The organism is Falsiroseomonas stagni DSM 19981 (assembly GCF_900114315.1).
Classification (GTDB): Bacteria; Pseudomonadota; Alphaproteobacteria; order Acetobacterales; family Acetobacteraceae; genus Falsiroseomonas; species Falsiroseomonas stagni.
Window position 1 is genome coordinate 1 of the sequence record NZ_FOSQ01000019.1, and the last position, 44,728, is coordinate 44,728.

Annotated in this window: 38 protein-coding genes; 14 read left to right on the top strand and 24 right to left on the bottom strand. The window is 70.1% G+C overall.

Features of this window, described 5'->3' with window-relative positions; genetic code table 11:
• Positions 1–688: 688 nt before the first annotated feature.
• The 11 genes from hflX to BM041_RS27315 form a co-directional block, all read right to left on the bottom strand.
• Complete coding sequence (hflX, locus tag BM041_RS27265; protein ID WP_092963084.1) at positions 689–2,041, bottom strand: GTPase HflX; 1,353 nt, start codon at positions 2,039–2,041, stop codon at positions 689–691.
• 80 nt (positions 2,042–2,121) lie between these two features.
• Positions 2,122–3,603 (bottom strand): mannitol dehydrogenase family protein, encoded by a 1,482-nt coding sequence (locus tag BM041_RS27270; RefSeq protein ID WP_217648859.1) that lies wholly within the window; start codon positions 3,601–3,603, stop codon positions 2,122–2,124.
• Positions 3,600–4,778: a mannonate dehydratase gene (uxuA, locus tag BM041_RS27275; RefSeq protein WP_092963085.1), complete on the bottom strand. Its 1,179-nt coding sequence runs from the start codon at positions 4,776–4,778 to the stop codon at positions 3,600–3,602. The genes BM041_RS27270 and uxuA overlap by 4 nt, the downstream gene beginning before the upstream one ends.
• A gap of 14 nt (positions 4,779–4,792) precedes the next feature.
• Positions 4,793–5,836 carry an L-idonate 5-dehydrogenase gene (locus tag BM041_RS27280; RefSeq protein ID WP_092963086.1) on the bottom strand — a complete coding sequence of 348 codons (1,044 nt, stop codon included), beginning with the start codon at positions 5,834–5,836 and terminating at the stop codon, positions 4,793–4,795.
• Positions 5,837–5,846: 10 nt separating this feature from the next.
• Positions 5,847–7,127, bottom strand: coding sequence for a TRAP transporter large permease (locus BM041_RS27285; protein ID WP_092963087.1), 1,281 nt, complete (start codon positions 7,125–7,127; stop codon positions 5,847–5,849).
• Position 7,128: 1 nt separating this feature from the next.
• Complete coding sequence (locus BM041_RS27290; protein WP_092963088.1) at positions 7,129–7,635, bottom strand: TRAP transporter small permease; 507 nt, start codon at positions 7,633–7,635, stop codon at positions 7,129–7,131.
• 61 nt (positions 7,636–7,696) lie between these two features.
• Positions 7,697–8,680 (bottom strand): TRAP transporter substrate-binding protein, encoded by a 984-nt coding sequence (locus tag BM041_RS27295; RefSeq protein ID WP_092963089.1) that lies wholly within the window; start codon positions 8,678–8,680, stop codon positions 7,697–7,699.
• Positions 8,681–8,712: 32 nt separating this feature from the next.
• The gene (locus BM041_RS27300) at positions 8,713–9,429 is read right to left on the bottom strand and encodes a GntR family transcriptional regulator (RefSeq protein ID WP_245762289.1); all 717 of its coding nucleotides are present in this window, start codon (positions 9,427–9,429) and stop codon (positions 8,713–8,715) included.
• Positions 9,430–9,686: 257 nt separating this feature from the next.
• The gene (locus BM041_RS27305) at positions 9,687–10,640 is read right to left on the bottom strand and encodes a tripartite tricarboxylate transporter substrate binding protein (protein ID WP_092963091.1); all 954 of its coding nucleotides are present in this window, start codon (positions 10,638–10,640) and stop codon (positions 9,687–9,689) included.
• A gap of 82 nt (positions 10,641–10,722) precedes the next feature.
• Positions 10,723–11,667, bottom strand: a complete 945-nt coding sequence (locus BM041_RS27310; RefSeq protein WP_092963092.1) for a dioxygenase family protein — start codon at positions 11,665–11,667, stop codon at positions 10,723–10,725.
• 92 nt (positions 11,668–11,759) lie between these two features.
• Positions 11,760–12,437: a polysaccharide deacetylase family protein gene (locus BM041_RS27315; protein ID WP_092963093.1), complete on the bottom strand. Its 678-nt coding sequence runs from the start codon at positions 12,435–12,437 to the stop codon at positions 11,760–11,762.
• A 269-nt stretch (positions 12,438–12,706) separates the two neighbouring features.
• Between BM041_RS27315 and BM041_RS27320 the strand changes: the two genes are divergently transcribed.
• Positions 12,707–13,420, top strand: coding sequence for a GntR family transcriptional regulator (locus tag BM041_RS27320; RefSeq protein WP_217648860.1), 714 nt, complete (start codon positions 12,707–12,709; stop codon positions 13,418–13,420).
• Between the two features lie 126 nt (positions 13,421–13,546).
• Here the strand turns inward: BM041_RS27320 and arsJ are convergent, their stop codons facing one another.
• The 7 genes from arsJ to BM041_RS27355 form a co-directional block, all read right to left on the bottom strand.
• Entirely contained in the window at positions 13,547–14,767 is a 1,221-nt protein-coding gene (arsJ, locus tag BM041_RS27325) for an organoarsenical effux MFS transporter ArsJ (RefSeq protein ID WP_245762290.1), read from the bottom strand.
• 22 nt (positions 14,768–14,789) lie between these two features.
• A complete protein-coding gene (locus tag BM041_RS27330) occupies positions 14,790–15,830 on the bottom strand; it encodes an ArsJ-associated glyceraldehyde-3-phosphate dehydrogenase (protein WP_092963095.1) in 1,041 nt (346 codons plus the stop codon).
• On the bottom strand, positions 15,827–16,678 hold the full coding sequence (locus tag BM041_RS27335) for a helix-turn-helix domain-containing protein (RefSeq protein ID WP_245762291.1): 852 nt from the start codon (positions 16,676–16,678) through the stop codon (positions 15,827–15,829). Before BM041_RS27335 ends, BM041_RS27330 begins: the two co-directional genes overlap by 4 nt.
• Before the next feature lie 318 nt (positions 16,679–16,996).
• Positions 16,997–18,337 carry an NAD(P)/FAD-dependent oxidoreductase gene (locus BM041_RS27340; RefSeq protein WP_092963097.1) on the bottom strand — a complete coding sequence of 447 codons (1,341 nt, stop codon included), beginning with the start codon at positions 18,335–18,337 and terminating at the stop codon, positions 16,997–16,999.
• Positions 18,337–20,301, bottom strand: coding sequence for a hydantoinase B/oxoprolinase family protein (locus BM041_RS27345; RefSeq protein ID WP_092963098.1), 1,965 nt, complete (start codon positions 20,299–20,301; stop codon positions 18,337–18,339). Before BM041_RS27345 ends, BM041_RS27340 begins: the two co-directional genes overlap by 1 nt.
• A 4-nt stretch (positions 20,302–20,305) precedes the next feature.
• Positions 20,306–22,348, bottom strand: a complete 2,043-nt coding sequence (locus BM041_RS27350) for a hydantoinase/oxoprolinase family protein (RefSeq protein WP_092963099.1) — start codon at positions 22,346–22,348, stop codon at positions 20,306–20,308.
• Positions 22,349–22,439: 91 nt separating this feature from the next.
• Positions 22,440–23,360 (bottom strand): LysR family transcriptional regulator, encoded by a 921-nt coding sequence (locus tag BM041_RS27355; RefSeq protein WP_092963100.1) that lies wholly within the window; start codon positions 23,358–23,360, stop codon positions 22,440–22,442.
• 89 nt (positions 23,361–23,449) lie between these two features.
• Here BM041_RS27355 and BM041_RS27360 point away from each other — a divergent pair, with 89 nt between their 5' ends.
• From BM041_RS27360 to BM041_RS27400, 9 genes are all read left to right on the top strand, one after another.
• Positions 23,450–23,743 carry a (2Fe-2S)-binding protein gene (locus BM041_RS27360; protein WP_092963101.1) on the top strand — a complete coding sequence of 98 codons (294 nt, stop codon included), beginning with the start codon at positions 23,450–23,452 and terminating at the stop codon, positions 23,741–23,743.
• A complete protein-coding gene (locus tag BM041_RS27365) occupies positions 23,734–25,107 on the top strand; it encodes an NAD(P)/FAD-dependent oxidoreductase (RefSeq protein WP_092963102.1) in 1,374 nt (457 codons plus the stop codon). The genes BM041_RS27360 and BM041_RS27365 overlap by 10 nt, the downstream gene beginning before the upstream one ends.
• Positions 25,104–26,234: an NAD(P)/FAD-dependent oxidoreductase gene (locus BM041_RS27370; protein WP_092963103.1), complete on the top strand. Its 1,131-nt coding sequence runs from the start codon at positions 25,104–25,106 to the stop codon at positions 26,232–26,234. The genes BM041_RS27365 and BM041_RS27370 overlap by 4 nt, the downstream gene beginning before the upstream one ends.
• Positions 26,231–27,202, top strand: a complete 972-nt coding sequence (locus BM041_RS27375) for a Bug family tripartite tricarboxylate transporter substrate binding protein (RefSeq protein ID WP_092963104.1) — start codon at positions 26,231–26,233, stop codon at positions 27,200–27,202. The genes BM041_RS27370 and BM041_RS27375 overlap by 4 nt, the downstream gene beginning before the upstream one ends.
• 129 nt (positions 27,203–27,331) lie before the next feature.
• Positions 27,332–28,633, top strand: a complete 1,302-nt coding sequence (gene gabT / locus BM041_RS27380) for a 4-aminobutyrate--2-oxoglutarate transaminase (protein ID WP_092963105.1) — start codon at positions 27,332–27,334, stop codon at positions 28,631–28,633.
• A gap of 41 nt (positions 28,634–28,674) precedes the next feature.
• Positions 28,675–30,288 (top strand): ABC transporter substrate-binding protein, encoded by a 1,614-nt coding sequence (locus tag BM041_RS27385; RefSeq protein WP_092963106.1) that lies wholly within the window; start codon positions 28,675–28,677, stop codon positions 30,286–30,288.
• Between the two features lie 18 nt (positions 30,289–30,306).
• Positions 30,307–31,251, top strand: a complete 945-nt coding sequence (locus BM041_RS27390) for an ABC transporter permease (RefSeq protein WP_092963107.1) — start codon at positions 30,307–30,309, stop codon at positions 31,249–31,251.
• Positions 31,248–32,063, top strand: a complete 816-nt coding sequence (locus BM041_RS27395) for an ABC transporter permease (protein WP_092963108.1) — start codon at positions 31,248–31,250, stop codon at positions 32,061–32,063. Before BM041_RS27390 ends, BM041_RS27395 begins: the two co-directional genes overlap by 4 nt.
• A complete protein-coding gene (locus BM041_RS27400) occupies positions 32,060–33,868 on the top strand; it encodes an ABC transporter ATP-binding protein (protein WP_092963109.1) in 1,809 nt (602 codons plus the stop codon). The genes BM041_RS27395 and BM041_RS27400 overlap by 4 nt, the downstream gene beginning before the upstream one ends.
• Here the strand turns inward: BM041_RS27400 and BM041_RS27405 are convergent.
• Both BM041_RS27405 and BM041_RS27410 read right to left on the bottom strand, forming a co-directional pair.
• Positions 33,849–35,126 carry an NAD(P)/FAD-dependent oxidoreductase gene (locus BM041_RS27405; RefSeq protein ID WP_092963110.1) on the bottom strand — a complete coding sequence of 426 codons (1,278 nt, stop codon included), beginning with the start codon at positions 35,124–35,126 and terminating at the stop codon, positions 33,849–33,851. The genes BM041_RS27400 and BM041_RS27405 overlap by 20 nt on opposite strands.
• 7 nt (positions 35,127–35,133) lie before the next feature.
• Positions 35,134–35,802 (bottom strand): haloacid dehalogenase type II, encoded by a 669-nt coding sequence (locus BM041_RS27410; protein ID WP_092963111.1) that lies wholly within the window; start codon positions 35,800–35,802, stop codon positions 35,134–35,136.
• 226 nt (positions 35,803–36,028) lie between these two features.
• Between BM041_RS27410 and BM041_RS27415 the strand changes: the two genes are divergently transcribed.
• The 4 genes from BM041_RS27415 to BM041_RS27430 all read left to right on the top strand — a co-directional run bounded on the left by BM041_RS27415 (position 36,029) and on the right by BM041_RS27430 (position 39,271).
• Complete coding sequence (locus BM041_RS27415) at positions 36,029–36,883, top strand: GNAT family N-acetyltransferase (RefSeq protein WP_092963112.1); 855 nt, start codon at positions 36,029–36,031, stop codon at positions 36,881–36,883.
• On the top strand, positions 36,883–37,809 hold the full coding sequence (locus BM041_RS27420) for a 2-hydroxyacid dehydrogenase (RefSeq protein ID WP_092963113.1): 927 nt from the start codon (positions 36,883–36,885) through the stop codon (positions 37,807–37,809). Before BM041_RS27415 ends, BM041_RS27420 begins: the two co-directional genes overlap by 1 nt.
• 127 nt (positions 37,810–37,936) lie before the next feature.
• Complete coding sequence (locus tag BM041_RS27425) at positions 37,937–38,428, top strand: Lrp/AsnC family transcriptional regulator (protein ID WP_092963114.1); 492 nt, start codon at positions 37,937–37,939, stop codon at positions 38,426–38,428.
• A gap of 123 nt (positions 38,429–38,551) precedes the next feature.
• The gene (locus tag BM041_RS27430; RefSeq protein WP_092963115.1) at positions 38,552–39,271 is read left to right on the top strand and encodes an HAD-IA family hydrolase; all 720 of its coding nucleotides are present in this window, start codon (positions 38,552–38,554) and stop codon (positions 39,269–39,271) included.
• A gap of 249 nt (positions 39,272–39,520) precedes the next feature.
• Here the strand turns inward: BM041_RS27430 and BM041_RS27435 are convergent, their stop codons facing one another.
• The 4 genes from BM041_RS27435 to BM041_RS30845 form a co-directional block, all read right to left on the bottom strand.
• Complete coding sequence (locus BM041_RS27435) at positions 39,521–41,638, bottom strand: sensor histidine kinase (RefSeq protein WP_139226205.1); 2,118 nt, start codon at positions 41,636–41,638, stop codon at positions 39,521–39,523.
• A gap of 141 nt (positions 41,639–41,779) precedes the next feature.
• The gene (locus BM041_RS27440; RefSeq protein WP_175534199.1) at positions 41,780–42,478 is read right to left on the bottom strand and encodes a response regulator; all 699 of its coding nucleotides are present in this window, start codon (positions 42,476–42,478) and stop codon (positions 41,780–41,782) included.
• Positions 42,479–42,806: 328 nt separating this feature from the next.
• Positions 42,807–44,168: a phenylacetate--CoA ligase family protein gene (locus BM041_RS27445; RefSeq protein WP_217648861.1), complete on the bottom strand. Its 1,362-nt coding sequence runs from the start codon at positions 44,166–44,168 to the stop codon at positions 42,807–42,809.
• 195 nt (positions 44,169–44,363) lie between these two features.
• Positions 44,364–44,728 (bottom strand): hypothetical protein (locus tag BM041_RS30845; protein ID WP_217648862.1); only part of this gene is annotated, 365 nt, incomplete at its 5' end.

Below are 44,728 nucleotides of genomic sequence, written 5' to 3' on the forward strand. Positions count from 1 at the left end.
AGGTTCATCAACCACTCAACACAGCAAGGCATCTCAGCCCTACCGCATCCAGCGATCCTTACCCGCCCAACTCATACACTGACCATAAACTTCCATCCGGCCACCCTTCCCCCCGTTCCACCACCACCCCGCACCGCTCTCGCGACACAAAGCAGAAGCAGCAGGAAGCCAAAAGGCAACCATACTATCTTCCCTCAACAGATACACAGCTTGAATGAACAACCGAGACAAACCCGAACCCGATCCCCTCTCAGGGCACCAGGTCCTGCCTGTCTCGAAACCGCCTCCGGGGCGGGCCAGAGAAGCTAGCGGAAGTTCCGCCGGTCTTCAAGGCCACCTCGTCGTCGGTGGGCGCTTTCTATCCGCCACACCCCAAACTGTCAAACTGGCCGGACATTGCGCCCAAAGACCTGCCAAACCCACAGAACTCCTGGCCTCGCCATGCAAATGAGGCATCGCGGCAGGCCCCTCCCCTCGCCAACCCGCCGACTTATCCACAGAAATCGCGCGGGATACTGATGCCAGCGGCGTTGCGGCCAGACCGCGCATCAGCTGGCGCGACGGCGCCATGGCAGTGGCCGGGACGTTCTGCCCAAGCGGACGGGCACGCGCACTACCCAGGCAGCCGGCCGGCCACGCATCACCGGCACATACCTGCCAGATCAGGGAATGCCGACGGCTCCCGCTCTCAAGTCGCTGCCAAGCTCTGACGAAGCCGCTGAATGGCCCCCGGCAGGCCCCGGACGCGCAGGACGCGTCCGGTCTCGTCGTAATCCTCCGACAGGACCCTGGCGCTCTCATACACCTCGCCGATCAAAGCCTGCCTGGCATAGGGGACTACCAGGACCTCCTCGACCATCGCGGCTTCGAAGAAGGCGATGATCGACAGCCGCAGGCCGCTGACGTCCTCCGGCCGATGCGCTGAAAGCTGGATCGCGTCGGGGTAGCGCTCGGACAAGGCGGCCCGGGCCGCGGCGTCCAACCGGTCCACCTTGTTCAGGATGAGGCGGGATGGAACCGCGTCGGCGCCGATCTCCCGCAGCACGCTCCGGCTGACATCCAATTGCGCGTCAGCAGTCGGGTCCGATGCATCGACGACATAAAGAAGAAGGGATGCTTCCAGCGCCTCCGCCAAAGTGGAGCGGAAGGACGCGACCAGGTCGTGCGGCAGTTGCTTGATGAAACCCACCGTGTCGGACACCAGCACCCGCGGCCGCGTTTCGGGTTGAAGGACGCGGACCGTCGTATCGAGTGTCGCGAAGAGCTTGTCCTGTACCAGCACCTCGCTGCCTGTCAGGGCACGCATCAAGGAAGATTTTCCCGCATTCGTATAACCGACCAGGGCAACGCGCAGCTGGTCACGCCGGGCGGCGCGCCGGTTGTCGCTGTCTCGCTGCACCGCCTCCAACTGGCCCTTCAGCTCGGCCAGCCGATCCCGGATCTTGCGCCGATCAAGGTCGAGCGTGCTTTCGCCAGCGCCCGGCCCCTGCTGCCGCCCGCCGCCGCCCGAGGATTCACGCAGCCGCGGTGCCACGTATTTCAGGCGCGCCATCTCGACCTGGAGCTTCGCTTCCCGCGTATTCGCATGGCGGTGGAAGATCTCGACGATCACGCCGGTCCGGTCGAGCACCTGGGCACCGGTGGCCCGCTCCAGGTTGCGGATCTGGCTGGGGGACAGTTCATGGTCGACGATCACGAACTCAGGCCTTGGCGCCGCATCGCCGGCGGCCTCCTCTCGTGCCGGCGCCCCGCCCGCCTCCTCGAAGCGCTGCCGCGCCTTGGATTTCGGCCGCACGGCCATGCTGGCGACTTCGCCGGTCCCCCCGGTGATGGCCGCCAGTTCGGCCAGCTTGCCGCTCCCGAGCACCGCGGCCGCGCCGGTGCCCTCCCGCCGCTGAGACACGCTGCCGATGACCTCGTAGCCCAGCGTCTTCACCAGCCGCCCCAACTCCTCGAGGCTGCCGGCATGGGCGACATCGTCCACCTCCGGTGTCTGGATGCCGACAAGAACGGCGCGCGGGGTCGGGGGCTTGGTGTCCATGGGCGAAGCCTAGCACGGATCGGCCGGATGGATGATCCCGGCGCCGGCACTCCTCCCCAACGACCGGCCGCGCCCCGCCTTCAGCGCGTGGCGGTCAGTCCGGACAGGGCCTGCCGCGCGCCATCGCGGACCAGCAGGGCCAGGGCATTCCCGATGTCGACCGCCAGCGCCGGGTGGCCGGCCACGTCCGAACCGAAGATACCGGTGAGGTCCAGCAAGCGCCTGGCGACGTCCTGGGGCTGATCCAGGCCGGCGGCGCTGGCGGCACGCAAGGCCGGCAGCATCGGGTCACGCAGGTCGATCGGCGCTCCGCGCTCATCGATGCCCATCACGTAGCGCATCCAGCCGGCCACGGCGATGATGAGGCAGGGGGCCGGCCGGCCTTCCGCAAGGGCGTGGCGCAGCGGGCCGAGCAGACGCTGGGGCAGCTTCTGCGACCCGTCCATGGCGATCTGCCAGGTCCGGTGCCGCAGGGCCCGGTTCCGGAACCGGGCCAGCAGCCTCCCTGCATGATCGGCCAGCACCACACCAGGCGGCGCCGGCACGCTGGGTGCGATCTCGTCCCACAGCATCGCCAGGTAGCGTGCGAAGACCGGGTCGCTCGCCGCCTCCGCCACCGTCTCATGCCCGGCGAGGTAGCCGAGATAGGCCAGCGCCGAATGGGCGCCGTTGAGCATTCGCAGCTTCATCAACTCGAACGGCGCGACATCCCGCGCGAACTGGGCGCCGGCGATCGCCCAGTCGGGCCGGCCGAGGGGGAAGTGATCCTCGATCACCCATTGGCTGAACCCCTCCCCCACCACCGGCCAGGCATCCTCGGCGCCCAGCGCCGCCGCGATGCGCGCGCGATCCTCCGCCGTGGTCGCCGGCACGATGCGGTCGACCATCGTGGAAGGAAAGGCGACCGCGTCCCCGATCCAGGTCCCGAGCCCGGGATCGCGCAGGGCGCAGAGCCGGGTCACGACGCGGCGAACTGTCTCGCCATTCGCCGGCAGATTGTCGCAGCAGAGAACCGTGAAGGGCGGGATCCCCTCGGCGCGCCGCCGCCGCAAGGCTTCCACGAGGATGCCCGGCGCCGATCGCGGCGCGGTCGGGTGGAGAAGGTCATGCCTGATGTCCGCTTGCGCCTCGTCCAGCGAACCCGTCGACGGGTCGTGGCAATATCCCTTTTCCGTCACCGTCAGGCTGACGATGCGGATGCCGGGATCGACCATGGCCTGCAGCAAGGCTCCCGGGTCTTCCGGCGCGACAATCAGGCCGCGGAGCGCGCCGACGACCTGCAACGCCTCCCGCTCATCCTCCCGCGTCGCCACGGTGTAGAGGCCATCCTGGGGCGCGAGCGCGTCCCGCGTCTCCGCGCTGCGCAGGCTGGCCGCCACGATGCCCCAGTCGCGCGCGCCCGCGTTCAGGACGGCTTCCGTCATCACCGCCTGGTGCGCGCGGTGGAAGGCACCGAGCCCCAGATGCAGGATGCCGGGCCGGATGCCGGCACGATCATAGCGAGGCCGCGCGACGGATTCGGGCAGGGCGGCCAGCACCGCATCGGACAGGCGCGGCATCATGCGGCGCGGTAGCCCAGGCCCGCGATCACGCCCCGAAGCTCCGCGAGGCCGCGCAGGCGGCCGATCAGCGTGTAGCCGGGATGCGTGCGCCGCCCGGCATCGGAGAGCAGCACATGCCCATGGTCGGGCCGGAAGGGCAGGTCGGCATCGCCGCGCCCCGCCGCCCGACGTCGCGCCGCTTCCTCCAGGAAGGCCGCGATCACGGCCGGCATGTCGACATCGCCCCCCAGATGATCCGCCTCATGGAAGGACCCATCCGCTTCCTTCGTCACGTTGCGCAGATGCAGGAAGGCGGTGTGCGGCGCGAATTCGCGCGCCATTGCCGGCACGTCGTTCGCGACCCCGGCCCCCAGGGAGCCGGTGCAGAAGGTGATGCCATTCGCCCGGGACGGCACCATGGCCACCAGATCCGCCAAATCCTGGCGGTTGGACACGATGCGCGGCAGCCCGAAGATCGGCCGGGGCGGATCATCGGGATGCATGCAGAGTGCGATCCCCGCCTCCTCCGCCACCGGCACCACTTCCCGGAGGAAGCGCGCCAAGTGGGACTTCAGCGCCGCCGCATCGATGCCGCGATAGCTCTCCAGCATCCGGCGCATGCCAGGAATATCGTAGCGGTCATAGGCCCCCGGCAGCCCGGCCATGATGGCGTTCAGCAGCGTGGCCTGCTCGGCATCCCCGGCACGGGCCAGCCAGTCCCGCGCGACGGCGATGACGGCGGGGGGGTGGTCCGCCTCCGCGCCCGGGCGCCGCAGCATCAGCACATCGAAGGCCGCCTGGCGCACGGCGTCGAAGCGCAAAGCCACGGCACCGGTCGGCATGGGGTAGGCGAGGTCCGTGCGCGTCCAGTCCACCACCGGCATGAAGTTGTAGCAGACCGTGCGGATGCCGCAGCGACCCAGGTTGCGCAGCGATTCCCGGTAATTCGCGAAGATGCGGCCAAGGTCGCCGCTGCCGCGCTTCACATCCTCATGCACCGGCAGGCTTTCCACGACGGACCAGCGAAGCCCGGCGGCCGCGATCATCGCCTGGCGCGCACGGATCGCTTCCTCTGGCCACACCTCGCCATAGGGGATCTCGTGCAGTGCGGTGACGATGCCGGTCGCGCCGGTCTGGCGGATCTCCTCCAGCCGGATGTCGTCCAGCGGTCCGAACCAGCGCCAGGTCTCTTCCATGATCGGCGCCCTCCTCAGGCGAAGCTCAACTGCACCTTCATGGACCGGCGGCGGTCCGCGGCGAGTTCGAAGGCCGCCACGGCCTCGGCCAGCGGGCGCGTCTCGGTGATCAGCGGGCGCACATCGATCTCCCGCGTGCCGATCAGGCGGGCCGCGACCTCGAATTCCGGGTGGAAGCGGAAGGTGCCGACCAGGCGGAGTTCCTTCGCGACCACCACGTTCATCGGCACGTCGAAGGCGCCGCCGACGCCGACCTGCACGATGGTGCCGCGCGGCCGGACGCAGGCGATGGCCTGGGCCAGGGCGCGGGGGTTGCCGCTGCATTCGAAGGCGATGTCGAAGCGGCCCTTGGCCGCCTCCTCCGCCGCCAGCGCATCCTTGTCCGCGGCGACATTCACCGCCCTGGCGGCGCCGAGCTGCCGGGCCAGGGAAAGCGGTTCGTCGACAACCTCCGTCACCGTCACCTCGCCAGCGCCGGCATGACGAAGCGCCAGCAGGACCACGCCGCCGATCGGCCCGAAGCCGGTGACGAGCACACGCTTGCCGCGCACCTCCCCGGCCTGCGCCACGGCATGCAGCGCGACCGCCAGCGGCTCGCTCATCGCCGCCTCCCCGATGGAGACGGTGTCGCCCACCTTCACGCATTGCCGCGCGAAGGCGACCAGGCGGCGGCGGAACCCACCCTGGACATGGGGCATCCGCATCGCGCTGCCCCAGAACCGCATCTCCAGGCAATGCTGCGGCTCGGCGCGCGCGCAGTACTCGCATTCACCACAGGGGTTGGACGGGCTGACCGCCACGCGGTCCCCCTCCCGCAGCCCTTCCACCCCCGCGCCGAGCGCGGCGATCGTGCCCGCCACCTCATGCCCGAGGATGATCGGCTGTCGCACCCGCACCGTCCCGAAGCCGCCATCGAGGAAGTAGTGCAGGTCCGACCCGCAGATGCCGCCGGCGCCGATGTCGAGCAGCACCTCCCCCGGCCCCGGCGCAGCCAGTTCAACCGCCTCCACGCGCAAATCGCGCTGGGCGTGCAGCACGCAGGCTTCGGTCGTCGTCATCGCAGGGTCCTCAATTGTAGAACAGGCGCGGCAGCCACAGCGAGATCTCGGGGATCGCCGTCACCAGCGCCAGCACCACCAAGTTTGACAGAAGAAAGGGCCAGATGGCGACCGTGATCTCCCACAGCGAGATGCGGCCTATGCTGGCGCAGATGAACAGGCAGACGCCCACCGGCGGCGTCGCGAGGCCGATCATCAGGTTGAGCACCGCGAAGGTGGCGAAATGGATGGGGTCGATCCCCACCTGGATCGCCACCGCGAGCAGCGGCGGGAAGAGGATGATCAGCGCGGCGATGGTTTCCATGAACATGCCGACGATGATGAGCAGGATGTTCATCATCAGCATGACGGCCCATTTCTCGGTGGAGATGGACGTCATCACCCCGATCAGCGCCTGCGGCACACGCTCGGCGGCCAGGATCCAGCCGAAGACATTGGCGAAGCCCACCAGCACCATGATGGCAGCGCCGGAAATCGCGCTGTCGATGATGAGCTTCGGCAGGTCCCGCCAGCCGAGTTCTCGATAGATGAACAGCCCGACCACGGCGGCATAGAGCACGGCGATGACGGCGGCTTCGGTCGGCGTGAAGAAGCCACCGACGATGCCGAACAGCACCAGCATCATCATGCCCATGGCCCAGACGGCATCCTTGCCGGACAGCCAGACCTCGCCCCAGCCGCGCCAGGGCTCCCGCGGATGGTTGTATTTCACGGCCAGGATATAGGCCGGCACCATCATGCCGAGGCCGAGGAGGATGCCGGGAATCGCCCCGGCCAGGAACATCTGCCCGACCGAGATGCCGGTAAGGGAACCCACGATGATCATCGGCACGGAAGGCGGAATGATCGGCCCCACGACGGCGGAGGCCGCGGTCACGGCCGCAGCATAGGGCACGGTGTAGCCCACGCGCTTCATGCCGGGGATCAGCACCGCCCCCTGGCTGGCCGCGTCCGCGGCCGCGGTGCCGGAAATGCCGGCGAAGATCATGGACCCAACGATGTTGGTCTGCGCCAGGCCGCCGCGGAAATGCCCGACGAAGCTGTTGGAGAAGCGCAGGATGCGGTCGGTGATGCCGCCGCCATTCATCAGGTTGCCGGCCAGGACGAAGGCGGGGATGGACAGCAGCACGAAGCTGTCCATGCCCGAGAACATCTTCTGCGGGATGACCTCCAGCGGGATGTCGCCGGCCAGCAGATAGACCAGGGAGGAGAAGCCGAGCACCACCGCCACCGGCATGCCGGCCAGCAGCGCGGCCAGGAAGGCGACCCCCAGCAGGATCAACGGGTCCATCTCAATGCGCCTCCAGCCCATTGTCCTGCCGCACCTCGGGCGCCAGGCCCGCCAGCACGCGCAGCATCCGCTCCACCGCCGCCACGATCAGCGCCACGGGCGCGATCAGCACCGACAGGTGCACCCAGAACATGTTCCACAGCAGCGCCGGAGAGGTCTGCAGCGACCCGATATCGACGAAGGACCAGGAGGGCGACAGCAGCATCAGGCCGAAGCCCACCATGACGAGGCAGGACGCGACCTCCACCACGATCTTCGCGCGCTTCGGCAGCAGCATGGTCAGCAAGTCGACGCCCACCAGATCGCCCGAACGAAGGGCGAGGCCGATCCCGAAGGCGGCGCAGAACAGCAGTGCGAAGCGCGACAGTTCCTCCGTCCAGATCGGCGGGTTGGGCAACAGCAGGCGGGAGATGACCTGCAGCACCACCGCCACCAGCAGAACGCTGAAGCACAGGCCGACCAGGAGCCTGAGGACCCGGTGAAAGCGATCAAGCGATGTCAGGATCATGGGCTGCCTCCGCGCCTCTCCCGCGCCATGGCACGGGAGAGTGGGTCAGGGTGGAAGGCGATCAGGCCCGGATGGCCATGATCTGCTCAAGCAGCGGCCGGGCCTCCGCCCGCACGCTGCCGATGGCGGCCGGGCGTGCCCTGGCGGCAAAGGCGGCCTGGTCGCTATCGACGAAGGTCATTCCCTTCGCCTTCAGATCGGCCTCCAGGCTGCGCTCATCCTCGACGAACAGCGTGCGCTCGAAGGCCTGCGCGCGGCGCACCGCCTCGGCGACGATGTCGCGGTCCGCGGCGGAAAGCCCCTGCCAGCGGCGTTCGCTGATGGCCACGTAGATCCAGCTCCACACATGCTCCGTGCGATTCACGAAGCGCTGCACCTCGTTGAAGTTGGCGCCGCGGATCAGGGCCAGCGGATTCTCCTGCCCGTCGATCGTGCCGTTCTGGAGCGAGGTGAAGACCTCGCCGAAGGCCATCGGTGTCGGGCGCGCCCCCAGCGCCTGCCAGACCGCGACGAAGACCGGCACATTCGGCACGCGCAGCCTGAGGCCGTTGAGTTCCTCCGGCGTGCGAATGGCGCGGTTGGCGGTCAGGTTGCGCGGCCCGCGGGCGAAATAGCCCAGCGGCCGGACGCGGGCGCGGGAGACGATCTCGGCGTTGATCTGCTGCCCGATCGGGCCGGCCGCCACCACATCCATCTGCTGGATCGACGTGACGGCGTAGGGCACGGCGAGAAGGGAGGCCAGCGGCGCCCAGTTCTGCAGGCTCTCCCCCGTGATGGTCATGTCGGCGGTGCCGAGCTGCATGCCGTTGATGACATCCATCTCGCGGCCCAGCGTCTCGTTCGGGAAGACCTGGACGTCGATCCTGCCGTTCGACAGCGCCCGCGCCTGCTCCGCCAGGTGCAGGCAGGCGCGGTGCCAGACATTCTGGTCATTGGCCAGGTGGCCGAGACGCAGCGTCACGCGCCCCTGCGCGAAGCCGGGGCTGGCGAGGCCAGGCGCCGCCAGTGCTGCCGCGGTGGCCGCGATGAGTGTCCTGCGATTCATGATGGTTCCCTCCGGGTTGATGCCGCGCGGCGTCAGGCGGCGGTGCGCGCCGCACGGTCGTCGCGCGGCACGAAGTAGTCGGGGTGGGCTTCGGCGATCTTCGGCAGGCTCGACAGGATCTCCCGCAGGTGTCGCCGCATCGCGGCCTCGGCGGCGGGGGCGTCACCCGCGGCGATGGCGCCGACGATGGCGCGGTGCTGGCCGATGATGTCGGCCATCGGCGTCGCCCCTTCGAAGGACAGGAAGCGGACGCGATCCATCTGCGCCTTGATCCCCTCCAGCACGCTCCAGGCGAAATCGCGCCCGATGCCTTGCGCCAGGCCGCGATGGAAGGCCTCGTCCAGCCGCAGGAAGCCGACGCCATCCCCGGCTTCGGCCGCCTTCTCCTGCTCCGCGATCAGGGCCGCCAGGCGCGCCGCGAGCCCGGCCGGGCGCGTCTCGGCCGCCTCATGCACCACCGCGGCCTCGACCGCCTCGCGCACGAAGCGGGCGTTGACCACCTCCTCCATCGAGATGCGCAGCACCTGGGTGCCGCGCTGCGGCCGGATGCCCACCAGCCCCGCTTCCTGCAGCTTGATGAAGGCCTCCCGCACGGGCTGGCGGCTGACGCCGAAGCGGCGGGCGATATCCGCCTCGGAGATCAGGGTGCCGGGCGGCAGGTCCGTCCTGACGATCGCCTCCCGCAGCGCGCGCATGACCTGGGGCGCGATGGCCTCCTGGGGGTCGATGCCGTGCGCCAGGTCGGTCACGGGCAGCAAGCCCCACCCGCGGCCGGGCCTGCCCGACGGAGGCAGGCTGGGACGGGGAAAACCTCCCGTTGTCGCATGGCGCATTCCCTCCGGGGCTGCCCTCTGGCAGCCTTCACCATTCTAGTATGGCAGTATGGCAGCGATGCGCAAGGCCATTCGGCGTCCGGCGCGGCGTCCCGCAGGCCACCACGCCGGCGTTCGACGAAAGGGCCGGCCCGCACCGCCAGGATCGGGCGGCGCGGCCCGGCCTGCCGGTTCTACTGCACCGTGATGCCGCGCAGCAGCACCGCCTTCTGCTCGATGTCCTGCTGGAGGCGGCGGTTGAAGTCGGCCGCGTTCAGGAAGAAGTTGGCGGGCTGCGAGGCATTGCGCGCGGCGCTGCGATAGCTCTCGGTCTGCGCCGCGGCGGCGCAGGCCGCCTCGATCCGCGCGATGCGCTCATCGGGCGTGCCCGTGGGCGCGAAGAGGCCGCCGAAGCTGGCCGGCGCCACGTCGAAGCCCTGCTCCATCGCGGTCGCCGCATCCGGGAAGTCGGGATGGCGCTGCGCGTCGAACACGGCAAGGATGCGCACATCGTTCCGCCCGGCGGCCGAACCCAGCACGATCGAGCCGATATCGAGCCTACCGGCCAGCACTTCCGTTATCACCGAGGCATCGGCGCGGAAGGGCACGTGCTCCACGTCCACACTGGCGGCCTGCGCCCATTGCACCATCGCGAGATGGGGGATGGAGGTGACGCCGAGCGTGCCATAGGTGATCTGGCTCGGTCGTGCCCGCGCCGCCGCCTGCACGTCGCGCAGCGTGCGGAACGGGCTGTCCGGCCTGACGACCAGCGCCATGGAGTTGCTGAACACCTGGCAGATCGGGCGGAAGGAATTGCGCTGCAGCCCCGACTGCGCCTGGATGACCGGCAATACGGAGGCGACGAGAGCCGGCACGAAGAGCAGCGTATAGCCATCCGCCGTCGACCGCGCGACGGAGGCCGAGCCGACGGCACCGGCCGCGCCATCGCGGTTCAGCACCACGGCGGACTGGCCGAGATGCGGCTGCATGGCCGCGGCCAGGGCGCGCACCAGCAGGTCGATCGCATTGCCCGGGGGATAGGGGATGACGATCTGGACGGGGCGGCTGGGGTAGGCTTCCTGGGCGCGCGCCACCGCGGGCAGCGCGAGGGCGGCCGCAGCGGCGGCCAGGCTTCGACGGGTCAGCATATCTGCTTGTTTCCCTGTGGTTGGGCGATCTCGGACGTCGGACCGGCGGCGCTTCCACGCCGCCGGGAAGGATGGGCCTGCCTCAGCCGGTCGGCATCAGCTTGGACGGGTCGGACCCCACGCGCCCCGCCGGCACCAGCTTCGAGGGGTCAGAGCCCACCCGGCCGCCGGTGCCGTCCACATCCCGCGACATGGTGAAGTCGTAGCGGATGCTGGGGACGCCCTTCACCGGCGCATCCGGCAGATCGAGCGACGGCATGATGACCAGCGACTTCGACACGCCGAAGACGGTGTCGCTGTCGACATGCTTGTCGTCGGCGAAATACAGCGCCGTCACCAGTTCGCGATAGCCGGGGGCGGCGATCAGGGTGTGGATATGGGCGGGGCGGAAGCCGTGCCGCGCCTGGCGCTTCACCAGATCGCCGACCGGGCCATCCATCGGGATGGAGTAGCCGAGCGGCCGGAAGGTCCGGAAATGGAAGCGGCCTTCCTCGTCGCACTGCAACTGGCCGCGCATGTCCATCATCGTCGGGTCATAGGCCTGCAGGTCGTAGTGGCCGTCCTCATTGGTCTGCCACACATCCATCACGGCGTGGGGCACCGGCTTGCCGTCCGAATCCGTCACCTGCCCGTAGATGATGATGTCCGATCCCTTGGACACATTGGCCAGCGTGCCGCCGAGCGGGATCTTGGGCGCGCTCTCGCGGAAGAAGGGGCCGAGCAGGCTGGTCTCGGTGCCCGCCGCTTCGCGGCCACCGGCATCGTGCATCACGTTCACCAGGCGCGACAGGCCGATCACGTCCGACAGAAGGATGAATTCCTGCCGGTAGGGCGTGCAGGCTTGGCCGACCGCCGTCATGAAGGCGATGCCCTTCAGCCACTCATCCGGCGTCAGGTTCACTTCGCGCGCGAAGGCATGAAGGTGCCGCACCGCGGCCTCCATGATCTCCTTCAGCCGGGGATCGGGTGTCGTCGCCATCTGCTCGATGACCGCGTCGGTCACGTCATTGACGTTGAGATCCTGCACTGCTTCCTCCTGTCGCCTGCGCCGGGGCGGCGCGGAAATTGGCCTTCTGGTCCAGGCATCCGCCGCGTGCATCGCATGGCGGCAGCCTGGTGTCAGCCCATTCGGGCCGGTGTCGGCTGGGCTAGGTTCACATAGCCGCCGAGTGCGGGTCCCGGCGTGCCGCGCCGCATCGGCAGGCACGAGTCGGGAAAATCCTGGCGGAAGGTGGCGCCGGCATCGCGCAGGCGCCCCAGGAAAGCGTCAAGGTGTCGCATTGCACCATTCGGCAGGTCGTGCAGCACCAGGACGGGCCGCGGCGCCGGCAGGCATCCCGCCATCGCCGCCTCCGGCCAGCCATCCGGATCGCGCCAATCGCCGGGCACCACACTCCAGGTGACGACGGTGTTTCCACGGGCGATCAGCAGGTCCCGCGCCGCTTCGCTCAACAGATGCGGCCCCAGCCGGCCACCGCCCCCCACTGGCCGGAAGAGCCGGTCGGGGTGCGACAGCGGCCCGAGTTCCGCCTCCGTGCGCCCGATCTCCGCCTCGGCATGGCCCGCGTCCTGCCGGTCACCCAGGGGCCCGGCATGGGTCCAGGTGTGGTTGCCGATCCAGTGGCCCTCGTCCCGCGCACGCTCGGCCAGCGCGCGCCGGGCGGGGTCGTGCAGCTTCTGGCCGATGACGAAGAAAGTGGCGCGCACGCCACGATGGCGCAGCACATCGAGGACCTCGGGCGTGGCCTCGGGCTCCGGCCCGTTGTCGAAACTGAGGGTGACTTCCGGTCCGGCCATGGGGCCCTAGGCCTCATCCACCCGGGCGAAAGGCGACAGGGCTCCAGCATGGCCCACGCGACATGTCCCCCTGGCAATCGCGAACCGGGCGGCGACCGGCGGAACGGCGATGCACAGCCGGCCTTCAAAGCCCGTGCCTGCCCCCTGCCCGCGCGACCAGTCGCCCATGCCGCCCCTTCCCAGCCGGGCCTGTTTTCCCGACAAAACCATCGATAGGCTCGTTTCACCGACTTGTCGAGCCGGGATGGGCACGCCATGGTGCGCGGACCATGACCACGATGGCCGCCGATACCGACCGCCCAGCCTCGCCCGACACGCAGGCGACGGCCGTCTATCGACGCTTGCGTTCCGACATCCTCGAAGGCCGTCTCTCACCGGGGGTGCGGCTGAAGGTGCAGCAATTGTCGTCGGCCTATGGCGCAGGCCAGGCGCCACTGCGCGAAGCGCTCGCCCAGCTGGCCGCGGAGGGCCTGGCCCGGCGCATCGAACAGCGCGGCTTCCGCGTCGCCGATGCCGATCCGGCGGAGTTCACCGGCCTCATCCGCACGCGCTGCCTGGTGGAGGCCACCGCCCTGCGCGAAGCGATCGCCCATGGCGACGCCGCCTGGGAAGATGCGGTGGCCGCGGCGGAACGCCGGCTGTTGCGCCTGCCACGCTCCCTGGAGGCCGATCGGTTCGTGCCCAACCCGGCCTGGGAGGTTGCGCATCGCACCTTCCACGCCGTGCTCCTCTCCGCCTGCGACGCGCCGCCGCTGCTGGCCTTCTGCCAAAAGCTGCGGGAGGAAGCGGACCGCTATCGCGCCCTGGCGAATGCCGTCGCCTATCCCGGCCGCGACGTGGCCGTCGAGCATGCCGCCATCGCCGAGGCGGCGCTGGACCGGCATGCGGACCGCGCCGCCACCCTGCTGGCGCAGCACCTCGCCAGCACCGGCGAATTCGTGCGCCTGGCGCTGGAGCGTCGCGCGGCGCTGGCGGCTGAATAGCCGGGCTTCCAACGCCACCATCGGCCGGAGGCCGTCACACTGCGGCGGCCCTGCGCTCGGCCCCGAAAGCCCCTCGTCAGGCGCCGCGACGATCGCCCCCCCTCCCCGCCCGCCGGGCAGCGCGCCTCAGGATGCCGGCCGCGTGGTCGGCAGACCCAGCGTGACGGCCCAGCACGCCGCGAGCATCGCGGCGGAACCGGCGAGGCAGGCGGGCAGGCCGCCAGACCCGTACAGGAGCCCCGACAGCAGAATGCCGCCGAAGCGGCCCGTCGCATTGGCAGCGTAGTAGAAGCCGACATCCTCCGCCGCCTTCTCCGACCCCGCATAGGCCAGCACCAGGTAGGAATGGAGGGAGGAATTCACCGCGAAGACGAAGCCGAACAGCGCAAGCCCGGCGACCACCACCAGCGCCGGCGCCGTGACGCCGGCCAGCAGGGCGCCCGTCAGCGCCAGCGGCACCAGCGCGAGCAGCAGTGACCATAGCCGCGCCGCCGGCACCTCGGTCGACAGGCCGTCAGCACTGCGGCGCACGAGCGCCGGGGCAGCCGCCTGCATGATCCCGTAGCCGATGGTCCAGAGCGCGAGAAACCCGCCCACCATCGTGAAGGTCCAGCCGGCGGCGTAGAGGAAGACCGGCAGCCCCACCACGAGCCAGACGTCCCGCGCCCCGAACAGGAAGATTCGCGCGGCGGCCAGCAGGTTCACCCCGCGATTCCGGGCGAACAACGCGCGCACCGACGTCGAGGCCTTCGCCTTGCCCATCAGCGGCGGCAGCGCGAGCAGGACACCGGCCAGGATCAGCGCAAGGCCCGCCGCCATGACCCAGAGGGCGCCGCGGAAACCCAGCACCTCCAGCAGCAATCCCCCGAGGAAGAAGCCGACGCCCTTCATTGCGTTCTTGCTGCCCGTGAAGAACGCCACCCACCGGAACAGCCGCCCTGGCGCATCGCCCGAGGTCAGCTTGATGGCCGATTTGCTGGCCGTCTTGGTCAGGTCCTTGGCGACGCCGCAGACACCCTGCGCCACCACGACCCAGGCGACCGAGACCGCCGCCGCCCAGTCCGGCGACATCGCAGACAGCATCAGAAAGCCGATGATCTGGGTGGCCAGCCCCACCGCCAGCATCCGCGCGATGCCGAACCGGGTCGCCAGCCAGCCGCCGATCAGGTTGGCGCCGATGCCCGCGGCTTCATAGAGCAGGAACAGGAAGGCCAGCGTGAAGGGCGAATAGCCCAGCCGGAAGAAGTGCAGCAGCACCAGCATGCGCAGCGCGCCATCCGTCAGCGTGAAGCCCCAATAGGCGGCCGTGACGATGGCGTAGTTGCGCGCGCCGGACGCGGCGGCCACGGAAGCATGGCTCCCCACCGCGTCAGATCCCGGTCTCTGCCATGTGGCAGGCCAGGTCGACCATGCGGCAGGCATACCCCATCTCATTATCGTACCAGGCATAGACCTTGAGCAGCGTGCCGTCGGTAACGAGCGTGCTCGGTGCGTCGACGATGGCACTGCGGGTGTCGCGGGCATAATCGGCGCTGACCAGCGGCCGGGCTTCGTACCCCAGGATGCCGGCGAGTGGCCCGGTGGCGGCCTCCCGGAACAGGGCGTTGACCTCCTCGGCACTCGTCTCCCGCTTCATCTCGAAGACGCAATCGGTGAGTGACGCGTTCAGCACCGGGGCGCGGACGGCGTGGCCGTTCAGCTTGCCCTTCAGTTCCGGATAGATCAGTGCGATGGCCGTCGCGCTGCCCGTCGTCGTGGGTTGCAGGGACAGCATCGCGGAGCGCGCCCGGCGCAGATCCTTGTGGGGCGCATCGACCACGACATTGGTGTTGGTGGGGTCATGGATGGTCGTGATCTGGCCATGCCGGATGCCGATGGCCTCATGCACCACCTTCACCACGGGGGCGAGGCAGTTGGTGGTGCAGGACGCCGCCGTGACGATGGGATGGCGCGCCGGATCGTAGAGCTGGTGGTTCACGCCGACCACGACGTTCAGCACGCTGTCCATCTTCACGGGCGCCGCCACGATCACCCGCTTCGCACCGCGCTTGAGATGTCCGCCGATCGTCTCCGGGTCCAGGAACCTGCCCGTGCATTCCAGCACGAGATCGACGCCGAGATCGCCCCAGGGAATCTCCGCGGGCTTCGCGTATTCGGAGAAACCAAGGCGCCGGTCGCCGATGCGGATGGCGTCGCCTTCCACCGCGATCGGCGCGCGCCAGCGGCCCTGCACGCTGTCGAATGCCAGCAGATGGGCGCTTGCCGCGGCGCCGCCCTTGATCTCGTTCAAGTGGACGACATCAAGCCGGTTGCCCCGACGCGGGTCATCTTCCTGACGTTCCGCCGCGCCCATCGCGGCGCGCAGCGCGAGCCGCCCGATGCGGCCCATGCCGGAGATGCCGACCCTCATGCCCGCGCCACCGCACCGGGCTGCGCCAGTTCATCCAGGCGCGCCTTCAGCGCCATCCGGTCCAGCGCGCCGAAGGGCAGGCTGGTGAGAATGCCGAGGCGCCGATGCAGCGCGGCATAGAGCTCGTTCAACAACGTCGCCCGTTCCGGCGGGCTGCCGCTGAACTTGGCGGGGTCGGGCAGCGGCCAGGCGGCGGTGATCACCGTCTCCCCGAAATCGGGGCAGACCTGGCCGGCCAGCGTGTCACAGAGGGCCACGACGAAATCCATGCGCGGCGCGCCGGGGCCGGTGAACTCGTCCCAGGATTTCGACCGCAGCGTGGACACGTCATGGCCCAGCGCCTTCAACTGCTGCAGCACCTCCGGCAGAGGCCCCTCCCCGGCGGGTGCCGAGCCGGCGCTAAAGGCGCGGAAGCGCCCCTGCCCGAGGCGGCCCAGGATCGCCTCCGCCAGGATGGAACGGGCGGCGTTGCGGGTACACAGGAACAGCACGTTGAACACGGGCGGCTGCATGCGGCCGGTCTCCCTTGTGGTGTCGAACAGACGGTTGAGATCGCCGCAGCGATCCGGCTCGCCGTCGCAGCAGGCCTCGGCGAGGAAGGCGACCAGCGCGCGCAGCGCCGCGATCTGCGGCGCATAGATCAGGCTGCGGCCAAGCCGCGTCGCGGCCACCAGCCCCGCCTGCTCCAGCGCCCGCAGGTGGAAGGACAGCGTCGAGGCTGGCACGCGGAGGCGCGCGGCGATGTCGCCGGCGGCGAGCCCGGACGGCCCTGACGCCAGCAGCACCCGCATCAGGTCAAGCCGGGTCACCTGACCGAGCGCCATGAAGCCCGAAGCGGCGCGTTCCATCTCCATGTTTCCAGTATGATCGAAACATGGTGGTCACGGCGTGAAGCTTGCGTGACACCACGGCGACCGGCGCGCCCACCGGGACGGCGTGGCGGCGAGGGCGCGCGCGATGTGGCGTTGGCGGAGCAGCCGCCTGGGAGTGCCAGCGGCCGAGGCTTCGCGACGGATACCCTGTGCCCGGCAGGGCCACACCTGCGGCGTCATGCCGCAGGCATGCCTTCCGCAAGACGTTCCCAGGGCGGAAAAGCCCGGCTAAACCGGCCCACCGGAAGCCTCAAGCAGTCCCTCCGCCGGCGGCGTTCTGACGCCGCCCCTGGGTCAGATCCCCGCCCGCGTCCGGAACCGGGGTGCGCCATGCGCGAAGCGGGACAGGGCGAAGGGCGCGGGGTCCACGATGCAGGGCGCGCCGGTGGCGAGATCCGCGGCCAGGCGTCCGGCGCCCGGGCCGATGCCGAAGCCATGGCCGCTGAAGCCCGCCGCCACGACGAGGCCCGGCAGCGCCGGCACGGGGCTGATCACCGGCACCGCATCCGGCGTGGAATCGATCCAGCCAGCCCAGATGCGCGCGGCCTGGATGCCGGCCAGCTCGGGATAGGCCGCCACGATCTCGCGCAGCGAAGGCTCGATGATCGACATCTTCGGCGCCGGGTCGAGCACGCGGATGCGTTCGAACACCGTCGGCGCCTCGAAGGACCAGCGGCCATGCCAGGCATCGGGGCCTTCGAAGAAGGACCGGCCCAGGCGCAGCTCCACCAGCTTCCAGTTGGCGCGCAGGCTCGGGAGGAAGTGGCGGGCGTAGCGGATGCCCGCGGGCGTCAGCTCCAGCCGCCCCCGCGCCTTGGCGGCGACGAGGTAGCCGCCATCCAGCAGCGGCGTCAGGATGAAGTCGGGCGTCAGCAGCGGGCCGGGGCTGACCTGCTTCGCCGGCGTGGTGGCGAAGACCGTGCTGTGGACGGAGGATTGCGGCATGTCGATGCCATGCCGCCGCAGGAACATGGAGGCCCAGGCCCCACCGGCCAGCACCACGGCCTGGCAGCGGATGCGCCCCTTCTCCGTGAAGACGCCGCTGATCCGCCCGCCGGTGGTGTCGAGCCCCCGCACCGCGCAGTGCTGGTGCAGGGACACGCCGCGCGCCCGGGCCGCGCGGGCCAGCGCCGGCGCCGCCATGGCGGGCTCCGCCCGGCCATCATGGGGGGAGACGACGCCGCCGATCCAATCCTGCTCATTCCCGGGCGTCAGGCGCTTCGCCTCCGCCGCATCGATGAGGCGCGCGGTGGGCTGGTAGGGCCGGGCCATGTCGAGCCAGGCCTCCCAGCCCGCGAGCTGCGCCGGATCCTTGGTGACATAGGTGAGGCCGGTGCGGCGGAAGCCCATATCGGCGCCGATCTCGGCCGGCAGGCTGTCCCACAGCCCCATGCTGTGCTGCATGAGCGGGATCTCCCGCTCATCGCGGTTCAGGACGCGGCACCAGCCCCAGTTGCGGCTGGATTGCTCCCCGGCGACGACGCCTTTTTCCAGCAGGGCGACGGAATGGCCTGCCTTCGCCGCCGCATAGGCCGCGGCGACGCCGATCATGCCCGCACCGATGACGACAAGGTCCACCGCCTCCGGCAGCGTGGCGTCGCTCTCCACCGTCTCCAGCAGCCGGGGGCCGGGCATCAGGCGGCGAGGCCCGGATAGGTGGCGCGCAGCCGCGCGAAGGCGCTTCGGATGGCGGCGGCGCCATCCGCGGCGGGTTCGCGCAGCATGGCGAAAAGCTGCGTCTTGACGAAGAAGCGCCAGTGGAAGGGAAGCTCGTTCATGATCGACGTCATCTCCGCATAGGCCTGATCTGTCCAGATGCGCTCATGCGCCAGGCGTTCCGGCCCGAAATCGAAATGGCCCACGATGGGCCGGCGCCGCGCACCCCGCAGCGCCGCCGTCGCGGCTTCATCCACCGCGCCGTCGCGCAGCACCACGCCGTAGTCCCGCGTGGCAGCCTCGGCAGAGAGGTAGCCGCGGCGGACATCCTGCGCGACGCGATCCACCTCCCGCTCCAGCGGGTCCCCGCGGCCACCGCCCCCGGGGGAGTGGATATGCAGCACATCGCCGGGGTCCATGGTGACGAGGTCGATGTTCCCCAGCACCTTCTGCCGGGGCGTGCCCGGGTTGAGCACGAAGTCGGAGGGCGCGCCCGCCTTGCCGCCCAGCGTGCCCCAGGGCCTGAACCGGCAGCGGTCCCGGTTGCGGGCGGTGACGCGGGAATTCGGCGCGAAGACCGTGAAATCCAGCGCCGTCGCCAGCCCCCCGCGCCAGCGCCCCGCGCCCCCGCTATCCCGCATCAGCCCGTAGCGGAGGATGCGGATCGGCACCTCGGTCTCCGTGATCTCGACCGGGGTGTTCTTGAGGTAGGCGCTGTCGGCGCCCGAGCCGTTCGTGCCATCGCGCGTGGGCATGCCGCCGCCGCCGCCGACGATGGGGTTGATGGCCGCCAGCACGCTGCGCCGCGTGCGGTTGTCCGTGGTCATGACATTGAGGATCGAGGAACTGCCGGCCGGCGCCGCCGGCATGCGTTCCGGCATGGCGAGGGAGAAGGCGCCGAAGATCAGGCTGCGCAGCCGCGCGCAGGTCAGGCTTCGCATGCCGACCGCGGCCGGGAAGACCGGGTTCAGGGCCGTGCCCTCGGGCACGATGCAGGTGAAGGGGCGCGTCAGGCCGGCATTCAGCATCAGATTCGGGTTCAGCGTGTAGAGGACATAATAGACCCCGACCAACAGCAGGGTATGCCGTGGATGGCTGCCTGTCGGCACATTCAATGCCGAAGTCAGCTGCGGATCCGTGCCGGTGAAGTCCAGGATCGCCTCATCGCCCTTGATCACCAGGCGCAGCGCCAGGCGCACCGGGTTGCCATCCGGCCCATCCTCGTCGCAGTAATCGGCGAAGCGGTATTCGCCATCGGGGATGGAGCGCAGCGCCTCCCTCGCCTGGTGCTCGGCATAATCCAGCAGCCCCGCGATGTTGCGGCGGAAGCCCTCCGGGCCGAATTTGCGGATCATCGCGCGCAGCTTGCGTTCGCCCGTATCCAGCGCGCCCCGGAAGGCCTTGAGGTCGCCGAGGTTCTGTTCGGGCTTGCGTACGTTCAGCAGCATGATGCGCAGCGCCTGGTCGTTCAGCTCCCCCCGCGCCACCATCTTCATGGGCGGGAAGCGGATGCCTTCCTGGTGCACTTCCGTGAGCGTCCGGGACAGGCTGGCGGGCACGGCGCCGCCCATGTCGGTGTTGTGGATATGGCCGCAGGCCCAGGCGAGGATCTCGCCATCCTCGAAGATCGGCTTCCACATGTGCAGGTCGGGGACATGGGTCGCCAGGAAGCCGCTATAGGGGTCGTTGGTGAAGCCGATATCGCCGGGCTCGTAGCCATCGATCATGCCGATCGCCGCACCGTAATCGATGCCGGGATACCAGGTGGCGCCGAAATCCATCGGCACGGCGGCAACCTGCCCGCCGGGTTCCAGGATCTGGACGGTGAAGTCCTCCGTCTCCTTCACGAAGGTCGAATGGGCGGTGCGGTACAGCGTATAGGCCATGTTCTCCGCCGCCGCGCGCGCGTGGTTGGAGAAGACCTGGAGCGTGACCTTGTCCATCGCCTTACGCCTCTGCCAAGAGGTGGAGGTTGCCGAGGGCATCGACATCCGCCGCGAAGCCCGCGGGGATGATGGCGGTGCTGTCTTCCTGCGCGACGATCGCCGGGCCGTGGAAGGCATGGCCGTGGTGGAGCGTGGCGCGGAGGAACAGCGGCACCTCCCGCCATGCGCCATCCAGCCAGGCGCGTACCAGGCGTTCGGGCGCGGGTGGTCCCTCCACGCGCGGTTCCTCCGGCATCAACGGCGGCGTGGTGGCGCCGATGACAACAAGGCGGAGATTCACCACCTGGATCGCAGCCTCCGCATCGTGGAAGTCATAGATGGCGTGGTGCTGCCGGTCGAAGGCGCCACGGAGCGCGGCGATGTCACCGGCCTCGATCCAGGCGGGTTCCAGCGGGGCCTCGATCTCGAAGGACTGGCCGCGATAGCGCATGTCGGCCGTCAGGTGCAGCGTGATCGGCCCCGCATAGCGCTGGTCCTCCCGCAGCCAGCGTTCCCCTTCCGCCCGCAGCGCCGCCAGGGCATCGCGGAGCGCCGGCAGGGTCGCCGCCTCCAGGTCCAGGAACAGGGTGCGCACCACATCGGTCCTGGCATCGGCGATGAGGCCGCCGAGCGCGCTGACCACGCCAGGGCGCCGCGGGATCAGGACGCGCGCGATGCCGAGTTCGCGCGCCAGCAGGCAGCCCAGCATGGGGCCCGCGCCGCCGAAGGGCAGCAGCGTGAAGTCGCGCAGATCGACGCCATAGCGCGCGACCAGCTTGTTGACCTCCGCGAACATGGAGGAGATGGCGACATCGACGATCGCCTCCGCCGTCTCCTCCACCGTGCGGCCGAGACGGGCGGCGAGCGGCGCGACCACCGCGGTCGCGCGGCCGCGATCCATGGCGACGGAGCTGTAGGCCAGCGGCACATGGCCGAGCAGCCCGCAGACCGCCAGCGCATCGGTGATGGTGGCGCGGTCGCCGCCGCGGCCGTAGCAGGCCGGGCCGGGGGTCGATCCCGCGCTTTCCGGCCCCACCGTCAGCATGCCGAAGCCATCGACGCTGGCGATGGACCCGCCGCCCTCCCCGATCGAGGAGACGGAGACGGAGGGCACATGCAGCGGGAACTCGCCGATCATCTCCCCCGTGCCGAATTGCGGCTGGCCACCCAGGATCAGCGCCACATCGGCGCTGGTGCCGCCGATGTCGAGCGTGAGCGCACGCTCCACCCCCGCTGCCCGCGCCAGGAAGGCCGCCCCCATCACGCCCGATGCGGTGCCCGACAACAGCATCGACACACAGGCATGGCGGCCCAGCACGGCGCGCATGATGCCGCCATTGGATTTGGTGATCATCGGCGTCGCCGCCACGCCACGCGCCGCCAGCGCCGCCTCCAGCGAGCCGAGGTAGCGGTCCACGCGGGGATGGACATAGCCGTTCAGGATGGCGGTGGTGGTGCGTTCGTATTCCCGGATCACCGGCCAGATCGCCGCGCCGCAAAAGACAAACAGGCCCGGCTCCGCCGCCTCGATGATCGCCCTGGCCGCCTGTTCCTGGCCCGGGTTCCGGTAGCTGTGAAGGAAGGAGATGATGATCCCGGCGGCGCCGGCCGCGCGGGCGCGCCCCGCGGCCTCGCGCACCGCCTCCGGGTCCAACGCCTCCGCCTCCGTGCCATCGGCCAGCACGCGGCCTGGCACGCCGAAGATCAGGTCGCGGGGGATCAGCGGATCGGGCCGCGCGCAGAACAGGCTGTACATCTCCGGCATCCGCAGCCGGGCGAGTTCCACCACATCCTCGAACCCCGCATTGGTCAGCAGGGCGAGCGTCGCGCCCTTACGCTGGATGACGGTGTTGATGCCGACCGTGGTGCCATGCACGAAGTCCGTCACGCTGGCGGGGTCCATCCCGTGGCGGGCCTGCAGCAGGCCCACGCCTTCCAGCACCTCCCGCCCCGGCTCATCCGGCGTGGTCAGCACCTTCAGCGTGTGCATGGCGCCGGTCGCGTCATCCAGCGCGCAGAAATCGATGAAGGTGCCGCCGATATCGACACCGATGCGCCAGCCCATGCGCCGCAACCCCCGTTCCTGAACCGCGCCAGCACGCCCGCGCAGGCGCGGCCTGTCCAAGAGGAATTCGGCCGCGACCGATAAGGGCGGCTTATGCGGGGGTCAGCAGGCCGCGGGAGACGGGGTCCGCCGCATAGGCGCCGAAGGCATCCCGCAGCCCGGCGCGCAGCCTTTCCTGCTGCAGGGACAGCGGCCTGCGGGTGCCGCAGAGCACCGCGATCGGCAGGCGCACCAGCGGGCGGAAAGGCCGGACGACGAGGCCCGGATGCGCCAGCCAGGGGATCAGCCCATCCACCACCGCGACGCCGATGCCCTGCTGCACGAAGGACAGCGCGATGATGGAGACGTCGATCTCCACCTGCGGCCGGAAGGGGATGCCCGCGCGGGCGAATTCCTGGTCCAGCAACTGCCCCGGCAGGCTGTCCTTGCGGTAGGAGATCAGCGTCTCCTCCACCAGATCCTCCGGCCCCAGCGCCTTCCGCCGCGCCAGGCGGTGACGGGAGGGCAGAAGGCAGACCAGCTCCGCCTGGCCGATCGTCTCCGCCTGCACCAGCGGCGTGGCCTTGTCCGACAGGGTGACGCCGAGATCGGCATCGCCGCGGCCCAGCATGTCCATCGCGATCTGGTGCGGCACGACGAAGGCGGAGAGGTGGACGCCCGGCAGGCCGGCGCGAAAGGCCATCAGCGCCTGCGGCAGGAAGGACAGCGACGGCGGCGCGGAAGCGGCGAGGCGCACGGAGCCCCCCTCCCCCTCCCGCAGCCCCTCCGCGAAGCGGCGGAAGCCCTCGATGTCCCGGTGCAGGCGCTCGGCCTCGGGGAACAGGAGCTGGGCCTCCGGCGTCGGCACCAGGCGGCCCCGCAGGCGACGGAACAGCTTGTAGCCGAGCCGGTCCTCGGCATGCAGCAGCAGCTGGCTGAGCGCGGGCTGGGAGACGTTGAGCGCCTGCGCCGCGCCGGTCAGCGTGCCGAGGCGCATGATGGTGCGGAAGACCTCGATCTGGCGGGCGTTCATGCGGCGATGGTCCACCCATAGGGCGGCCTTATGCAACAGGCGCGATTGCCGATTGGACAGCGGGGCGCGGCCGCGCCGAGCGTTGCGGCATGACAGGATTGCTGCACCGCGTGGCGGAGGCCGACCGCCCCCCGATCCGCCTTTCCGTCGATGGGCGGGAGATCACGGCGCTGGCGGGCGACACGCTGCTTACCGCGCTGCTGGTGGCCGGCGCCCGGCTGCGGGACAGCGAGTTCGGCGATGGCACTCGCGCGGGCTTCTGCCTGATGGGCGCCTGCCAGGATTGCTGGGTCTGGACGGAAGCAGGCGCCAGGCTGCGCGCCTGCTCCACCCCGGCCGAGCCGGGGATGCGCATCCTGACCGGTGCCGCGCCATGGCCGTGACGGGGGACGGCGTGATCGTCGTGGGCGCCGGCCCCGCCGGGATCCGCGCGGCGGAGCGGCTGGTAGCCGCCGGCATCCGCCCGACCGTGGTGGAGGAATCCGCCCGCGATGGCGGCCAGATCTACCGCCGCCAGCCCGAGGGCTTCCGCCGGCCGCCGGAGGCGCTGTACGGCGCGGATTCCGCCAAGGCCCGCGCGCTGCACGAAGCCGCGCAGGCGTTGCACCCCCGGGTGGATTGGCGGCCGGGGACGCTGGTCTGGGCGATCCGGGACGGCACGCTGCTGGTCAACCGCGCCGGCCAGCACGAAGCCCTGCCGTTCCGGCACCTCATCCTGGCAACCGGCGCCACCGACCGCATCATGCCCCTGCCGGGCTGGACCCTACCCGGGGTGACGAGCCTCGGCGGCGCACAGATCGCGCTGAAGGCGCAGGGCTGCGTGATCGGAAGGGAACCGGTGTTCCTCGGCACCGGCCCCCTCCTCTACCTCGTGGCCTGGCAATACCTGAAGGCGGGCGTGGCGGTGCGGGGGGTGCTGGATACCAGCGCCTTCGCGAAGCGCGTGCTGGCGGCGCCCTGGCTGGCCGCCCGCCCCGGGCTGCTGGCGCGCGGGCTGGCCTATACCGCGGCGCTGCGCCGGGCAGGCGTCCGCATCGCCACCAACATCACGCCGCTGGAGGTGGAGGGCGAGGACCGCGTCGCGGCGCTGCGCTGGCGGGACGCGGCGGGAGTGGAACACCGTGCCGCCTGCGACGGCATCGGCATGGGCTACGGGCTGCGGCCGGAGACGCAGTTGGCGGACCTCGCCGGCTGCGCCTTCGCCTTCGATGGGGGCGCCCGGCTCTGGTTGCCCGTGACGGATGGGGATGGTCGGTCCAGCGTGCCGTGCGTGTACCTCGCGGGGGATGGCGCGCAGATCCGCGGCGCCGATGCCGCGGAACTGGCCGGGCGGCTCGCCGCCTGCGCCGCGCTGCGCGATTCCGGCCGCGCAGTGGATGAGCTCGAGATGGCCACGCTGCGCCGGCGCCTGGCGGGGATGACGCGCTTCCGCCGCGGCCTGGAGCGCGCCTTTCCCTATCCCGCGCATCTCGCCGCCGACCTCCCCGACGAAACCCTGGTCTGCCGGTGCGAGGCCATCACCGCGGGCGCGCTGCGCCAGGCTGGCGGCGAATACGGCGCGGCGGAGGTGAACCGCGCCAAGGCCTTCAGCCGCACCGGCATGGGCCGCTGCCAGGGCCGGATGTGCGGCCCGGCGGCCGCGGAGGTGCTGGCCGCCGCCCGCGGCATTCCGATGGCGCAGGCCGGCCGTCTGCGCGGCGCCGCCCCCGTGAAGCCGCTGCCCCTGGCGACGGAGGCCGCGCCATGACCCAGGCCGACGTCATCATCGTAGGCGGCGGGCTGATGGGCACGGCCAGCGCCTTCTTCCTGCGGCAGCGCGGCCTGTCCGTGATCCTGCTGGAACGGGACCTGGTCGGAAGCCATGCCAGCGGCACGAATTTCGGCAATGTCCGCCGGCAGGGCCGCTTCCTGCCGCAACTGCCGCTGGCCAACCGGTCGCGCGCCATCTGGGGCGACCTGCCCGGCATCATCGGTGAGGATTCGGAATTCCTCCCCTCCGGCCATCTCCGCATCGCCTTCCGGGAGGAGGATGAGGCAAGGCTGGTGGCGCATGCGGCGGCGGCGCGGGAATGGGGGCTGGACCTAGACCTCATCACCGGGAATGCGCTGCGCGACCGGTTTCCGTACCTGTCCCCGTCCGCACGGATGGCATCGCATTCGCCGCTGGATGGCCACGCCAATCCGCGGCTCGCCGCCCCCGCCTTCGCCCGCGCGGCACGGCGCGCCGGGGCGGTGTTGCATGAAGGCGCGGCGGTGCTGGGCATCGTGAAGTCCGCCGAGGATTTCGTGGTGGAGACCGCGATCGGCGCCTTCCGCGCGCCGCTGCTGCAAATCTCCGCCGGCGCCTGGGGCGGGCGGATCGCGGCGGCCTTCGGGGAACCCGTGCCGATCACCCCGGCTGCACCGCAGATGGGGGTGACGGAGCCGATGCCCTACCGCATCGCCCCGGTCATGGGCATCGCAACCACGGTGAAGGAGGAAGGCGTCTACCTCCGCCAGGTGAAGCGCGGGAACATCGTCTTCGGCGGCGGGGCGCGCAGCGAGGCGTCGCTGGACACCAGGCGCGCAAGGCTGGATCCGCTGAACACGCTGGCGCAGCTGCCGCACCTCGCCAGGCTGCTGCCGCCGATCCGCGCACTGTCCATCATCCGCACCTGGAGCGGCGTGGAGGGCTATATGGCGGACGACATCCCGGTGATGGGGCCGAGCGGCAAGGTCACCGGCCTGTTCTACGCCTTCGGCTTCTGCGGCCATGGCTTCCAGCTGGGCCCCGGCGTCGGCGCCACCATGGCGGAGCTGATCGCGACCGGCCACGCCGGCATCCCCATCGAGCCCTTCCACATCAGCCGCTTCGCGCAAGGACCACCCGGATGACGATGCCCCCGATCCGCCGCCGCACCCTCCTGGCCAGCCTGGCGCTGGCCAGCCCCGCCTTGGCGCAGACCGGCGCGCCCATCCGCATCATCGTCCCCTTCGGCCCCGGCAGCGGCACCGACGTCACGCTGCGGATGCTGGTGCCGCGGATGACGGAATATCTGGGCCAGCCCCTGGTGATCGAGAACCGGCCCGGGGCGGGCAGCACCATCGGCACGGATGTGGTGGCGAAGGGGCCGGCGGACGGGTCGCTTTTCGTGCATGCGACCCTGTCCTCCATCGGCATCGCGGCCGCGCTGTACCGTCGCCTGCCCTATGACCCGATCCGCGACCTGGCGCCGATCGCGGCCACGGTCTTCGTGCCCCTGGTGCTGGCGGTGACGACGAAGGATTTCGAGCCGCGCACCCCCGCCGCGCTCATCGAGGCGCTGCGCGCCGCGCCCGACCGCTACCAGTATGGCAGCAACGGCATCGGCGCCACCGGCCACCTGGCCAGCGCCAATTTCGTCACGCGCATCGGCGCGCGGGCGGTGCATGTGCCCTATCGCAGCGGGGCGGAGACGATCACCGCGCTGGTCGCGGGCCAGATCCACTTCATGCACGACATCACCGGCCTGCTGCTGCCGCACCACCAGGCGGGCACGGTCCGCTGCCTCTTCGTCACTTCCGACGAACGCTCCCCGGTCATGCCGGATGTGCCGACTCTGCGGGAAGCCGGCGTGCCGCACTACCCCGCCTATTCCTGGTTCGGCCTGTTCGGCCCCGCCGCCACGCCGCGCCCGGTGCAGGAGAGGATGTCGGCCGCCGTGCAGCATGCACTCGCCGATCCGGTGGTCGCCGGGCGGCTGGCGGAACTCGGCACGCCCACCATGCCGGGCTACGGCCCCGATCGCTTCGCCGCCTACGTCCGTGAGGAGACGGCGCTATGGGGGCCGCTGGTGCGGGCCTCCGGCGCCACGGCGGACTGAACACCGCAGAATCTTCTGCGGCAGGGGGGTGGCGCGACATGCCACTTCCACTGTCCGGCTTCGAATTGAAGCGTATCGCGCCGCCGTCCCGACCCTAGGCTTCCCGTATCAGGCAGGACGAAAGACCCGATGTCCGAGACGCGCGAGAGGACCGCCGCCGTGATCGAGGATCGCACGCGCCACGTGCCGCGCGGCGTTCTGACGGCCCATCCGCTGGTGCTGGACCGCGCTGAGGGCAGCGAGGTCTGGGACGTGGATGGCCGCCGCTACCTCGATTTCGTGGGCGGCATCGGGGTGCTGAACCTCGGGCACAACCATCCGCGTGTCGTGGCTGCGGTGCAGGCGCAATTGGGCCGCATCACCCATGCCGCCTTCCAGGTCGCGGCCTATGCGCCCTATGTCGATCTCGCCCGGCGGCTCTGCGCGCTGGTCGGCGGGGGCGACGACTACAAGGCCGCCTTCTTCACCTCCGGCGCCGAGGCGGTGGAGAATGCGGTGAAGATCGCCCGCGCCCACACCAACCGCCCCGCCATCATCGCCTTCCGCGGCGGCTTCCATGGCCGCACGCTGCTGGGCACGACGCTGACGGGGATGAGCGCGCCCTATCGCCAGAATTTCGGCCCCTTCGCGCCCGAAGTGTTCCACACGCCCTTCCCCAACCCCTATCGCGGCGTCGATGACGCGACGGCGCTGGCAGCCCTGGACGAGGTCTTCGCCACGGACGTGGCGCCCGAACGCGTGGCGGCGATCCTGATCGAGCCGGTGCAGGGCGATGGCGGCTTCCTCGCCGCCTCGCCTTCCTTCCTGTGCAGCCTGCAGGAAATCGCGCATCGCCACGGCATCCTCGTCATCATGGATGAGATCCAGTCGGGTTTCGGCCGGACCGGGACACTCTTCGCCTATGAACAGGCCGGCCTGAAGCCGGATCTGGTGACGGTGGCGAAGAGCCTGGCGGGTGGGTTGCCGCTTTCCTGCGTGGTGGGGCGCGCCGCCATCATGGATGCGCCGGCGCCAGGCGGCCTCGGCGGCACCTATGGCGGCAACGCGCTAGCCTGCGCCGCGGCACTCGGCGTGCTGGATGCCTTCGAGCATGACGGCCTGCTGCAACGTTCCGTCGCGCTGGGCGAGCGCCTGAAGGCGGGGCTGGAGGCCCTGGCCCAGCGCTACGCCGTGATCGGCGACGTCCGCGGCCTCGGCTTCATGCAGGCGATCGAGATCGTGGCCGACCGCGCATCCCGCAAGCCGGATGCCGCCATGGCCCAGGCCATCATCGATGCGGCGAGGGAGGAAGGGCTGCTGGTCATCAAGTGCGGGGTCAACCGCAACGTGATCCGCTTCCTGGCGCCGCTGGTGACCACCGACGCGCAGCTCGACGAAGGCCTCGGCCTGCTCGACCGCGCGCTGGCAAGGACGACGCCGCCACAGACCTAGATCGACAACAACGCCGGCGAAGGCCGGCCAAGGAGGCAGGGATGGCAAGCAACGAACTGGAACTTCTGGGACAAGCCGACCAGGCCCGCGTGCTGGATGCCGTGCGCCGGGGCGCCACGCGGCGCGACCTGCTCGGCATGCTTGGCGCCGGAGGCATGGCGGCGGCAACGGCGGGCGGCATCTTCGGCGCGGCGAAGGAAGCCGTGGCGCAGACACCGCGGCGGGGCGGGCGCATCCGCGTCTCCGGCACCTCCACCTCCACCGCTGATACGCTGGACCCGGCGAAGCAGTCGCTGTCCACCGACTATGCCCGCTGCAACATGTTCTATGACGGGCTCACGACCTTCGACGGCAGCCTGACGCCACGGCCCGCGCTGGCGGAAAGCTGGCAGCAGGAAGGGGCGAAGGTCTGGACCTTCAAGCTGCGCCGCGGCGTCACCTTCCATGACGGCAAGCCGCTGACGGCGGAGGATGTCGTCTTCTCCCTCAACCGGCACAAGGATCCCGCCACCGCGTCCCGCGCGCGCTCGCTCGCCATGCCGATGACGGAGATCGTGGCGACGGCCCCGGACGAGGTGCGGATCACGCTGGACAGCCCGAATGCGGACCTGCCCGTGGTGCTGGCGACGTTCCACTTCCACATCATCAAGGCCGGCACGACGGATTTCTCCACCGCCATCGGCACCGGTGCCTTCACCTGCCGGGAATTCCAGCCCGGCGTTCGGTCCATCGCGCAGCGCAACCCGAACTACTGGCAGGCCGGGAAGGGGCACCTGGACGAGGTCGAGTTCATCGGCATCCCGGATGAGCAGGCGCGCGTGAACGCGCTGCTGTCCGGCGACGTGCAGCTGATCGCGGGCGTCGATCCGCGCTCCGTCCGCCGCATCACCCAGGCACAGGGCCATGGCGTCTTCGAGACGAAGTCTGGCTACTACACCAACCTGGTCATGCGGCTGGATATGTCGCCGGCCAGCAACACGGACTTCGTGCTGGCCATGAAATTCATGTTCGACCGGGAGCAGATGCGGACGGCGATCCTGCGTAACTACGGCGTGGTCGGCAACGACCAGCCGATCGACCCGACCAATCGCTTCTTCTTCCCCGGCCTGCCGCAGCGCCCCTTCGACCTCGACCGCGCGCGCTTCCACTTCCAGCGTTCCGGCGTCGGCTCGACCAGCCTGCCGGTGGTCTGTTCACCGGCTGCGCCGAACTCCGTGGACATGGCTCAGGTCATGCAGCAGACCGGTGCGCGCATCGGCATGAACCTCGAGGTTCGGCGCGTGCCATCCGACGGCTACTGGTCCAACCACTGGTTCAAGCATCCGATCGGCTTCGGCGCCATCAACCCGCGGCCTTCCGCCGACATCCTGCTCACGCTCTTCTTCAAGTCCGACGCCGCCTGGAACGAGAGCGCCTGGCGCAATCCGCAATTCGACCAGCTTCTCTCCGCCGCACGGGCGGAAACGGATGAGGCGAAGCGGCGCCAGATGTATGCCGACATGCAGGTGATGATCCACAACGAGTCCGGCATCGGCATTCCCGTCTTCCAGTCCATGCTGGATGGCCATGTCAGCCGGCTGCGGGGCCTGTCGCCGATCCCGGTCGGCAACCTGATGGGCTTCGACTTCGCCAAGCATGTCTGGCTCGAGGGCTGAGATGGCGGGGCGGCGCGCATGCTGAGCCTGGTCGCCGCCCGGCTCGCGCTCGGCCTCGTCTCCCTGCTGCTGGTCTCGCTGGCGATCTTCGCCATTACGAGCCTGCTGCCGGGGGACGCGGCCGAGGAACTGCTAGGGCAGTACGCGACGCGGGAGACGGTGGCCGGGCTGCGCGCCAGCCTCGGCCTCGATCTGCCCGCGCATCTCCGCTACCTCGCCTGGCTGAAGGGCCTGGCCACCGGGGATTTCGGCCGGTCGCTGGCCAGCAACATGCCGGTCGCGCAGCTCATCGGATCGCGCCTGCCCAATTCGCTGATGCTGGCGGCGGCGACGGCAGCGGTCTCCGTGCCCATCGCCCTGACCATCGGCATCACCGCGGCGATGTATCGCGGCAGCGCCTATGACCGCACGGTATCGATGCTGACGCTCTCCGTCGTCTCCGTGCCGGAATTCCTGGTGGCGACTGCCGCCGTGATCGTCTTCGCGGTGCAGCTCCGTTGGCTGTCGGCGCTGTCCACGACGGCGGACATCACCTCCGTCGCGCAGTTCTTCCGCGTCTTCGCGCTGCCGGTCTTCGCGCTTTGCTGCGTCATCGTCGCGCAGATGGTGCGCATGACGCGTGCCGCCATCATCGACCAGCTCCGCGCACCCTATGTGGAGATGGCGGTGCTGAAGGGCGTCGGCCCGCTGCGCGTGGTGCTGCACCACGCCCTGCCCAACGCGATCGGCCCCATCGCCAATGCCGTCGCGCTCAGCCTGTCCTACCTGTTGGGGGGCGTCATCATCGTGGAGACGATCTTCAACTATCCGGGCGTCGCCAAGCTGATGGTGGATGGCGTGGCGCAGCGGGACCTGCCGGTGGTGCAGGCCTGTGCCATGCTGTTCTGCGCCGCCTACCTGGTGCTGGTGACCACGGCCGACATCATCGCCATCCTGTCCAATCCGCGGCTGCGCCACCCATGATCCGCCGCCTTTCCCCCGCGGGCCTGCTGGGCCTGCTGATCCTGGCCTTCTGGGTCGCCATGGCGGTCTTCGGCGCCGCCGTGGCGCCGCATGCCGCCGGGAGGATCGTGGACATGGAGGTCTTCCTGCCCGTCAGCGCCGACTACCCGCTCGGCACCGACTATCTCGGCCGCGACATGCTGAGCCGCGTGCTGCATGGCACGCGCTACACGGTCGGCGTCGCGCTGGGCGCGGCGCTCATCGCCAGCGGCAGCGGCCTCATGCTCGGCATGTGCGCGGCCGTCTGGGGCGGGATGGTGGATGGCGCGATCAGCCGGGCGCTGGACACGCTGATCTCCATCCCCAGCAAGATGTTCGCCCTGGTCGTCGTCGCGGCCTTCGGATCTTCCGTGCCCGTTCTGATCCTGATGGCCGGCATCATCTACACGCCCGGCGCCTACCGCATCGCACGCTCGCTGGCCGTCAGCGTCAACGCGCAGGATTTCGTGACGGTCGCGCGGGCGCGTGGCGAGGGCACGCTCTACCTCGTGCGCGCGGAGATCCTGCCCAACATCATCGGCCCCGTGCTGGCCGATTTCGGGCTGCGCTTCGTGTATATCGTGCTGCTGCTGGCGGGGATGAGCTTCCTCGGCCTCGGCGTGCAGCCGCCGAATGCCGATTGGGGGTCGCTGGTGCGGGAGAACATGGCCGGGCTGCATGAAGCCGCGCCCGCGGTGCTGATGCCCGCCTTCGCCATCGCCTCCCTCACCATCGGCGTGAACCTGGCCATCGACGTGCTCGGCGGCGGACGGCGAGAGGGGGACGGGCATTGAGCGCCCCCCTGCTGGAGGTGCGCAACCTCGAGGTCCGTGCGCGCAACGCCGCGGGGCAGGAGGTCCCGATCGTCCGCGACGCCTCCTTCACCCTGGCGAAGGGCGAGGTCCTGGCCCTGATCGGGGAGAGCGGATCGGGCAAGACGACCATCGCGCTGGCGCTGCTGGGCTACGCCAAGCCCGGCTGCCGCATCGCCGGCGGCAGCATCCGGCTCGGCGAGACGGATGTGCTCGGCCTGTCGAAGTCGGCGCTGCGCGACTTCCGCGGCCGCCGCGTCTCCTACGTCGCGCAATCCGCCGCCGCCTCCTTCAACCCCTCCCTCACCATCATGGCGCAGGTGACGGAGATGGCGATGCTGCACGGCATCGGCAGCGCGGCGGAGGCCGAGAAGCGCGCCATCGCGCTGTTCCGCGCGCTCGCCCTGCCCGATCCCACCCGCATCGGCGCGCGCTACCCGCACCAGGTCTCAGGCGGGCAGTTGCAGCGGCTGATGGCCGCCATGGCGCTGATCGCGGAGCCGGAACTGGTGGTGCTGGATGAGCCCACCACCGCGCTCGACGTCACGACGCAGATCGAGGTGTTGCGCGCCTTCAAGCAGGTGGTGAAGGGCAGCGGCGTCAGCGCCGTCTACGTGTCCCATGACCTCGCCGTCGTCGCGCAGATGGCAGACCGCATCCTGGTGCTCCGCAACGGGGAGATGCAGGAGATCGGGCCGACGGGTGAGATCCTGGCTGCACCGAAGCATCCCTACACGCAAAGCCTGCTGGCCGCGGCCGCGCCCACCCCGCGCGGTGCCGCCGCCGCGCCCGAAGCGCCACCGCTGCTGGAGGTACGCGGCCTGACCGCGGGCTATGGCCGCATCGATGCGCAGGGCAACCCGACCCTGCCGGTTCTGCGCGACATCGACTTCACCATCCGTCGCGGCTCCTCCCTGGGCGTGATCGGGGAGAGCGGCAGCGGCAAGTCCACGCTGGCGCGCGTGATCGCGGGGCTGCTGCCCGCCGCGCGTGGCGAGGTGATGCTGGATGGCGCGGCACTGCCGCCGGCGCTGGCGCGCCGCACGCCGGCCCAGCTGCGCCGCATCCAGCTGGTGTTCCAGAGCGCGGATACCGCGCTGAACCCGCGCGCTTCCGTCGCCTCCATCCTCGGACGGCCGATCGAGTTCTTCCACGGTGTGAAGGGCGCCGCACGCGACGCGCGCGTGAAGCGGCTGCTGGACCTGGTGCAACTGCCCGCTTCCGTGGCCGATCGCCAGCCCGGTGCCCTGTCCGGCGGCCAGAAGCAGCGCGTGAACCTGGCCCGCGCGTTAGCAGCGGAGCCCGACCTGATCCTCTGCGACGAGGTGACGTCGGCGCTCGATACCGTCGTCGGTGCCGCAATCCTGGACCTGATGGATGGGCTGCGGCGCGAGCTCGGCCTGTCCACCATGTTCATCAGCCACGATCTGCACACGGTTCGCAGCGTCTGCGACGAGGTGATGGTGCTCTATGCCGGTGAGAGGGTGGAGGCTGGCAGCCGCCGCGCGATCCAGGAGGCGCCGTGGCACCCCTATACCAACCTGCTGATCTCCTCCGTGCCCGAACTACGCCAGGGCTGGCTGGAACGGCGCGGCAGCGTGCGGGGGCCGGAAGCGGCCGCCGGCGCCAGGCCGGCCTGCGCCTTCTTCGCGCGCTGCGGCCTGGCCATGCCCGGCCTCTGCGACGTCACGCCACCGCCGCGCCGCACCCTGGCCAAAGCGGCCGAGATCCTCTGCCACCGCGACGAGGCGGCGCTGATGCAGGCGTCTATTCCAGCCGGTCCTTGATCCCGTAATAGGCGCCGACGAGCGGCAGGAACCAGGGCGTGCCGTAGTTGAAGCGGATCGCCTTCCAGTCCAGCTTCGCGAGCGGATTGGCGCCGGCCTCGCCCGCCATCACCCGCGCCATCCGCTGGCCGAGATGGACCGACATCTGTGCGCCATGGCCGGACAGGCCCATGGCGTAGAACAGGCCCTCATGCTCGCCGGCGCGCGGCAGGCGATCCTCCGTCATATCCACCAGCCCGCCCCAGCAATAATCCAGCCGCACGCCGCGCAATTGCGGGAAGGTGGCGTCGAGTTGCGCGCGCAGCACGTCGCCGCTCTTCGCATCTTCGGTCGGGTTGGACATGGCAAAGCGCGCACGGCCGCCCCAGATCAGCCGGTCATCGGGGCTGATCCGGAAGTAGTTGCCGATGTACTTGCTCGTCGTCGCCGTCCGTCGCGTCGGCATGATGCTGTCGAGCTGCGCGGGCGAAAGCGGCTCCGTCACCACGATGAAGCTGCCGACGGGCACCAGGCGGCGGCGGAACCAGGCGAAGGGCCCCTCGCGGCTCGGCCCCGTCGCGACCAGCACCTGCGCGGCCTCGATCGTACCCTTCGGCGTCACCACGCGATGCGCATGGCCTTGCAGGCGCGTCAGCGCGGTGACGGGCGCGTCCTCGACAATGCGCGCGCCGGCGCGGGATGCCGCGTCCGCCAGCCCCGCGCCGAAGCGGCCCATATGCATCATGGCGCTCTTGCGATAGAGCAGCCCGCCGAAGAAGGCATCCGACCCGATCTCCTCCCGGATGCGCTCGCGCGGCACCAGTTCGGTGTCCGGATCGCAATCGCGGTTCAGGATTTCGAAGCTGCGGGCGAGCTTGTCGTAATGCGCGGGCTTGGCGGCCAGCTTGATCTTGCCGCCGCGGCGGAAGTCGCACTGGATCTGCTCCTCCCGCACGATCCGCTCCACCGTGTCCACCGCCGCATCGAAGGCGTGATAGAGCGCGCGGGCGTGCTCCGCGCCCAGGCTGGCCGCAAGGCCCGCATAGTCATGCGCCGTACCGTTGTTGACATGCCCGCCATTGCGGCCGGAGGCACCGGCGGCAACCTTGCCCGCTTCCAGCACGACGACGGAAGCGCCGCGCCGCGCCAGCGCCAGCGCGGCCGAAAGCCCCGTGAAGCCGGCGCCCACCACGACAATGTCGGCGCGCCCCTCCACCGGCCCGGCATGCGCGCCGGCGAAGGGCTTCGCGGTATCGAGCCAGTAGGAGGCGAGCTTCATCGCAGCCTCACACGCCGATCAGCCGGGCCAGGCCCTCGATCGTCGTCGCCTGATGGGCGCCGTAATAGGGAATCTCCGGCTCATACCCGCGGTTGACGAACAGCGTGTTCGCAACGCCGAGGCCGTAGGCCGGGATGATGTCGTAGCGGTAGCTGGCGGAGACGTGCAGCACATCCTGCGGGCCGCAGCCCAGCATGTCGAACATGTATTCGAAGGCCTGCATGCGCGGCTTGTAGGCCTGCGCCTGCTGCGCGGTGAAGACCTTGTGGAAGGGCGCCTGTAGCAGCGCGACGTTGGACATGATCTGGTCGTCGGAAGCGTTGGACAGGATCACCAGCGGCACCTTCGCCGCCACGCGCTTCAGCGGCTCCGGCACATCGGCATGCGGGCCCCATGTGGGCACCGCCTCATACAGCGCCTGGCCATCCTCCTCCCGGAACTGGATGCCGTACTTGCGGCAGGTGCGCTCGAGCGAGGCCTTGAGGACATCGACATAGGGCGCCCAGGCGCCCAGCACCTGGTCGAAGCGGTACCAGGTGAAGTCGCGCAGGAACTCCGGCATCAGGGCTTCCGGCACGCGGTCCGCCATCAGCGTTCGCGTCACCTCTCCCACCTGGAACCAGGTGAGCGTGCCGTAGCAGTCGAAGGTGACGTATTTCGGCCGGAGATTCGTCATGGGCCTGCGCTCCCGCATCGAGTGGCCCGTCATGCTAGGCGCCGTCACGGCGCAGGGAAGGTGTTGCGCGGGGCGGCGCGGCGCAGATCCTGCTGTTTCGCATCGGGGGCACGGCAGCCGCTGCGTGGGGGCGATGGCGAAGTGGAAAATGCCTCAAAGCGCCCGAACTTCGGAAGCCCATGCTTCGCGGCCCGGTCCAGGCTGGGACCCTGGACGGAGGGTCAGGATGAAGGCGCAGGCCGATGCACAGCCGATCATGCGGGCGCTGCTGCCGGCGGATCTGGAAGCCGCGCAGGCGCTCTCCGCCGCCGTGCGCTGGCCACATCGGGTGGAGGACTGGCACTTCGCACTCGGCATCGGCGACGGCATCGCGCTGGAGGCCGCGCGCAGGCTGGTCGGCACCGCCATCATCTGGTCTTTCGGCCCGGATTGGGGGACGCTCGGCATGGTGATCGTGGCGCCGGCGCATCAGGGGCGGGGGCTGGGGCGGCGGCTGATGGAGGCGTGCATCGCGCAGCTTGGCCCGCGCGCCATCCAGTTGCACGCGACGCCGGAGGGCGAGCCGCTGTACCGCAGCCTGGGCTTCGCCGCGACCGCCACCATCCGCCAGCACCAGGGCGCGGCCTTCAGCCTGGGCTTCCAGGCGCCGCGCCCGGGCGAACGCCTGCGCCCCGCCGGGCGCGCGGATCTCGGCGTGCTGGCGGCACTGGACACCGCCGCCTGCGGCATGGCGCGCGGGCCGATGCTGGCCGCCCTGCTGGGGGATGCGGAGGCGATCGTGCTGGACCGCGGCGGCCTGGCCTGCGGCTACGCCATGCTGCGGCGCTTCGGCCGCGGCAAGGTCATCGGCCCCGTGGTGGCGCCGGATGAGGAAGCGGCGCGGCTGCTGGTGGCGCATTGGCTGGGCCAGCGGCAGGGGGAATTCCTGCGCATCGACGTGACGGATGAGAGCGGCCTCTCCCCCTGGCTGCAGGCGGCCGGCCTGCCGGAGGTGGATGTGGTGACGCGCATGGTCCGCGGCACGCCGGCCACCCCCGCCGCGGTGCGATCCTTCGCCCTGGCCAGCCAGGCGCTGGGCTGATGGCGCTGGTCTACAAGGCGGACCCCGTCCGCGGCGCTGAATGGGCGCGCATCCTGGCCCGGAAGCGCCCCGGCCTGGCCTTCCATGTGTGGCCGGAGACGGGCGATCCCGAGGCGGTCCGCTACCTCGCGGCCTGGCTGCCACCGGATGATCTGGCGACGCGCTTCCCGAAGCTGGAGGTGCTGTTCTCCGTCGGCGCGGGGGTGGACCAGTTCGATCTCTCCGCGCTGCCGCCGCACCTGCCCCTGGTACGGATGGTGGAGCCCGGGATCATCGGCGGCATGGTGGAATACGTCACCATGGCCATCCTGGCACTGCACCGGGACATGCCGGCCTATCTGGGTCAGCAGAGGACGGAGCGGTGGCAGCCCATCCGCGTCCACCCGGCCTCCCGCCGGCGCGTCGGCATCCTGGGCCTTGGCGAATTGTCGCGCGCGGTGCTGGCGGCCCTCGCCCCCTTCGGCTTCCGGCTTTCCGCCTGGAGCCGCTCGGCGCGCGATGTCCCTGGTGTGGAGACCCATGCCGGTGTGGCGGCGCTGCCGCGCTTCCTCGCCGGCTGCGACATCCTGGTCTGCCTGCTGCCGCTGACGGCGGAAACGCGGGGAATCCTGGACCGCGAGCTTTTCGCGCAGCTGCCGCGCGGCGCCTGCCTGGTGAATACGGGACGGGGCGGGCATCTGGTGCAGCAGGATCTGCTGGCGGCGCTGGAATCCGGACAGCTCTCCGCCGCGATCCTGGACGTGGCGGAGCCCGAGCCCCTGCCGCCCGGACACCCCTTCTGGTCCCATCCGCGGATCTGGCTGACGCCGCATGTCGCCAGCATGACGCAGCCGGAAACCGCGGTGGAGGCAGTGCTGGACAATATCGACCGGCATGCCCGGGGGGAGCCGATGCTCGGCCTGGTGGATCGCGCGCGGGGCTACTAGGCGCGCTTGCCGCGCGCGGGGCTCCTAGGCGCGCTTGCCGCGCGCGGGGCTACTGACCGCGCTTCCCGCTTGTCAGACCGCCACGGTGGAATCTACCGTGACGGTAACGAATGAGGCTTCACATCGCATGGATAACGGGCTCCCGAAGCTCGATCGCATCGACCTGCGGATTCTCGTCCATCTTCAGAAGAACGCGCGGGTCACGAATGTCGAACTGGCGGACGCCGTCGGGCTTTCCGCCAGCCCCTGCCTCGTGCGCGTGAAGCGGCTGGAGAAGACGGGATACATCACCGGCTACGGCGCCGACATCCAGCTGCGCAAGCTGGGGGAGACCACCTCGATCTTCACCGAGGTGACGCTGGCCGACCACCGCATGCAGGATTTCTCCCGCTTCGAGAATGCGATACGCGGCGTGGACGAGATCCTGGAATGCCACCTCGTCTCCGGCGGCTACGACTACATGCTGAAGTTCCTCACGCGCGGCATCCAGCACTACCAGGAGATCATCGAGAGCCTGCTGACGCGCAACATCGGCATCGAGAAGTACTTTTCCTACGTCGTCATCAAGTCGGTCTTCGTGAAGCGCCACTATCCCCTGGAGAAATTCTTCGAGGAGTGACGGCGGAAGCTGCCGCACAGCCCGCCGCTTCCGGCACGAAGCACCGCCGAGGCCCCGCTTTCCGTCACGTCCGCGCGGTCCGTCGCGGCAGGATCGGCGGCAGGCAGGGACAGGGGAAGCCCCATGGCATCGCGTGAACCGAAGGCGCTCACCTTCGACGTGGTCGGTACCATCATCGATTTCGAGACCGGGCTGCTGCGCTACCTCCGCGATGCCTGCGGCCCGGCCGCCGAGAGGCTGACGGATGGCGCCATCCTCGATGCCTATCGCGCAAGCCGCGGCGCGCCGGATGTCGGGCGCTTCCCGGACGACCTGGAACGCGTCTACCAGCAGATCGCGCCCGCACTCGGCCTGCCGGGCGATCCCGCCATCGGCAGGGGTTTCGCGCAATCGGTGAAGGACTGGCCCCCCTTCCCCGACAGCGTGGCGGCGCTGCAGCGCCTCGGCCGGCGCTACCGACTGGTCGCGATGACGAATGCCGCGCGCTGGGCGCTGGACCTGATGGCCGCGCGCCTCGGCAACCCGTTCCACGACACGGTGTCCTGCGACGACGCGCTGTGCGAGAAGCCGGACCCGCACTACTTCGCCTTCGCCCGCGGCCGCATCAGCCGCGACGGCATCACGAAGGACCAGATCCTGCACGTGGCGCAAAGCCAGTACCACGATATCGGCGTGGCCAAGGCGATGGGCTACACCGTCTGCTGGGTGGAGCGGCGCAAGGGCATCGCAGGATCAGGCGGCACCATCACCGCCGCGCAGCAGACCGTGCCGCACTACCACGTGGCGACGCTAGCGGAACTGGCCGACATCGCGGAGTCCGGGGCCCTGCTCATGCAGGCATGACCCCGCCCGGCCTGAGGCGGTCCGCCCGCCGCCGTCGGCCGTCACGAACACCGCAGGCCGGAAGCCCCCCACCAGAAGCATCGTGCACCATATCCCGAGGCTGCTTCGCAGCCGCGCCGCGATCCGCCGGCCGTTCTTCCACGGCGCCGGCCCCCGCCGCATGGACCATCTGGGCCTCACCAGCATCATGGGGGTCCATCAGCGGCAGGCCGGATGGCAGGACCATGGGCGATCGAGCGCCGATGCCGATCAGGCTCCCGATCGCATCGGGAAACGGCGTGTCGTCGGCGGTGCATCATGCTGGCTGCCGGGCCCTGGCGCGGCCGCCAGCAGCAGCGTGAACTCCGCCCCTTGCGCCACATTCGCTGCATGGATCTCCGCCATCATCGCGCGTGCCAGGCCAAGGGAGATCGAAAGGCCGAGGCCTGTCCCGACATCGGCGGGCTTCGTGGTGACGAAGGGCTCGAACAGCCGCGGCAGGATGTCGGGCGCGATGCCCCCTCCATTGTCGGCAACCGCGACGGCCACCCTTCCACTGCCGGCATCCGGCCGCACGGCAATCCTGACGCGCCGGGCCGTGCCGCGCGGTAGTGCCGCCACGGCGTCGCCCGCATTCGTCAGGAAGTTGATCAGGATCTGCTTGATGGCTTCGGGATCGCCGAGCACGGCCTGCCCCGGTGGTCCCGGATCGACTTCGATATCGACGGTAAGGGCGCGCAGATGGCGCGCCATCAGCGACACCGCGCTGTCAACGACGGCATCGATCGCGCAGCTGCCGATCGGATATCCCGCCTGGCTGCCACGCGCAAAACGCCGGAGACTCTCGATGAGGTGGACCGTGCGGTCCACTTCCTCGACGATCTGCGCCAGCCGGCAGATGATGGCGCTGGCGCCGATCTGCTCGGCCTCAACCTGCGCGACCTCCGCCGCCAGCGAGATCGCCGTCAGTGGCTGCTTCAACTCATGCGCCAGGCCGGCCGATACCGCGCCCAGCGATGCCAGCCGGGCAGAATGCAGCGCACGTGCCTCCGCCTGCACCTGCGATGTCACGTCCAGCAGGTAGCCGGCAAGCTCGACGAAGCCGGCTTCATTCGGCGCCAGGGACCGGCAGTGCAGCCGCATATGGCGAAAGCCGCCATCGGGCTGCCGGAACCGGAACCTGAGGGAGGCGGAACCCTCTGCCACCACCCGGGCATAGAAGGCATCATGCGAAGCGACGTCCAACTCACACCAGGCCGCCAGGCTGTCATGGCCTTGGAAGGTTGCGGGTGGCCATCCCGTCACGGCCTCCACGTCGCCGCCGCGGTACAGGAGCCTGGATTCCCCGCCCGGCTGCACCTGCCGGAGGATGAACACCGCGGGGATGCCGCCGATCAGCCGTTCCAGCTCACCGCGCAATGCGTCACGCGCCAGCGCCGCCTGGCGCGCCTCGCCGGCGTCCCGCAAGCTCGACCAGACCAGCAACGCCAGCACGATGAGCAGGGATGCGAGGCTGGCGGACCCATAGGCCGTGCCGCGGATACTCGCCGCGGCCGCTAGCTGCCGCTCCGCATCCACCGTGCCGATGGCGAACAGGTTGAGCGACATCACGCGGCGCCATGCCATCAACTCGTCGCGGCCCGTGATCGGACTGACCATGCGCGCCTGTCCCCGGTGCCCAGGCGGCAAACCCGCATGCAGCACCGGCCCGGCCACCGGCTGCCCGGCGGGCAGGCTGCGTGGCTCCGACCACGCGATGAGCTGTCCCGTATCCAGCGCAAGCGCCAGCACACCGCCATCGAGGCGTCCGGCCGCGGCGATCTGCGCCGACAAGGCCGGCAGTCGCAGCACCGCGACGGCTATCCCGCCCGTTCCCCCCGCCTCCGCGATGAGGGCTTGGGTGGCCTGGATGGCGGCCTGGTCATCGGCGCCGGCGGACGGAAGCATCGACAGCCGCGGCGGGACCGGGGAACTCCTCAAGGACGGGGGCACTGCCGCATGCACGGGTCGGACGCACCCGTCCGATCCGGCACCGATCCCGAACTCCCACAGGACGAGACCGGCAGGGTCGCAGATGGCATAGCGTTCCACAGCGGAATCGGCACGCCGCATCTGGCGGATGATGCCATGCTCGAGCTCCGCCCGGATCGGCGCGCGGCTGGCATCAGGGTTCGCGAGCCACCGCTCCGCCAATGCGTGCAAGGCGTCGATCTGGTGTTCGAGATTCGTCGCGACCGCCTGGGCAATCGCGGACGATTCCTCGGCCCGCGCCAGGCCCGCCGCCACGCCGTCCCGTTCCGCCACATCCGCCACGCGCAGCGCGACAGCCCAGCACGCCGCGATCAGCACCGCCGCCAGAACCCCGCCGATCAGCCTAGGTGAACGCAACAACGCCAGAACCGCCCCCTGGGGCCGAGCCCCGCGCTCTCCTAGAAGCCATGCCAGTGTCGCGACTACGTGGTTTTTTGTGGCGTTCGGTGGGGATACGTGTCCGCGCCGACGGGAAGACGCGCGCCATGACGCGAGGCGTCAGCGACCGGCCTCGCTGAGCGGAAAGGCGACAAACACGTAGCCGAGCTGCCGGACGGTCTTGATCGACTCAGGCTCCTCGGGCTTCGGTTCCATCTTGCGGCGAAGCTTCTTGATCACGGTATCGACGGCGCGGTCACCCTCCCGCCACGGGCGGCGGAAGACGTGCTGGCTGATCGTATCCCGGTGGACGGGGCTGCCCATGTGGTCATGCAGCAGCACGAGCGTCTCGTATTCCGCTGTCGTCAGCGGGCAGAGCTGGCCATCACCCCTGCACAGGCTGCGGCGTGCCTTGTCCAGCCGCCACCCCCCTTCTGCGGCCGTGACCGGCAGTGCGCGTGGCGCGACCGGCTGTGCGCGGACACGGCGCAGCACGCTGCGGATGCGGGCAAGGATTTCCCTCGGTGCGACGGATTTATGCACCTCGTCATCCGCACCGACCTCCAGATTGACGATGCGGTCGAGGGGATCGGAATACCCGGTCAGGATGATGCAGGGAACGTCGCTGCGCTCGCGCATGTATTTCAGCAGGTCGGTCCCCGTCACGGCCCCGAGGCGCTGATCGAGGATGACGATGTCCGGCGCGTAGCTGCCGAGCACCTCCCCAAACTCCGCGACATCGGCAAGCCAAAGCGTGTCGAAGCCGTGCTGGACGAGATAGGCCGATAGCTGTTCGGCGAAGGTGCCATCGTCATCCACAAGGAGGATCCGGGTCTTCGTAACGTCGAACCTGATCGGTAGATTCGCCGGATCGCTCACAGTCCGCGGCCCATGGCACCATTCCATAATGTCTGGGGGCGGCCTGCGCCGCCCCAAATCCGCACGCGAAGGCACGACGTCGTCGGTGGTAACGGCGTCACGCGTAGCAGCCAGGACATACCAGAAAGTTAACAGGTGGAGCCACCCGCATCAGCGGGTCCCACCTGGCCGGCACCAATCGGCTGTGCCGGCAACATGGTCACCGAAACGATACGAACTACCGCGGTGGCACAGCGCGCCCCGGGCGGGGCGACCTTCCCCTCCGGCGTCAGAGAAACGCGGCCGCCCGCCCCTCCTCCGCATAGGGGCGTTCCACCCTGTGGAGGGCCAGGTGCTTGCGTTGGCCCGTCCAGCTGATGGATGCCTCCTGCCGCACCCGAACCGGGAAGGCATTGTCGAGCAGGCCGCCGACAAAGCGCGCGATCCGGGCACGACCGGCATCATCGATGGGCCTGCCGGCCCGAAGCAGCACCTCGATCGTGCCGCAGCTGTACTGGCGCATCTGCTGCTCCAGGATATCCATGCCGGGCTCCGCCAGCGCCAGGTTGAAGGCGGCACTTCGCCGCGTGCCGTCGGGCAGCACGAAGAACTCTCGCTCCCGCCCCTCGATCCCCGCCAGCACGGGCAGCGTGATGCCGCAGTCACAGCCATCCCCCAGAACGGCGAGGTCGCCCAGTTCGTAGCGGATCAGCGGCATCGCGTAGCTGTGCAGCGCCGTCACCAGCACTCGCCCGATCTGGCCCGGCGGGCAGGGCTGGCTGTCATCATCCACGACCTCCAGCACCACGTTGGCGGACAGGACGTGGTAATGGTCGTGGACCGGGCATTGATGGGCGAGCCACCCGCATTCCTCGCAGGAATAGCGGTCCGTGACGCGCGCGCCGAAGACGCGGCGGGCCAGCGCCCGCGTCGCCGCCGTCACCGGTTCGGTGGAGGTGATGAACTGGCTGACCGGCGGCATCGTGGCGCCGCGTTCCAGCGCCACCGCGGCCAGGGCCCGCAACGCGGAGGGGTAGGTGGCGACATAGGCGGGCTGCCGCTCCCGCATGATGTCGAGGAACGCCTCGGCACTGGTGGTGGCCGTGGATCGCAGGAAGGCGGGGCCCGCAGCCTCGAACCAGCTGATGGGTGGCCCCCAGCGCGTTCCATCCGCATCGCGCACCGTGCGGACATAGATGCCGAGCATCCGCCGCGAGTCGCGCTGGTGCCACTGGTGGTCGAGCATGGAGGCCGCTTCGTAGAGCGGCTTGTAGAGCGGCCGGAACCTCTCCACCCGCACGGCCAGTCCGGTCGATCCCGATGTGCTCGTTGGCTCGACATCGCCGGGCCCCGTGCCAGGCACATGGGCGCGCATCCCCGCCGCATTCGCCTGAACATCGGCGCGCGACAGGACCGGCAGGCGGGTCAGCATCTCCATGCCGAAGGGCGCGCGGGGATCAATGCCGGCCGCGGCGATGCGCGCCCGCCAGAAGGGGGACCAGGCCGCGGCGTGGCTCACCAGGCTGCCGAGCTGGACGGCCTGCGTCGCACGCTGGATGGCCGGGGGCGCCGCTTCGAAGGCACGGAGCTGCCCCAACAGGTCGCGCACCAGCAACTGGTCCGGTGGAAGAAACCGAGGAAACCCGACCATGCTGCCTGGCTGCATCGAAGCCTCCGATGAGGTGCGGCTGCCAGGCCCGGCGAGCCGCCACAAACAGATGAGCCCCGGCGCGAACCGGGGCCCCTCCTCCACCCGCGCCCCGCCGCCGAAGGCGACACGACAGGGGTGGAACATCACAAAAGCCGGGCCGCCACCCCGAAGAATGGACGGCCCGGGTCAGGCTGATCAGCGGGCGGCGCTGATGACGTTCACGCCGTTGGTCGCAACCTGCACGCCGGTGTTGATGGCATAGCCAGTGGCGGACTGCGTGCGGACCGTGTTCCGCGACAGCAGGTCGGTGCCGCCGGCCGCGACCTGGTTCAGCAGGCCCGTCGCGCCACCGGCGAGCGCCATGGTGTTGAGCGTCTGGCCCACCACCTGCTGCGTGCCGAGAAGCGTGGCGTTGCCCGTGCCGTTGCAGAGCGAGCCACAGCCCGCCGCGTTCGCGGTCGCCGAGTTCCCGTTCGCCGACAGGAAGCCGTTGGAGGTCTGGTTCGCATTGCCAACCAGCAGCCCGGTGGAAGCCAGGCTGTTGAAGTTGACGCTGGCCT

Excerpts from the sequence above, each read along its gene's own strand:
- BM041_RS27355 (WP_092963100.1), bottom strand. The coding sequence starts at position 23,360 with ATGAACGCCCGCCAGATCGAGGTCTTCCGCACCATCATGCGCCTCGGC.
- BM041_RS27315 (WP_092963093.1), bottom strand. The coding sequence starts at position 12,437 with ATGGCCGGACCGGAAGTCACCCTCAGTTTCGACAACGGGCCGGAGCCC.
- BM041_RS27430 (WP_092963115.1), top strand. The coding sequence starts at position 38,552 with ATGGCATCGCGTGAACCGAAGGCGCTCACCTTCGACGTGGTCGGTACC.
- BM041_RS27270 (WP_217648859.1), bottom strand. The coding sequence starts at position 3,603 with ATGATGCCGCGCCTGTCCGATGCGGTGCTGGCCGCCCTGCCCGAATCC.
- BM041_RS27290 (WP_092963088.1), bottom strand. The coding sequence starts at position 7,635 with ATGATCCTGACATCGCTTGATCGCTTTCACCGGGTCCTCAGGCTCCTG.
- BM041_RS27340 (WP_092963097.1), bottom strand. The coding sequence starts at position 18,337 with ATGCCCGGCCCCCGGCTGCTGGAGACGGTGGAGAGCGACGCCACGCTG.
- BM041_RS27295 (WP_092963089.1), bottom strand. The coding sequence starts at position 8,680 with ATGAATCGCAGGACACTCATCGCGGCCACCGCGGCAGCACTGGCGGCG.
- BM041_RS27335 (WP_245762291.1), bottom strand. The coding sequence starts at position 16,678 with ATGGAACGCGCCGCTTCGGGCTTCATGGCGCTCGGTCAGGTGACCCGG.
- BM041_RS27410 (WP_092963111.1), bottom strand. The coding sequence starts at position 35,802 with ATGACGAATCTCCGGCCGAAATACGTCACCTTCGACTGCTACGGCACG.
- BM041_RS27330 (WP_092963095.1), bottom strand. The coding sequence starts at position 15,830 with ATGAGGGTCGGCATCTCCGGCATGGGCCGCATCGGGCGGCTCGCGCTG.
- BM041_RS27360 (WP_092963101.1), top strand. The coding sequence starts at position 23,450 with ATGACAGGATTGCTGCACCGCGTGGCGGAGGCCGACCGCCCCCCGATC.
- BM041_RS27280 (WP_092963086.1), bottom strand. The coding sequence starts at position 5,836 with ATGACGACGACCGAAGCCTGCGTGCTGCACGCCCAGCGCGATTTGCGC.
- BM041_RS27370 (WP_092963103.1), top strand. The coding sequence starts at position 25,104 with ATGACCCAGGCCGACGTCATCATCGTAGGCGGCGGGCTGATGGGCACG.
- BM041_RS27365 (WP_092963102.1), top strand. The coding sequence starts at position 23,734 with ATGGCCGTGACGGGGGACGGCGTGATCGTCGTGGGCGCCGGCCCCGCC.
- BM041_RS27425 (WP_092963114.1), top strand. The coding sequence starts at position 37,937 with ATGGATAACGGGCTCCCGAAGCTCGATCGCATCGACCTGCGGATTCTC.
- BM041_RS27345 (WP_092963098.1), bottom strand. The coding sequence starts at position 20,301 with ATGGACAAGGTCACGCTCCAGGTCTTCTCCAACCACGCGCGCGCGGCG.
- uxuA (WP_092963085.1), bottom strand. The coding sequence starts at position 4,778 with ATGGAAGAGACCTGGCGCTGGTTCGGACCGCTGGACGACATCCGGCTG.
- BM041_RS27390 (WP_092963107.1), top strand. The coding sequence starts at position 30,307 with ATGCTGAGCCTGGTCGCCGCCCGGCTCGCGCTCGGCCTCGTCTCCCTG.
- BM041_RS27395 (WP_092963108.1), top strand. The coding sequence starts at position 31,248 with ATGATCCGCCGCCTTTCCCCCGCGGGCCTGCTGGGCCTGCTGATCCTG.
- BM041_RS27405 (WP_092963110.1), bottom strand. The coding sequence starts at position 35,126 with ATGAAGCTCGCCTCCTACTGGCTCGATACCGCGAAGCCCTTCGCCGGC.
- BM041_RS27285 (WP_092963087.1), bottom strand. The coding sequence starts at position 7,127 with ATGGACCCGTTGATCCTGCTGGGGGTCGCCTTCCTGGCCGCGCTGCTG.
- BM041_RS27385 (WP_092963106.1), top strand. The coding sequence starts at position 28,675 with ATGGCAAGCAACGAACTGGAACTTCTGGGACAAGCCGACCAGGCCCGC.
- BM041_RS27445 (WP_217648861.1), bottom strand. The coding sequence starts at position 44,168 with ATGGTCGGGTTTCCTCGGTTTCTTCCACCGGACCAGTTGCTGGTGCGC.
- BM041_RS27320 (WP_217648860.1), top strand. The coding sequence starts at position 12,707 with ATGACCACGATGGCCGCCGATACCGACCGCCCAGCCTCGCCCGACACG.
- BM041_RS27415 (WP_092963112.1), top strand. The coding sequence starts at position 36,029 with ATGAAGGCGCAGGCCGATGCACAGCCGATCATGCGGGCGCTGCTGCCG.
- BM041_RS27305 (WP_092963091.1), bottom strand. The coding sequence starts at position 10,640 with ATGCTGACCCGTCGAAGCCTGGCCGCCGCTGCGGCCGCCCTCGCGCTG.
- gabT (WP_092963105.1), top strand. The coding sequence starts at position 27,332 with ATGTCCGAGACGCGCGAGAGGACCGCCGCCGTGATCGAGGATCGCACG.
- BM041_RS27375 (WP_092963104.1), top strand. The coding sequence starts at position 26,231 with ATGACGATGCCCCCGATCCGCCGCCGCACCCTCCTGGCCAGCCTGGCG.
- BM041_RS27420 (WP_092963113.1), top strand. The coding sequence starts at position 36,883 with ATGGCGCTGGTCTACAAGGCGGACCCCGTCCGCGGCGCTGAATGGGCG.
- BM041_RS27350 (WP_092963099.1), bottom strand. The coding sequence starts at position 22,348 with ATGGGCTGGCGCATCGGTGTCGATATCGGCGGCACCTTCATCGATTTC.
- hflX (WP_092963084.1), bottom strand. The coding sequence starts at position 2,041 with ATGGACACCAAGCCCCCGACCCCGCGCGCCGTTCTTGTCGGCATCCAG.